This window comes from Vibrio scophthalmi LMG 19158 (assembly GCF_000222585.1).
GTDB lineage: Bacteria > Pseudomonadota > Gammaproteobacteria > Enterobacterales > Vibrionaceae > Vibrio > Vibrio scophthalmi.
The window spans coordinates 1-57,671 of the sequence record NZ_AFWE01000078.1; the positions used below are offsets into that span (position 1 = coordinate 1).

The 57,671-nt window shown below is 44.3% G+C and carries 50 protein-coding genes and 2 pseudogenes (2 of these 52 only partly in view); 44 read left to right on the plus strand and 8 right to left on the minus strand.

Going from position 1 to position 57,671, the window contains the following annotated elements:
• The 3 genes and pseudogenes from RH88_RS06425 to RH88_RS06435 all read left to right on the plus strand — a co-directional run.
• Nucleotides 1–728 (plus strand): annotated as a pseudogene (locus RH88_RS06425) (hypothetical protein); the annotation flags it as partial.
• Nucleotides 729–787: 59 nt separating this feature from the next.
• The gene (locus RH88_RS06430) at nucleotides 788–1,054 is read left to right on the plus strand and encodes a hypothetical protein (RefSeq protein WP_005594329.1); all 267 of its coding nucleotides are present in this window, start codon (nucleotides 788–790) and stop codon (nucleotides 1,052–1,054) included.
• Between the two features lie 47 nt (nucleotides 1,055–1,101).
• On the plus strand, nucleotides 1,102–1,368 hold the full coding sequence (locus RH88_RS06435; RefSeq protein ID WP_005594331.1) for an Ogr/Delta-like zinc finger protein: 267 nt from the start codon (nucleotides 1,102–1,104) through the stop codon (nucleotides 1,366–1,368).
• A gap of 15 nt (nucleotides 1,369–1,383) precedes the next feature.
• Here the strand turns inward: RH88_RS06435 and RH88_RS06440 are convergent, their stop codons facing one another.
• Nucleotides 1,384–2,250 (minus strand): hypothetical protein, encoded by an 867-nt coding sequence (locus RH88_RS06440; protein ID WP_005594333.1) that lies wholly within the window; start codon nucleotides 2,248–2,250, stop codon nucleotides 1,384–1,386.
• A 362-nt stretch (nucleotides 2,251–2,612) separates the two neighbouring features.
• Between RH88_RS06440 and RH88_RS06445 the strand changes: the two genes are divergently transcribed.
• From RH88_RS06445 to RH88_RS06500, 12 genes are all read left to right on the plus strand, one after another.
• Nucleotides 2,613–3,800, plus strand: a complete 1,188-nt coding sequence (locus RH88_RS06445) for a DNA circularization N-terminal domain-containing protein (RefSeq protein WP_005594334.1) — start codon at nucleotides 2,613–2,615, stop codon at nucleotides 3,798–3,800.
• Entirely contained in the window at nucleotides 3,800–4,738 is a 939-nt protein-coding gene (locus tag RH88_RS06450) for a hypothetical protein (protein ID WP_005594336.1), read from the plus strand. The genes RH88_RS06445 and RH88_RS06450 overlap by 1 nt, the downstream gene beginning before the upstream one ends.
• Nucleotides 4,731–5,306, plus strand: a complete 576-nt coding sequence (locus RH88_RS06455) for a phage baseplate assembly protein domain-containing protein (RefSeq protein ID WP_005594337.1) — start codon at nucleotides 4,731–4,733, stop codon at nucleotides 5,304–5,306. The genes RH88_RS06450 and RH88_RS06455 overlap by 8 nt, the downstream gene beginning before the upstream one ends.
• Entirely contained in the window at nucleotides 5,303–5,689 is a 387-nt protein-coding gene (locus tag RH88_RS06460) for a phage GP46 family protein (protein ID WP_005594338.1), read from the plus strand. Before RH88_RS06455 ends, RH88_RS06460 begins: the two co-directional genes overlap by 4 nt.
• Complete coding sequence (locus tag RH88_RS06465) at nucleotides 5,686–6,741, plus strand: baseplate J/gp47 family protein (protein WP_005594339.1); 1,056 nt, start codon at nucleotides 5,686–5,688, stop codon at nucleotides 6,739–6,741. Before RH88_RS06460 ends, RH88_RS06465 begins: the two co-directional genes overlap by 4 nt.
• Nucleotides 6,723–7,202, plus strand: a complete 480-nt coding sequence (locus RH88_RS06470; protein ID WP_005594341.1) for a hypothetical protein — start codon at nucleotides 6,723–6,725, stop codon at nucleotides 7,200–7,202. The genes RH88_RS06465 and RH88_RS06470 overlap by 19 nt, the downstream gene beginning before the upstream one ends.
• Entirely contained in the window at nucleotides 7,199–8,218 is a 1,020-nt protein-coding gene (locus RH88_RS06475; RefSeq protein ID WP_005594342.1) for a phage tail-collar fiber domain-containing protein, read from the plus strand. Before RH88_RS06470 ends, RH88_RS06475 begins: the two co-directional genes overlap by 4 nt.
• A 2-nt stretch (nucleotides 8,219–8,220) precedes the next feature.
• Nucleotides 8,221–8,928 (plus strand): hypothetical protein, encoded by a 708-nt coding sequence (locus RH88_RS22710; protein ID WP_005594343.1) that lies wholly within the window; start codon nucleotides 8,221–8,223, stop codon nucleotides 8,926–8,928.
• A gap of 139 nt (nucleotides 8,929–9,067) precedes the next feature.
• A complete protein-coding gene (locus tag RH88_RS06485) occupies nucleotides 9,068–9,265 on the plus strand; it encodes a hypothetical protein (protein ID WP_005594344.1) in 198 nt (65 codons plus the stop codon).
• Entirely contained in the window at nucleotides 9,255–9,830 is a 576-nt protein-coding gene (locus RH88_RS06490; RefSeq protein ID WP_005594345.1) for a lysozyme, read from the plus strand. The genes RH88_RS06485 and RH88_RS06490 overlap by 11 nt, the downstream gene beginning before the upstream one ends.
• On the plus strand, nucleotides 9,814–10,329 hold the full coding sequence (locus tag RH88_RS06495; protein ID WP_005594347.1) for a hypothetical protein: 516 nt from the start codon (nucleotides 9,814–9,816) through the stop codon (nucleotides 10,327–10,329). Before RH88_RS06490 ends, RH88_RS06495 begins: the two co-directional genes overlap by 17 nt.
• A 352-nt stretch (nucleotides 10,330–10,681) precedes the next feature.
• Complete coding sequence (locus tag RH88_RS06500) at nucleotides 10,682–10,960, plus strand: hypothetical protein (RefSeq protein ID WP_005594349.1); 279 nt, start codon at nucleotides 10,682–10,684, stop codon at nucleotides 10,958–10,960.
• Between the two features lie 179 nt (nucleotides 10,961–11,139).
• On the opposite strand, the gene RH88_RS06505 is transcribed toward RH88_RS06500, so the two are convergent.
• Entirely contained in the window at nucleotides 11,140–12,111 is a 972-nt protein-coding gene (locus tag RH88_RS06505) for a phage portal protein (RefSeq protein WP_005594354.1), read from the minus strand.
• 10 nt (nucleotides 12,112–12,121) lie between these two features.
• Nucleotides 12,122–13,879, minus strand: a complete 1,758-nt coding sequence (locus RH88_RS06510) for a terminase large subunit domain-containing protein (RefSeq protein WP_005594356.1) — start codon at nucleotides 13,877–13,879, stop codon at nucleotides 12,122–12,124.
• 134 nt (nucleotides 13,880–14,013) lie between these two features.
• Between RH88_RS06510 and RH88_RS06515 the strand changes: the two genes are divergently transcribed.
• From RH88_RS06515 to RH88_RS06585, 16 genes and pseudogenes are all read left to right on the plus strand, one after another.
• Nucleotides 14,014–14,844 (plus strand): GPO family capsid scaffolding protein, encoded by an 831-nt coding sequence (locus RH88_RS06515; protein WP_005594358.1) that lies wholly within the window; start codon nucleotides 14,014–14,016, stop codon nucleotides 14,842–14,844.
• Between the two features lie 39 nt (nucleotides 14,845–14,883).
• Entirely contained in the window at nucleotides 14,884–15,918 is a 1,035-nt protein-coding gene (locus RH88_RS06520) for a phage major capsid protein, P2 family (RefSeq protein WP_005594359.1), read from the plus strand.
• Between the two features lie 120 nt (nucleotides 15,919–16,038).
• Nucleotides 16,039–16,488, plus strand: a complete 450-nt coding sequence (locus RH88_RS06525) for a head completion/stabilization protein (RefSeq protein ID WP_005594360.1) — start codon at nucleotides 16,039–16,041, stop codon at nucleotides 16,486–16,488.
• A complete protein-coding gene (locus tag RH88_RS06530) occupies nucleotides 16,489–16,968 on the plus strand; it encodes a phage tail protein (protein WP_005594361.1) in 480 nt (159 codons plus the stop codon).
• Nucleotides 16,959–17,525, plus strand: a complete 567-nt coding sequence (locus RH88_RS06535; RefSeq protein WP_005594362.1) for a phage virion morphogenesis protein — start codon at nucleotides 16,959–16,961, stop codon at nucleotides 17,523–17,525. The genes RH88_RS06530 and RH88_RS06535 overlap by 10 nt, the downstream gene beginning before the upstream one ends.
• Nucleotides 17,525–17,707, plus strand: coding sequence for a DUF2635 domain-containing protein (locus RH88_RS06540; RefSeq protein ID WP_005594363.1), 183 nt, complete (start codon nucleotides 17,525–17,527; stop codon nucleotides 17,705–17,707). Before RH88_RS06535 ends, RH88_RS06540 begins: the two co-directional genes overlap by 1 nt.
• Nucleotides 17,707–18,840 (plus strand): phage tail sheath subtilisin-like domain-containing protein, encoded by a 1,134-nt coding sequence (locus RH88_RS06545; RefSeq protein ID WP_005594364.1) that lies wholly within the window; start codon nucleotides 17,707–17,709, stop codon nucleotides 18,838–18,840. The genes RH88_RS06540 and RH88_RS06545 overlap by 1 nt, the downstream gene beginning before the upstream one ends.
• Before the next feature lie 3 nt (nucleotides 18,841–18,843).
• The gene (locus RH88_RS06550; protein ID WP_005594367.1) at nucleotides 18,844–19,209 is read left to right on the plus strand and encodes a phage tail tube protein; all 366 of its coding nucleotides are present in this window, start codon (nucleotides 18,844–18,846) and stop codon (nucleotides 19,207–19,209) included.
• A 9-nt stretch (nucleotides 19,210–19,218) separates the two neighbouring features.
• Nucleotides 19,219–19,923 carry a phage terminase small subunit gene (gpM, locus tag RH88_RS06555; RefSeq protein ID WP_005594369.1) on the plus strand — a complete coding sequence of 235 codons (705 nt, stop codon included), beginning with the start codon at nucleotides 19,219–19,221 and terminating at the stop codon, nucleotides 19,921–19,923.
• Nucleotides 19,907–20,206, plus strand: coding sequence for a phage tail assembly protein (locus RH88_RS06560; RefSeq protein WP_005594371.1), 300 nt, complete (start codon nucleotides 19,907–19,909; stop codon nucleotides 20,204–20,206). The genes gpM and RH88_RS06560 overlap by 17 nt, the downstream gene beginning before the upstream one ends.
• Nucleotides 20,207–20,250: 44 nt before the next feature.
• The gene (locus tag RH88_RS24155) at nucleotides 20,251–20,355 is read left to right on the plus strand and encodes a GpE family phage tail protein (protein WP_138944258.1); all 105 of its coding nucleotides are present in this window, start codon (nucleotides 20,251–20,253) and stop codon (nucleotides 20,353–20,355) included.
• A 26-nt stretch (nucleotides 20,356–20,381) separates the two neighbouring features.
• The gene (locus tag RH88_RS06565) at nucleotides 20,382–22,235 is read left to right on the plus strand and encodes a phage tail tape measure protein (protein ID WP_005594373.1); all 1,854 of its coding nucleotides are present in this window, start codon (nucleotides 20,382–20,384) and stop codon (nucleotides 22,233–22,235) included.
• Nucleotides 22,236–22,591: 356 nt separating this feature from the next.
• Nucleotides 22,592–22,843: pseudogene (locus RH88_RS06570) on the plus strand (IMP dehydrogenase); the annotation flags it as partial.
• A gap of 322 nt (nucleotides 22,844–23,165) precedes the next feature.
• Nucleotides 23,166–24,773 (plus strand): ABC transporter transmembrane domain-containing protein, encoded by a 1,608-nt coding sequence (locus RH88_RS06575; RefSeq protein ID WP_005594379.1) that lies wholly within the window; start codon nucleotides 23,166–23,168, stop codon nucleotides 24,771–24,773.
• Nucleotides 24,770–26,803: an ATP-binding cassette domain-containing protein gene (locus RH88_RS06580; protein WP_005594380.1), complete on the plus strand. Its 2,034-nt coding sequence runs from the start codon at nucleotides 24,770–24,772 to the stop codon at nucleotides 26,801–26,803. The genes RH88_RS06575 and RH88_RS06580 overlap by 4 nt, the downstream gene beginning before the upstream one ends.
• Nucleotides 26,796–28,091: an HlyD family type I secretion periplasmic adaptor subunit gene (locus RH88_RS06585; RefSeq protein WP_005594381.1), complete on the plus strand. Its 1,296-nt coding sequence runs from the start codon at nucleotides 26,796–26,798 to the stop codon at nucleotides 28,089–28,091. The genes RH88_RS06580 and RH88_RS06585 overlap by 8 nt, the downstream gene beginning before the upstream one ends.
• Nucleotides 28,092–28,177: 86 nt before the next feature.
• On the opposite strand, the gene RH88_RS23385 is transcribed toward RH88_RS06585, so the two are convergent.
• Entirely contained in the window at nucleotides 28,178–38,464 is a 10,287-nt protein-coding gene (locus RH88_RS23385; protein ID WP_005594382.1) for a VCBS domain-containing protein, read from the minus strand.
• 259 nt (nucleotides 38,465–38,723) lie between these two features.
• On the opposite strand from RH88_RS23385, the gene RH88_RS06595 reads away from it, so the two are divergent.
• From RH88_RS06595 to RH88_RS06605, 3 genes are all read left to right on the plus strand, one after another.
• The gene (locus RH88_RS06595) at nucleotides 38,724–41,630 is read left to right on the plus strand and encodes an HD domain-containing phosphohydrolase (protein ID WP_005594383.1); all 2,907 of its coding nucleotides are present in this window, start codon (nucleotides 38,724–38,726) and stop codon (nucleotides 41,628–41,630) included.
• 387 nt (nucleotides 41,631–42,017) lie between these two features.
• Nucleotides 42,018–43,625: an ATP-binding protein gene (locus RH88_RS06600; RefSeq protein WP_005594384.1), complete on the plus strand. Its 1,608-nt coding sequence runs from the start codon at nucleotides 42,018–42,020 to the stop codon at nucleotides 43,623–43,625.
• Complete coding sequence (locus tag RH88_RS06605; RefSeq protein WP_005594386.1) at nucleotides 43,622–44,320, plus strand: response regulator; 699 nt, start codon at nucleotides 43,622–43,624, stop codon at nucleotides 44,318–44,320. Before RH88_RS06600 ends, RH88_RS06605 begins: the two co-directional genes overlap by 4 nt.
• 88 nt (nucleotides 44,321–44,408) lie before the next feature.
• Here the strand turns inward: RH88_RS06605 and RH88_RS06610 are convergent, their stop codons facing one another.
• The 4 genes from RH88_RS06610 to RH88_RS06625 all read right to left on the minus strand — a co-directional run bounded on the left by RH88_RS06610 (nucleotide 44,409) and on the right by RH88_RS06625 (nucleotide 49,125).
• Nucleotides 44,409–45,932: a tripartite tricarboxylate transporter permease gene (locus tag RH88_RS06610; protein ID WP_005594388.1), complete on the minus strand. Its 1,524-nt coding sequence runs from the start codon at nucleotides 45,930–45,932 to the stop codon at nucleotides 44,409–44,411.
• Between the two features lie 12 nt (nucleotides 45,933–45,944).
• Complete coding sequence (locus RH88_RS06615; RefSeq protein ID WP_005594390.1) at nucleotides 45,945–46,439, minus strand: tripartite tricarboxylate transporter TctB family protein; 495 nt, start codon at nucleotides 46,437–46,439, stop codon at nucleotides 45,945–45,947.
• 191 nt (nucleotides 46,440–46,630) lie between these two features.
• Nucleotides 46,631–47,602, minus strand: a complete 972-nt coding sequence (locus tag RH88_RS06620; protein WP_005594392.1) for a tripartite tricarboxylate transporter substrate binding protein — start codon at nucleotides 47,600–47,602, stop codon at nucleotides 46,631–46,633.
• A 308-nt stretch (nucleotides 47,603–47,910) separates the two neighbouring features.
• Nucleotides 47,911–49,125 carry a DUF1963 domain-containing protein gene (locus RH88_RS06625; protein ID WP_005594393.1) on the minus strand — a complete coding sequence of 405 codons (1,215 nt, stop codon included), beginning with the start codon at nucleotides 49,123–49,125 and terminating at the stop codon, nucleotides 47,911–47,913.
• Nucleotides 49,126–49,977: 852 nt separating this feature from the next.
• Between RH88_RS06625 and RH88_RS06630 the strand changes: the two genes are divergently transcribed.
• Nucleotides 49,978–50,187 carry a Flp family type IVb pilin gene (locus tag RH88_RS06630; protein ID WP_005594394.1) on the plus strand — a complete coding sequence of 70 codons (210 nt, stop codon included), beginning with the start codon at nucleotides 49,978–49,980 and terminating at the stop codon, nucleotides 50,185–50,187.
• Nucleotides 50,188–50,198: 11 nt separating this feature from the next.
• Nucleotides 50,199–50,666 (plus strand): prepilin peptidase, encoded by a 468-nt coding sequence (locus RH88_RS06635; protein WP_005594395.1) that lies wholly within the window; start codon nucleotides 50,199–50,201, stop codon nucleotides 50,664–50,666.
• A 9-nt stretch (nucleotides 50,667–50,675) separates the two neighbouring features.
• Nucleotides 50,676–51,470 (plus strand): Flp pilus assembly protein CpaB, encoded by a 795-nt coding sequence (gene cpaB, locus RH88_RS06640; protein WP_005594396.1) that lies wholly within the window; start codon nucleotides 50,676–50,678, stop codon nucleotides 51,468–51,470.
• A 20-nt stretch (nucleotides 51,471–51,490) separates the two neighbouring features.
• Nucleotides 51,491–52,825: a type II and III secretion system protein family protein gene (locus RH88_RS06645; protein ID WP_005594397.1), complete on the plus strand. Its 1,335-nt coding sequence runs from the start codon at nucleotides 51,491–51,493 to the stop codon at nucleotides 52,823–52,825.
• The gene (locus tag RH88_RS06650) at nucleotides 52,822–53,313 is read left to right on the plus strand and encodes a hypothetical protein (RefSeq protein ID WP_005594399.1); all 492 of its coding nucleotides are present in this window, start codon (nucleotides 52,822–52,824) and stop codon (nucleotides 53,311–53,313) included. Before RH88_RS06645 ends, RH88_RS06650 begins: the two co-directional genes overlap by 4 nt.
• A 157-nt stretch (nucleotides 53,314–53,470) precedes the next feature.
• On the plus strand, nucleotides 53,471–54,565 hold the full coding sequence (locus RH88_RS06655; RefSeq protein WP_005594400.1) for a CpaE/TadZ family protein: 1,095 nt from the start codon (nucleotides 53,471–53,473) through the stop codon (nucleotides 54,563–54,565).
• A 17-nt stretch (nucleotides 54,566–54,582) separates the two neighbouring features.
• The gene (locus RH88_RS06660) at nucleotides 54,583–55,872 is read left to right on the plus strand and encodes a TadA family conjugal transfer-associated ATPase (RefSeq protein ID WP_005594402.1); all 1,290 of its coding nucleotides are present in this window, start codon (nucleotides 54,583–54,585) and stop codon (nucleotides 55,870–55,872) included.
• Nucleotides 55,872–56,792 carry a type II secretion system F family protein gene (locus RH88_RS06665; RefSeq protein ID WP_005594403.1) on the plus strand — a complete coding sequence of 307 codons (921 nt, stop codon included), beginning with the start codon at nucleotides 55,872–55,874 and terminating at the stop codon, nucleotides 56,790–56,792. The genes RH88_RS06660 and RH88_RS06665 overlap by 1 nt, the downstream gene beginning before the upstream one ends.
• Nucleotides 56,789–57,671: the 5' portion of a type II secretion system F family protein gene (locus tag RH88_RS06670; RefSeq protein ID WP_005594404.1), read on the plus strand. Its footprint extends 5 nt past the window's final position; the window shows 883 of its 888 coding nt (coding positions 1–883); the start codon lies at nucleotides 56,789–56,791; the stop codon falls past the right edge of the window. Before RH88_RS06665 ends, RH88_RS06670 begins: the two co-directional genes overlap by 4 nt.
• Nucleotides 57,669–57,671, plus strand: partial view of a tetratricopeptide repeat protein gene (locus tag RH88_RS06675; RefSeq protein WP_005594406.1) — the 5' portion only. The gene runs 1,356 nt beyond the window's last position; the window shows 3 of its 1,359 coding nt (coding positions 1–3); the start codon lies at nucleotides 57,669–57,671; its stop codon lies beyond the right edge, outside the window. The genes RH88_RS06670 and RH88_RS06675 overlap by 8 nt, the downstream gene beginning before the upstream one ends.

The window sequence follows — 57,671 nt, forward strand, 5'->3', positions numbered from 1 at the left end:
CAAAGTTGGAGCGAATCAAAAAGCCGAAAGCTGCCGGTTCTTACATCATCAAAGCTGTGGGTTATGCCGCGAAAGGTGCGAACGCAGACCAAGGGTTAATTAAAGGTAATCGCTATAACATTGCGAAGTGTTCTCGTGCGCCGGCTTGGGAAACTCTCGCTTCATTCGAAGTGGGGAATATGACGGCAATCATTAAAGAACTTGGCTACAAGCTTGAGCAATGGAAGAAACCCATAAAACGACAAATAGGAAAGTTGCAGGCGGCTAAGGCACAAACTATCAAAGCGAAGTCGATTGCTAAGAATCAGAATAAGCCACAAGACTATCAAAACCGTTTGTACCAACGAATCATTAGGTTAGAGAAGCAAGCAGAAAAGCTGAACCAAACCGTGAAAGATAGAGGAGTTTACGTTAGCTCTATCAATCGTTTTTGCATTACTTTTGAGGGGGAATGTTCAAAACAAAAAGTGGATGATTTCATGCTTTGGGCGGCAGGTGCTCGTGGTTGGTCACTGCAATGTCGCGACGTGGATATGAGCGATATAAAAAATAATGCGGATAGTTTTTATCATGATGAATTTTATAGATTTAAAGATAACCAAGCGTATTGGAAATCAGTTTTAAATGATCCGCTTCAACCGAACGAAGTGGACGATAGCGAAGTGAACTATTGGCTAAGCTTGACTGCTGATTACTTGGAAGGGCGATGCCAACCGATGTTGAATTAGAGCTTTGTAGATAGAACTCTCAGATATCGACATCTGAAAAATATGAACTAGAAACCTGTATGGATATACAGTATATTTTCACTGTTCATGGTAAGGGTATTGATATGGCAGAGAAAAAACAGCTGTTCCAACAAGCTCTAGAGCTGATTATTGATGGTGTTGCACTAAATACGACGGGTGGAAATCGAGCCCAGGTTGGTGCTTATCTTATGGGATTGGTGGTTGCTGATAACCAAGGCCAGCTGGATGCGGAAAAGGTAGAGGCGATTCAACTCATCATTGAGATGGCTGCTGAAACTGAAAGTCCAATGTTTAAGATGTCCTAGCCTTAGCACTAAGGGCTTGGACTCAATTTTGTTTGAGGAAGAGTCGAATGTTGATTACTTGCCCTAAGTGCGAAAGCAAATCTCGAATCGCAACATCAAGAGCGATGACCAAAGATACACGCGAAGCGTACTGTCAGTGTTTGAACCTAAACTGTGGAACGGTGTTTGTAACCTACACCTCAGTTCACCGAATCATCGAGCCAACAGGCGATAAGCCAAATCCAGAACTGCAGCCTGAATTATGTAAGGGCGATATTGATCAGATAGATATGTTTGATATTAAATTGAAGGAGCATAATATGCTCCCTTTATGAAATGGTGGGTGTTAGCTAAAGCTCAGAATCTAAAGTGATATTTAAAATAGAAACAGGCGTTTTTACATAAGCACCATGCTTATCTTTTACCTTGAATTCTATAATGTGTTCCTTGCGTTTCGTCACTTCTGCGGAGTAGTCTGCTTCTAAAAAATCAATCTTTACCCTTGGTGGCACTCGCATTGGGACAGATGTGATGATTTTTGATACTCCCGCACCGTTTGGAGAATAGAGTATTAAATCAGAGCTGCCAGTGATCTTTTTATGGTACTCGATTAATGCTTCTTTCTGTTCGAACTTTGGACTATTAAATAAGCCTCGAATCGGACCCATAACAATAAATGCTTCTTCCGGGTAACTATCAATATCAAAATTTTCTAGGTATACGGCGTAAACACTTAATAAACCCTCATATCTCAATGAAATATGAGGGACTTCAGGGGTATAAGTGTTTGGTGCCACTAAAATATGAAATGTGGCTCGGTTTTCGTTGCCAAACCATTCCACAACATGGTCTTTAGGCTTAGGTTCTGAATTCAGTAGATCAAGAGCCGATATTGTCGGAATAGACCAAGTCGCGATATGGTTTACTTGTGTGATATTTGATGTAGGTTCGAAGTATGCTGAACTGATGTCTGTGTCATGATACAGCACGGTTCCTGTGGCATGGTAGGATAGGCGTTTTTTCTTTAATCTTGGTTTTTCTGGAGTTTGATGCTTAATACCATTATCCGTCTTAACGAGTTTTTTTTCTGTTTCACCATCTCTAACAAGGCTAATGTAAACGGAGCCATCATTTTTATCTTCAATTTTAATATTAAGGAACTTGAATACATCGCCCTTATGTTCTAGGTAAATATTTGTACTCGACGCGTTAGCCATATCTTGACCTACTTCTTGTAATGATTAATTACAAGATAGTATGCGATAAAGCGTTTGATTAAGAAAGTTGGGAGGTTAAAACTTTGACCGATTCCTCGAAAAGTTAAAAACGCACAAAAACGATCTGCAAGGATCTCTAAATCCCCAATCTAAAACAGCCCTTGATTCAGTTCCCATAAGGGCTGTGGTCAAATATCCCTACCAATTTTAAATACACCTTTGAATGCGCGAAATTGCAGTGCTGAATTTTAGTGTGGAGGGGTGGGTGAGCCGACGCGAGTCCGAGAGCCAATATCCGCCACTTAAATTCTCAACCCTGCTGATTCTGCCGCTTTTCATCGTCACGAAGAGATTTTCATCTTATGTGGGAACGACAATACGAGCACGGTCGATGGAATGGGCACAAGCTCAATATCCTCTCTACTGCCATTGATGGTGGTAAGCGCCTGCACGTAAGTGAAATCCCATACGCAGATTTGCCACACATCAAAGTTATGGGTAGTAAGGCTAGGAATATAAACCTTGAGGTTATCTTTGTCGGTCCGAGCTCTCTGGTTGATTCCAATGCGTGTATTAGCAACTTGGAAGAATCACCAAAAGGAGAATTAGAGCACCCATGGCTTGGTGAGTTGGCTCTTGTCTTTAATACCTTCTCGCAGAGCATTAACACCAAGCGCGGCGTGGTGGTTTTAAGCCTAACGTTTTTACGTGCGGGAATTACGCCAACAATTGCAGCGCCTACGGTCGTTCGCTCTAAAGAGCAAGCCCGTATCGTGGAACAACTTTCAGCGAAGTCATTCAGCCACGACGTGCAAGCAATGGACGTGGCGGAAATCAATCAAACTCAAAATGATGCCAGCCAGGCATTGAATGTTCTTGTTGATATTACTAGCCGGCTTAATCTCGCTGACGACACCTTGCAAAGCATCAACCATGCAATTAACGAAGCGCTTTCCGTAGTAAGTAGCCTGAGTAATCAACCTGCAGAGTTCGCCAATTTGTTCAGTACCGCCGTAGATGCGGTTGCTGATGGCGTTCAATCAGAGCCAAGCTCTGCCAGTGAGGCGGTCGATAATTCACGTAATGCTCAAACATTGTTGTTAGGGCAAGTGAAGGACAAACCAACTTCTAACCACCACAACGTTCAAATGGTCACTGCAGCGGTGAAAGTAAGTAAAGATATTGCCGAGCTGGAGAAGGAAGAGCGTTTTGATGTCACCACCACAACTAAACAGCCTGCCATTATCCAAAGTGATTTAGCAGCATTGGTGAGCGGTGTTGATGATCGCATTAATGATGTGACCAGCGTTTCGACCATGGGAAGTATGGCGCTGTTTGATTCCCTGGTCGTGTTGAAAAGTAACGTGCAAAAGCAGCATGACAAAGTGATAGCGGGAAGAACGCCGCACCGAACGTTGCAAGCACCGCGCTTTAAGCCTGCTCTTGTCGTTGCTCATGATGAGTACACAAAAGAGAAAGTGGTGACCGCAATTAACTCACTCCAGCACCCTTTGTTCATGCGTGGTGACATTGCCGTGAGAGATGCCTAATGCAAAAGCTAACCATGCTAATAAGCGGTAATCAGTATCCTTTCTATCAGGCTGATTTGAAATACTCAGTAGAGCAACTGGCGCACACCTTTAGCTGCAAAATTCCGCCGATGAGAATAGAAAGCCCATTGCCCGTTGAGTTTCGCTTGGGTGAACGAGTCATTCTTACCGGGCAAGTTGACAAGGTCGATAGCGGCACTGCAACCAGTGCCAACGAGCTCTCTATTACTGGGCGCTCAAGAAGTGCCAACATGATTGATTCTCGCATCACTATGGATGCGTTGTATGACCAAAACGTTGAGAAGCTACTTCGTTCGCTGGCCAAGCCCTTTGGGTTAAGCGTGAAAAGCTTGGTGGGCTCGATGCCGCTCATCCCAGAGTTCCAAATTAATGCAGAGTCACCGGTTGAAAACGTCGCGCAAGTGATACGAGAGCAAGGCTTTATGTTGATTGAGAGAAACGGCGTGCTGACCATCGAAAATACTGCTCATGCCACGGTGCATGGGATTGGTTTATCAACCGATAGTAATGTTGAGTCATTGGATATCACCCGAACGTTCAACAAACAATTTCATCATATTGAAGTGCAAGGTGCTTGGGATGATGCCAGCGCAACTATCAAGATGCCTGGTATTAACAAAGCCAGAACGATGGTGATCATATGCGACCAATTACAAAGTGCCGAGGCTTGTTTGTCTCGAGCTCAGTATGAGCGTGATCTTGCTATCGCTGAGAGCTTAACGGTATCAACCAATATCTCTGACGTATTCCAAGAGCTTGCCATTGATGGATTAAACCGAGTAATTCGAGTCAGCGACAAAGAGCAGGGCTTCAATGAAATGTTGGTGATTAAAGGTTTAGGTCTATCGGTATCCGAAAGCTCTGCCAGTACCTCTGTCGAGTTGTTTCGCCCGTTTAAGGAGCAAAGCTATGCGTAAAGAGATGCAGCAAAGGCTCATGGCTCGAATCAAAAATGTCATTGGCACGGGAACGGTGACAGGGGCAACAACCAGCGTTCTGCAAATCAAAACCGCGACAGGGCGAACCAACGATCGAATTAAGCGCGTGCATAACTATGGCTTTATGAGCCGCCCTTTGGTTGGCGCAAAAACTTACAACCTCTTCTTAGGTGGCGTGACAGCGCGTGGTTTTACGGTCAACGTCGAAGATGAGCGCCATCAAATAGACTTAGAGCCTGGTGAGATTGCGATGCTTGATGATAAAGGCAACCTCGTTCACTTCACGGCAGGTGGTGTCAAAGTAAATTCCATCGCGAAGATAGAAATCATCTCAGCAAGTGAAACGAATGTGAGTGCGGCAAAAGTAAACGTAACCGCTCCAGACTCCACCTTTTCAGGCAACGTCGCTATTGGCGGAAACTTAATGGTCGCGGGTAGCGTTGGTGGTCAATCCGGTAAGTTCGGTGGTGTCAGTGTTGAAAAGCATGATCATAACTATGAAGACGATAGCACGAACAAAACGACCAAGGGGCCGAATAAAGCATGAAGCATTTTAATCTCAATGCGCTAACCGCTCCTACAAGTACGAAGGAAGGCATGAAACACGCGGTACTTCAGAGCATTTATAACCACGGTGAATCCACTCAAAATGACCGCTCACGCATGGGCAAGAATGAACGAGGAGGCACTTGGAGTAATGATTTGTTATCTATCGTTGGCTCGCGAGATTGGACACTACAACGAGAAAAGCTCACTGAACAAACGTTGAGCTTGGCCAAGCGCTTTATAGAAGAAGCATTGAGTTGGTTAATCAAACAAGGCTACGCCAAGGCGATTGAAGTTTTTGTGTGGGAAGAGAAGCCTAACCAAATGGGGTGCTCGGTCATCATCACACTGGTCGATGGCGAAAAATTTAAGGTACCACTATGAGTACGCAACGCAGCTTACAAGAGTTAATTGATCGCGCGAAATCCAATTTGATCGCGAAAACAGGGCAAAGTACCCCAGCGATAGATGCGATTGCTTGTGCCATTGCAGGTGTCAGTTATGGCCAATACGGTTATCAAGATTTACTGTTTCGAGAGCTTCACCCTGAAACCTGCTCTGAGCCTTGGCTCTACCTTCATGCGAATCGGCACAGTACTCCGCGTTTATTGCCTACCTTCGCAACGGGCTGTGTTGAGTTTGAAGAGTTGGGTGATGTCGTCGTTATTCCCAAAGGCCGATTACTCACTGATAACGCGGGTAATGAGTATGAAACCATCAAAGAACAATACAGCAATGTTCCAGTTGATGTGGTGGCGCTTACTTCTGGTCGCTCAAGTAATTTGCCAACGGGCAGCTTATTAAAACTCGCTGAAGGACTAAATGGAATCAACCCTAATAACGTGCGAAGTCTGGGTGTTGAAGGGGGCGCTGACATTGAAGCGGTAGAGCATTGGCGAGCTCGCGTTATCGTCGCTTTTGAAAAGAATGAGTTAGTCGGTAAGGCAGAAGATTATCATGAGTGGGCAATATCGGCTCACGCTGATGTGGACTTTGCTTGGGCATTAGATAACACGCCTGAGCGCGGGATGGTTGAAGTCTATATTGGTTCACGGCAAAGCAATCCGGCATTGACGAATGAAGTGATAAACCTAGTCCAAGAAACGTTTGAACACAATCGCCTAGCTGGGTGCCATCCCCGCGCTTTATTGCCTGAGCTCGTCCCGCTTACTGTCGAGATCCAAGGTATAGATGAACAATCTGTCCGTGATGATGTGCGTATTGCGTTAGAGACGCTTATAAAAACCAAGATGGGAAAAGTTCATAAAGTGGATAGCAATACTCGCGTTCCTGAATCCATCACGCCCACAGAAATTGTGCTCACTATCTCCGCGGTGACGAACAACTTTATTGTTCGACATCCGATAGAAGAAGTGAGCATTGCAAAAAATCAAATTCATGTATTAGGAGCGATAACGTGGACACCTCCGACTTAATCATTGAATACAGCGAAGGTGATTTTGCTGATGCGATTAGAGTGTTGCTACCCAAAGGTGAGTATTGGCAAGAGGCAGACAACCCAGAGCTAACCAATACCATTGAGGGCATGGCGGCAGACTTTAAAGCCACGCATGATGAAATCGAACTTTCACTACTGACTGATTTTCGAGAGCGCTCGTTTGGATGGAAGCTATCCGATTATCAAGGCTTGCTTGATAGTACAACGGGTAAGGGAGGCGGTAGCGTATTCGATAATGCCAGTTCTCCGAACCTGATTTATGCCGCTTTGAGCGATAGCGCTCGAGCCTATAGCAAAAAAGCATGGGAAGAGTTTGAGAAAAAACGCCTACCTCATACCGATATCGAGTGGCGGTTTCATTCTCGCGTGAGTTATTACCATCAGTTAGCGAATTATCGCCATATTCGAAATCTACATAGTTACGAGGTAACGCAATGAGTTTAGTTATTACTAATGCGGGGATTGCGGCGTCTATTCAAGCGGCTGAACTGGGCATTCAATATAAAATTACTCATATCAGTATTGGCAGTGAAGGTTATGTGCCTACAGCTAGCCAAACCGAATTACGGAATGAGATCCAGCGAAAAGTCATAACAAAGGGTGAGCAAATTAGCCTAGGCCAGTTGCACTTTGAAACAGTGTGGGATGGGCGAGAAGAATTTGAAGGCAAAGAGCTCGGCTACTGGCTTGAAGATGGCACTTTGTTTGCGGTCGATAGCCGTAATGGCGAGGTGATCACCTATAAGCGCGCCGATACCGTAGTGACTGAAGCGGTGGAATTAAATCTATCCGCCTCTTCACTGACAAATATCACGGTTGAATTGATGGGCTCACCTTTGGCCACTGAGCGTGTGGCGGGTATTGCTAAAATTGCGACTAATGAGCAAGTTGAGGCGGGAACCGAGGACCATGCATTCCTAACGGTAAAGAAACTGGTTTATTCCCTTGGTGTAACTCATGTCATAGAGAAGTTAGTTAGCACTCTTTGGCAACCGCTGATTGATAAAATGTGGCTACCTCTCGCTGAATTAATTTACCCGGTTGGTTGTCCAATCCCGTATCCAGGGGGTGAAGCCCCTCATGGATTTATGGCCTACATCGGGCAGCCGTTTGACAAAACAGTTTTTGTTAAGCTAGGGGAACGGTATCCAAGCGGCGTTATGCCAGATTTACGAAAAAGCTACATTCGAGGTCTAGGTAATGGTGAAACTGTTCTTTCTCGCAAAACTCAATCTGTTCAGCCTCTTGGGTTTCAATCAGATCCGCATACTCACGGAACAAACGCAACGGCTTATGGAACGATTAGGAATGGTTATGAGCGAACTACAGGCTATCCAGAATATCGAAGCTCGGCAAGTGTGTATTCAGCGACAGTCACTGGCCGAATTACTGGTACGGGTGATGAAACAAACCCTAATTCAATTCGTTTCCTATTCATTACAAGAGCAGCATAAATATGTATTACTCAAAAGATACAACAGAAACACTTTACCATTTTGATGATAATAAAGAGTTTACGCATGTCAGCTCTATGATGATCCGTAAGAACACAGGATTACCAGCTCAATGTACTTTACTCCCCCTCCCTGAGTACGACTCAGTCAATGAACGCTGTTATTTTATTAATGAACAATGGCAAAAGAGTGAGCTATTCGTTGGTCGGCAGTTTTGGAATGAGGAAGCGGTGTTGGATAACATTCAGACATTCTTACAAAAGATGCCTGAACGATATTCCATCATTAAGCCGCCAAAAGCAGAAAAGGGTTTTGTTGTTCGTTTAGTCGACAATATGTGGGTTCAGTTAGAAGACCATTCTGGAACACCAATATTTAAGATGGCGGACTGTCAAAAATCCAAGTTAGTGATTGAACTGGGTCCTATCGAGGCAGGATGGACAAATACCGTCCCTCTGACCCCGTGGGATGAGTGGATTGATGATGCTTGGGTTACTAACCAAAGCAAAAAATATATTGCTGACTATGATGCGGTTGATAGTAAGCGCCGCGCTTTGTATCGCGAAATGAGTGATCCACTCTATATGGAAAGCTACCGGAAAAAGGAAAACGGAGAGTTTGAGGAGGCGGCTATATTCAAGACTCAGGCTGATGCTGCCGTAAAAAACATACAAGTCAATAATCCTTTTCCGCCACCGCTAGTAAATTAAAGTTAATGCCAACCAGAACCCTTGCATTAATGCGGGGGTTTTCTACATCTATCAAATAGAATTCTCATCGATACAAGCGTTAAAACCTGCACTATACACTGGCGTCAATACGAATAAAAAATACTAGGGAAGTACTTGTATGAACGTTGGCAAAACAAGCTTGTTCACCACATTAAGTGCAATGTTAGCTGGCGTTTCTGCAGAAGATATTGCGCAAATCGTCGCCTTTACAGTTGCAACTATTTCAGGTTTGATGGCGATTCGCTACTACTGGACAAAAACCAAACTTACTCACTTACAGATCCAAGCTCTGAAAGGTGATTCAAATGAGTATTAAGCAGCGAGTTATTACCAGTGCGGTTTGCTCTGTCATGGCAGTGCTTGCCGTGGTGATGGAGAAAGAACCTGAGCTAAAAACCAGCCAAAAAGGACTTGCTCATATCGCTGATATGGAAGGTTGTCGGCTAAAAGCTTATCAATGTTCGGCGGATAAATGGACGGCGGGTTTAGGCCATACCGACGGCATAAGGCCAGATAGCAAAATCACTATCGACCAAGCCGCGGATTACTTCATTCAAGATATCGCCAAAGCAGAGCAGGTCGTCAATCGCGCCATGACCCAAGAGCCAACTCAGGGCGAGTACGACATGATGGTGAGTTTCGTTTTCAACTTGGGCGCCGGTAATTTCAAGCGTTCCACTTTGATCAAACAATTCAATACCGAACTCAATACACAAGCTTGCAACCAGTACCCCAGATGGGTGTATGTGAATGGTAAGGACTGCCGCATTGAAGAGAGTAACTGCGAAGGTATTGTGACCAGGCGAGAGATAGAGCAGAACGTCTGCCTGTATGGTTGGGACTCACCAAAAACTCGAGGGTTGTATGCTTACCAAAATTAGACTCATCGCTCTGTTTGTAGCTTTCACTGGCGTGGCGTATTTCTCTTACGACTATGGCGTATCAAGAACCATGATTGCAGCCAAAAAATCTCAAGATGAACTCTTTGCCAAATTGGAAGTAAAGCAGAATGAAGCGTATGAGTTGGCGGTTGAGCTCGCCAATCAAAAGCCCATTATTGAAATTGAATATCGAACCATTGAGAAAGAGGTGATCAAGTATGCTCAAGCGAACAGTGATAAGCAGTGTATTGTTAATGATGATGAGTGGTTGCGCGTCCGAGCCGACGCAGTGCGAGCGCATAATCGAGCAATCGGTATTCAGCAACCCGCCGCCATTCCTGATGGTGCCGCCAAAACCACTCGAAGTTCAAATGCCTACGAACGTGACGCCGAAGTCCTAGCTGAAGATGTACTGAATATTAAAACCTGCGCCGAGAATGCACAAAAACTCCGGTCACTTCAAACTTGGATAAAAACTCAGATTGTAGTGAATGAGTAAGATTGGCCATGAGTTTGGAAGCCATTAACATAAAAACTAGGTTATCCACTCCTCGTAACTCATTTCTGCCCCAAAATTACTTAGACTAAATAATCTACATATTTTAGGGGCTTGCGTTTTCCCAACCAAAACTTATCAAAAATGCAAGCGTTAGCTGAACCATTAGACATGCATCGAAATATAAAATGTGTTCTACATCATGTATTTGTACAACATCTAACTTTTGACTGTACTAATAATGAAGTATCATAAGTTAAGTTTATTTATCAATGCCACCTATTCGAGTGGTGTAGTTAATGGCCTTCAAATCCTGTCAGAACATAAGCTAAAGTTCTTAATATGAGACGTTGTTATGAAAAAAGATTTCTTCCTCTTAAATAAAAATAAGCACTATTTTGTTGCTACTGGTGATGTTGACACAAGTAAGTTAGTTGGTTGTACATTGTATGCAACACTATCCGATTTGTATGATGCCGCTGCAAATGCGCATAACCTTTCTGTGGATGAAATTGAAGGGACAGAGCTTGGTTTTACTGCCTTTGATGGTAAGTGGTTAAGCAACGAAATCATGGATATTGATGAGTTGGAAACTATGAGCATCGAAGAATATTTAAGTAATTACGAAGGATAGTCATTACACCTTTAATTCAAATTTGCTCACTGAGCACTAGCTGAATCTGCAATACCTGAAGTTATTCATGAATTGCTAATGTTCGATTTTCCAAAACTGATTTCTGTCCAATAATGTTGTAGAAACGACTTTTCTGGTTAAGTAGTTAAAGCAATGGCCAATTTTTATTGGCCATTGGATCAAGTCACAGGTTCTAGACTCACATAATCATTGGCTGTGATCACATTGGGCGCAACAAGCTCATTGAGCTCTTTGAGTGAATCAATCAATGGCAGCAATTCATTTTTATGAAACAGCCAGTCGACCTTATTCAAATCTAAAGAGGTAATACTTTCGCGGCGTACGCTCATCAACTCGATAGGTACGCGGTGCAATGCCAGTACATCATCTTTGGTTTGGTTCTTCACCTCTTTAAACGAGTCTTTGGCTTCAACTTGGCCGATAGGTTTTAGCTCGGGCGCTTTGGTGTCTTTGCCTTTGGCATTCACAAACATATTCTTAAACGCCATGCCTTCTTTCGCTTTGAGCTTCGCTTTGATCTCTTCTTCTTGATCTGGTGTCATTGTTGGTTCGTTCATGTAAAGCAGGTAACCCGCGTGCTGACCATTACGGTAGTATTGGCGGCGAAAGAGTGTGGCATCATCGTTGAGCCAAATGGAAGTAAGCCCGCTCACATGACCGGGTAAACCATACATCTCTTGAGCAATATCGTATTCAGACCAATGAAAAATCTGGTTGTGCTTAAAATCAATACGGCCAGTATCATCAAATGCTCTCGGTTTGTATGTCCAGGCTAAGTCTTCACGTCTGCGCATATACAAGGCTGGGATGTGTTTGAGTTGCACCGGTTTTCCCGTGCCGCCATACCCTCGAACCACCTGAAGGTAGCCATTACCAAAGGTTAAAAAGTCCTGAATAAAGCGCTTTAAATCTCGGCGTGACAGTAATGGGCTAACCGTGACGGCGTAGGCTAACGTGTTGCGTTTGAATTCAATTGCGCTGGAATGCATCGGGTTTACGCGCAATGCTTTTGCCAGCGTATCGAGTGCAACTGGCGGCTCGTATAGCCCGTCTATCAGTGCCACTTCAAGATAACTTAAAATGTCACTGTTCATCACGCTGACAGGATTCGAAAACTCAATATCAATCACTATGTTTCTCCTAGAAGAACGTTACGGTTGTATCGTTCTCGTTGTGTATATCAATCGGCTCCCAACGCATCACGTGCATTGAAGCCCAAGCAAGATCGGCATGTGAGCCCACCTTGCTGCGGTTAGAAATAAAGGTCACTTGGTTGCTGGCTTTGGTGGTGTGCTGGCGTATCATCAAAAACGAATGGACTAAATCGTCCCATTCACCATCAAACTGCAGGCGTCCGTCGTTGATGATTTCACGAGCTTTGTAGACCATCATTCGCTTCATCTCTGGCGAGTAATCCAGTTCAACCAAGCAGGGGTAAAATTTTCGAACCAATTCAGCTACCGCCGAGCCTACGCCACTGACATCCATCGCCATGTAGACAACGTTGTATTTTTCAGTGATCCCTTTGATGGCTTTTGCCTGGTCTTCGTAGCTTGAACCTTTCAAGCGAATGCGTTCAATGAAGCGGAATACGCCGCCTTTTTGTTTTGGTTTGAGCGAGACCACAAGACCAGCATCATCCGAGCCTTCACCTTGACCACCACCTCTTGGGTCATAGCCAACCAAAACCTCAGCGTTACCCACAGGGCGAGCTTTGTAGTGATCGACATCTTTCCAAAGTGAGGAATCCGCCTTACAAGCCAATAGCGCTTTAAGGGCAAAAATTGATGCCGAATCATCAAGGAAGACACAGCGAAGCAAGTTATTGAAAACGGTTTTATCTGGGTATTTACGGCGTAGTTTCTCCATGTTGAAGAACGTTGCGCCCTTAGCGATTGCATCATCAATGGTAATGATTTGGCGAAAGATACCATCTTCACTCAGTGAGCCGTGTTTTAAGCTCTCATGAGAGATATCAATCTTGAGCGCTTTCTTGCCTTGCCATTTCGGATAGGCCTCATGCGCTACCGTTGAAGGGGTCGATAAATACGTGGTGCGGTAGTTCGATTGAATCGACATGCCACCCGCGTAATCATCCAGCTCACCAAATTTGGGGATCCAGAACACTTCATCAAAATAGACGTGGCCATTAAAGCCTTGTGAGGTGCGGGCGTTGGTCGATAGAAAGTAAAGCGTCGCGCCATTCGATAGCTGCAGCTCGTCTTTACCTTTTAAGTCCACATCACCCAGCTCGAGCGCGAACCGGCGAATGTAGTTCTTAAATATTTCGGACTGCTTACGAGAGGCTGATAAAAACACCTGGTTGTCGCCATTAAGAATGGCATCTTCAAAAGCTTCAAATGCGAAGTAGTAGGTTAAGCCAATCTGACGAGATTTAAGGTAAAAACGGAATTCGTTGAGGTCGTCATTACACTTATGCGCGTGGATCTCTTTTTGATAATCAAAGAAGGTTTTCTCACGAAACTCTGTCAGTACATCGGCCGTAATATGCGAAATGTCGTTTTTGACCTTGTTTGGTTTTCTTCCACGTTTTGAGTCGCCATTATGGCCACGTCCGCGCGTTCGCTTGTTGTCAGCCTCGTCTCGTTTCCACTTTTGTTCGAGCAGCATGTTGAGCTCTTGCAGCTGCGCTTCGTGTTTGCAATCAATCCACATGAGATAAGCAATACGTTGGCGCAGCATCAATTCTACGGGCGCATCGTCCCGCATTTCTTTCCAGCCAAATTTTGAAATCCACTGTTGAACCGTTCGGGTGGCGACGCCGATTTTCTCCGCAACCTCGGCCGATTTGTGTTGGCGTAAATACAAACCCAATGCTTGGGTTTGTACTGAGGTGTATAGCGGCTGGTTTAACTCGGTAACTGCATTCGTATCCATGTTGGCATAGTGCTACAGCCGCCGTGATTACTCAGCTTGCGCTGTTTCTATATCCAATATCTAGAATCAGGATGAATACAAAAAGAGAAGGGCATTGGTTAGATTGGGATCATCGAATTTAGGAGAGTTCAGGCATGTTTCAATCACAGCCAATTTGTATTTTGCAGGCAGGTACCACCGTTGACGGCCGCATTATCGAGCAACACATCATTGATGAGATTGCGGAAAGTTATAGCCCCGAGGTGTACACCGCTCGCATTAACGAAGAGCACTTTGATTGGAGCTATAAATTTGGCTCAGTGCTTTCAGTGGAAAAGCGTGAAGACAAGCTGTTTGCGGTGTTAAAGCCTAACTCGATGCTGCTTCGCGTCGTCGAGCAAGGCCAGCTTCTGCATACTTCGTGTGAATACATTGAGAAGTTTTCTGATACGGGGAAAGCCTACCTCACCGGGTTAGCGCTTACCGATAAACCCGCCTCGTTAGGAACGACTCAAATTCATCTTTCCAGTAAAGAGGATGGCAAGGTGCAAGTGCACTCGAACTTCACCATTGAGCCAGAACAGCTCTCCCAACAAGACAACGAGGCTGATGCTTCGCTGTTCCAAAAATTCAAAAACTGGCTCAACAGTGAAACACCTACCGAGCAGTTCTCGCAACAAGAGGAAGAAGACGAAATGAGTAAAGAAACTGAAGAACTGCTCAAGCAAAGCGTTGAGCAAAATAAAGAGCTGAATGGCAAATTGGGATCGTTGATTGAGCATCTATCGGCTCAGAATAAGCCCGATGGTGAATCTGAAACTGAAGAGATTGAAGTGACCGAAAACAAAGAAGTCACTGAGCTGAAAGGTCAAGTACAAGAGCTCTCTTCCACGGTGACAGAGCTTAAGACCACATTAAGCAAAATCACTGATGATGGTGGGCGCCGACTCGCAGGCCAAGACAGCGAAGAAGAACCGTACCTATAAGCGTTTTCAAACTAATAACGAATTCAGTTGGATAAAACAATGGATAGAAATACAGAAGTTAAGCTCAGCGCTTACGTCAAAAAAATCGCAGAACAAAATGATGTTACTGACGCAACGCAAAAATTCAATGTGACGCCTAATGGTACACAGAAAATCATTGCCCAGATGCGTGAAGGAAACTGGTTCTTGAAGAAAATCAACGTTATCTCTGTGCAGAATCAAAAAGGTGAATCCATCGGTCTTGGCGTGACGGGCATGATTGCCAGCCGCACCGATACCTCGGGTGATGGCAAACGTACACCAAAAGACCATTCAAGCATGGGCGCGATGCCTTACATGTGTGAGCAGACCAACTTTGATACGGCAATTCGTTACGCCAAACTCGATGCCTGGGCGCACGACAAACGATTTAACCAAATCATCGCCTCCCATACTCGTGAGCAGATTGATGCTAACAAAATCACCATTGGTTGGTATGGCGAAAGTGTCGCCGCGAACACCAACGCACAAACCAACCCTAATGGGGAAGATGTGAATAAAGGGTGGTATCAGGCGATGCGTGATCACAACGCAGCTCGACTTCTTAAACAAGGCAAAACGCCAGGCGAAATTCGTATTGGTGAAGGCGGTGACTTCATTAACCTAGACCTAGCCGTACTTAACACGAAGAGCTTGCTGCATGATGCTTGTGAAAACGATTCAAACCTTGTGGCTATCATCGGCTCTGATCTACTGGCTTACGACAAAGCCAAGTTCTATGAAGCGCATGGCAATACGCCAAGTGAAAAAGGCAAGATCCAAGAGCTGCAAGTCATCGGTACCTATGGCGGTTTACCTGCAGTGAAAGTGCCTGGTTTCCCATCAACGGGCATCATGGTGACCAGTTACGACAACTTATCCATCTACATTCAAGAAGGTTCGATTCGCCGCTCTGCTGGTAAAAAGAACGATGAGAAAGACCAAGTTGAAAACTTCGAGTCGATGAACATGGCGTACGTGTTGGAAGAAGTCGGCAAAGCAGCGGCCATTGAGTTCAAGAACGTGAAACTCTGGATTAATGGTGCTTGGGTATAGACCCTTTTAACTAACACCCCCCAATGCAGGCTCTATCGCATTATCAATAAAGCTCAGGCTTTTGTTGTTATTTGCGTTTGGCTGCCTGCATTCCCTTTTACCTATTTTGAGGTGATCGCAGTGGAATTTGTCGGCGATAAAAACGACGTCTTTGGTTCAGAGCTACCGGCAACGGCGAAATATCCTGCCCTTAAAATGTCAGAGTTTCAGTCTCTGTTTAATTTCCTCAGTAATGAGACAGAGCCAGGCATTCTGCAGCAAGCCAAAGTATCCAGAATCAAATTGCACCGAGAGCTCTTAGCCGCCATCGAGCCGTTTACTGACTTGATGGAATTTTCGCAAGCCAAATTCGGTGATGAAGAGTCGGGTGAAACACTCTACAAACAAGCGGTGTTTTCACTGACCGCCAGTGCGCTTATCGGTATTCAACTCAGCACCAATGCCACAGCCGAGGCGGCGGATAGACAAGAAGCGTTAACGAGCAAAAAGCAGTATTGCGATGTGCATTATCGCCAAGCGGTCGATCTGCTGATTAATGGCAAAGAAACCTACTGTTTTGAGGTGGTGTAAATGGATGCCCTGCAAAACCTAACCGCCTTTTTTAAACAGCATGTCATCGATGCCAAGGGCCTTACTGTATGGGCAGAAGATGGCGCGGTGTTTTGTGGCCAAAGTGATGTTGTGGATGGTTTCGAGTTGGAATACACCGCAATTGTCTTTATTCAAGCAGCCACATTGAAGCCTCATGTGCTGTTTATGCATCTTGTGAATTGGCTAAACAAACATGATCCGGAGCGAGTAGAAAAAAACTTACCAGCACCAACGTTCGCGACCGAAATTCTCGATAACGGCAAGTGTGACATCAAGATAAAGATAGACCTACTTGAAAGCTATTCGCTTGAAGAAAGCGAGCAAGGGAGTTGGAAGCAACACGATACGCGCTATGACTGCATTAGTGATTTTGACTTAACCGTCACCACCGACGAGATCGATGAATTGCACGAGCTGGTTTATTTCGTTGGACATACCAATGATCTGCCATGCAACTGAGTAGCCCTGAGCAATTAACACAACTGGTTGAAAGTTTGGTGCTGGATGCCACTGAGAAGTTTGATCTTAATCGCCGAATGGCAAACCGAGCGAGGCAGTTTTTTCGTCAGCAAATTCGCTCTCAACGCGACATTGATAACAACCCTTATCAGTCACGCCGAAAGCGCAACATGTCGATAGTTTCTCGCGGTGTGCGTGGCAAGCATGGCGCTAAGCACCAGCGCAACCAAGTGGCGAGAAACACGTTAAACAACAAGAACATGCTACTTGGGATCTCAAAGTCACTTCGCACGCGTGTCAGTGATAAAGATTTTGAAGTGGGGTTAGTGGGCGTTGCTGGGTTAATCGGTAGAGAGCACAACGAAGGCTCTGAGGTGTCATTCACTACAAGAGTGAATGGTTACTTTGATAGCAATACAGGGCGCTGGCGAGGTGGCGTCGCAACCAAACGTAACTACACCATGACTCAGCGGACGTTCATTGGTTGGACTCCAGAACTTGAACGCGAGTTGATGGCTATGGCCGCTGAATATTTTGCATTAGAGGATTTTGAGTAATGGCAACCTTCAAGGTTAAACCACAAAAAGGGTTAACGGTTCGTGATCCTGAAACCAGAGAAGCGCTAAAAGCGGCTGGTGAAGAAAAACCACGAAATACTTATTGGCTGCGTCGAGTGAAAGACAAGTCAGTCACTGTTGTAGACGCGAAGAAAAATAACTCAACCAAGGAGACTGAATAATGAGTATCAGCTTCTCAGAAGTTCCGAATAATGCTCGCGTTCCGGGCATGTACGTTGAAATTGATAACAGCCTGGCAAACAGCGCCGAAGAGCAACAGCTTTGTCTTGTGATCGGTAATGCTGTGGCCAATGCACCAACAGCTGCGAATACCGTCAAACTCTGTATGGATGATGAAAAGGCAACGGCGCTGTTTGGTGCATCCGATATCGTTAGCATGGTGAAGTTCTTTCGCAAGCAAGATGAAACCATGCCTATCTACGCTGTGAGTGTTGAAGGCTCGGATACCATGTCAGCGTTAGCCGCACTCGGTGATAAGCAATATCACCACATTATGTGTTCGCTAAATGATGACACCACTATCCGTGATTTAGGTGAGTTTTTAGAAAGGCGTTATGACGCGCTCAATCAGATTCCTGGCATTGCTTATCTTCCTAAAAAGGGAACGCACGCGGAGCTTGTGACGTTCGGCACGAAAAGTAATTGTCCACTCATCAGCTTTATGTCGATTGATAGCCTGGGCAACTCAGCTAATGATCCGTTAACCGATGCAGAAGCCATTGGTGCGTGGGTTGGTCAGATTGCACCGTCATTGGCGAACGACCCTTGCCGTCCACTACAAACGCTTAAGTTAAACGGTGTTTACTCAACGGCTGAAAGTGAATTTGATTGGGCAGAGCGCAACCTATTGCTGCACGAAGGCATGGGCACTTACACCGTCACCGCAACTCAAGAGGTGCAAGTTGAGCGTCCGGTTACTGCCTATACAGAGAATGCTTCAGGTATTGCAGACAATAGTTATTTGGATGTAATGACGCCGGCAACGGCGATGTATTTCCGTCAAAAGCAACGTTCACGAATCTTGAGTAAATATGCTCGCCACAAAGTGGCCAAGGACGGGACCAAGTTCGCACCTGGTCAAGTCATCGTAACGCCAAGCATGTTCAAAAGTGAGCTGCTTGCGTTGTATCGAGAGCTTGAATACCAAGGCATCGTGCAAGATTTTGACGGCTACAAGAAGTCGCTCATTGTCGAACTTGATATGAACAATAAACAGCGCATCAATTATCAAGATTCACCGCAGTTCGTGAACGGTCTGATCATCGTTGCCGGTAAAATTCAGTTTAGGAAGTAAACCATGGGAACAAAAATTACTAGCCGTGCGGTGCTCAATGCTGGCTCACTCGGTCGTCTACCTATTAAAGAAGGCGCGGACATCGCTTTTGGTAACCTCAAACGTGAACCGGTGATGGGGGATGATGGCGTGTTAGGTTTCGGCGAATCTTATGACGAAGCGCCATCCATCAAATGCACCATTGCTCACGCAAAAAGCACCGATGAAGATGCGATTAAGAATTTCACGGATGAGAACGTCACGCTCGAAACCAACAGCGGTAAGGTGTATACGCTCATTGATGCTTGGGTGGGCGATCCGCTTTCATTGTCGATTAAAGATGGGCAACTGGAAGTGATGTTTTATGGCCATGAGCTTATTCCACAGTAAGGGCATTCCATGCTAGCGATATTACTTAAACGCCAAGCGGCGGAAAAATTAACCAATCAAAAAAGCATGCCAGTGATTGAAAAAATGGAGGCGAGTGAAAGCGCTCGTCCTACCTTGGTAGGTAAGTCCTGGGAAGAAACTCAAGTCATGCTTAAACAGGATTTGTCTTATCTAAGAACGCTAGCGGGTTCAAAAGAAAAAGACCCTTACAAAGAAGAGCTGATCAAAAAATACCGTCCATTGGTCGAGCAGCTTTTAGCGACGCATCAAGGTAACTATGGAAACCTTGAAGTGATGTGGTGGTTCTTTATTTGGCATGTGGATTTAGGTCAGTTTGAAGCTATCCACGATGATTTTCGCCAAGCCATTGGGGCTGGGTTAGAAGCGCCGGCTAATTGGAAAATGAATGGGCAAACAGCGTTTTGTGGCTATGTGTTCAAACATGCACACGAGGCTCAAACCAATAATGCTGAGTTCAAACGCGAGTATTTACTCAATGCGACTAAAGACATCCTCCGTGGTGAGCTCGCTACCAATGTGCCGCTTAAAGTAAAAATGTTCCGCTTAGTAGGGGATTGGTACGAAGAAGCCGGCGAAAAAGAACAGGCTCACAATTTGTTTGAATTAGTGATGAAGCTAGACCCGAGCAAAGGTGGCCGAAAAGGTAAGTTAAAAGATCTGAAACAGGAGCTAGGTTATGACCAACCCAATTAAAGATAAAGGGCAAACCAAAGTGGTGACACTGGCAGAGCCTATCGAAAAAGAAGTTAAAGGTGAGATGGTGACCATTGAAAAGGTAGAGCTCACCAAACCACACTCTGGCCACTTACGAGGTGTGAACCTCAATGATATTTGCCAGGCGGATTTTGATGCGGGTAAAACGGTGATCCCTCGAATCTCCGAATTAGATGAACGCGATATGCTTAATCTCGACCCTGCAAACTGGGCGCCATTATTAACGGCGCTCGCCACTTTTTTCGTAAATACGGGACGTTAATTGAAGAGCTGCCGTTCGTAGAGCCTATTTATGCTGACTTAGCCATAGCGTTCCGGTGGCAACCCAGTGAAATAGACAGGCTGACCTTTGATGAACTTTTACGATTTCATCAGTTGGCGATAGATCGATGTCACCAGGAGAGCAATTAGCTCTCCTTTTTTGTAAAGGATGCATGATGAAAATGAATCTTTCAGTAGTGATGGGCATCATCAACCAAACTGCTGCACCACTCAAACAAATGAGCAAAGACAGTAATGTTTATGCTGATTCCATCAAGAAAATCGAAGAGAAGCAGAAAGACCAATCTGCTGCACTGGGCATGATCGATTCGTTTCGTAAAACGCGCGAGATCATGAATAAAAATGCTCTGGCTATCGCGGCCACGAATGAAAAACTCGATGAATTAAAAAGCAAAGCGGCCAGTGCGCAAAACCCTAGCGCCGCGCTCACTGAAAAGATAACCAAACAACGCGAAAAGCTGTTAGCGCTCAATGATGCTCAAGATGACAGCAAAGACCGCTTGATAAAGCTTAGTAACCAACTCAAGAAGACAGGCGTGAACATGCTTGATCTTGACGGCTCAAGTGACAAGTTGAACCAGAGCTATAAAAAGCACGGCAAAGAAATCAAGCTTCTTTCGAAAAAGTATGCCCATCTTCAAACGGTCATGAAGCTCCCTCGAGGTTTAAACAAAGCCTTAAAAATGCCAACGATGGAAGGGGCGAAAAACGGCGCGCTCGCGGCAACGGGGGTAATGGGTTCAATGGCGGGGTTTGGGCTTATCATCAATGATACGGCCAATGAGCTTGATGAATTGAGACGCTCGGCTGAGCATATTGAATTGCCTATTGCTGAACTGCAGGCGATGCGTCTACAAGCGACGCAGGCGGGTGCGGAAGCCGAAGATATGGATGCGGCAATCAAAGAAATGGCATTACGCTGGGGTGAGATGAAAACCTTCAAAAGCGGCGCTATGAATGATTTCTTCAAAGATACCGGCAATCAAAAAGCTTATGACGATTTGATGAAGGCAAAAGACGCCAGTGAAGCTTACCAAGTGCTGCTAAGAGAAATTGCCAACGAGACCGATGTGTCAAAGCAAGGCTTTATGGCTGATGAGTTCTTTGGTGGCGACAGCGAGAAAATTCTCACCATGCTGAAAAGCGGCACTGAAGGTTATGAAAAGGCCAAGCAACTGCTCAATGATACCGGTGGTGCGGTTGACCCAGAATCGACTGAGAATGCAAAAGCATTTAATGCCTCTATGGTCAAACTGAGTGCGATCGTTAATTCACTCAAAATTAGTGCGCTAACGCCTATCATGGGTGAGTTGTCATCACTGATGGAAGAACTTGCCATCAACATGAAGAGTATGGATTGGCGCGACGATAAAATTGCAGAGCTGAGAGCAATAGTAACCGGTACGTTTAACGCCTTTCGGACTTTAGGTGGTGGCGTTCTTTGGATGGGCGAGAACATGAACACGGTGATTGGCGCGTTACTGGGCGTCAAACTGGCTTTGATTGGTATTAACGCTGTCGCGTTGGCAAACCCACTTGGTCCGTTCATCATCGCGATTGGCGCCATCATTGCGGGCGTTGGTTTGTTGATTGACCACTTTGGCGGTTTAACCGCGATAATGGATAACGTTAAATCGTTCTGGAATGGCATTTGGGGCGATGATGAAGAGGGCGACAAGACTAAACAGCAAGCCAAGATGAGCAAGCAACTTCAAAGCAAAAATGCAGCGGCGGAGGTAACATACAGCCAAACACGCTCAGAAGGCTATGAGCGTTATAAGCAGCATGGTGGCAAGTCTTATAATTCGGATGTGGATTTAGGCTATCAAGCGATAACGCAATCAGGTCAATCTAATGCTTATCAGCCGATTAAAAACCAAAGCTTGAATAGTAAATCAGAGGTCGCGCTGACCATAAAATCAGATAAACCGGTTACCGTGGACAAAGCAAAGTCAGAGAAAGGCACTGAACTGAATCTGGATGTTGGAAATATGAGTATGAGCTACTAAAAGATAAAAAAAGGTCGATCAGTATGGCTATCTGGTCGACCTATCCAAACGCAGCAAGCAAAGGCGTTTAAACTGTTAATTGAATTTATACATCATTTAGATGCGTAGTTGAATAGCAGTACTATAAACATACGATGAAAACTGTATGTCATTGTAATTTTGTAGTTTGTTAGCTTATCAAGAACGCGACGTTAGACTATTTATGCAAGTAGGAAAGGTGAGAAAGTGACTACATTATGACTACAGAGGGCGTAATTCAGAGGTAAAGAGCGCTATTAAACGCACTTTAACTGTGTTTATATACAGTGCTGTTTTTTCTAAATGTTTGATTTAATTGTATTTTGATGAATAAATTCAAGTTCTACGGCATGTCTTCACAGTCAGCGATGGCGAAGCACTCTGGCGGCGTTGCAAAATACCGCGCAGCTGAAGGTAAAACCGTACTATTGCCATTCCGTGGCACAGTGCACGACACTATCTCTGACATCCTTGGCGGCGTACGTTCAACCTGTACATACGTAGGCGCAGCAAAGCTTAAAGAGCTAACGAAGCGTACGACATTCATCCGCGTACAAGAGCAAGAGAACAACGTATTCGGTAAAGAGTGATTCGGTCACTTTCGTAAAGTTCGAATAATTAAGAGCCGCTTTTAGCGGCTCTTTTTTTGCCTGAAACTTGGCAAGTGTTTAGGACTATTGTATTAATCATCAAATTTGCCCGACTAAAAGTATAGTAGTTCAAGAGTAGATACCGTCTGCGTTTGTTATCATCGAATAAAACAATCAAAGCTTGAACGTATTTTTCCTCAGTTAGACGCTGCTGACAGGCTATCGCAGTACTAGAAAATTTAACCGAATATTCAGCACCTTAACTTGAATAACTACAAACTGTGTACCAACCTTAATCTATAAGGAAAAATAGGGGCTAGGTATGCAAATAACGCGAGCGGTTAATAAGGATGTTATCGGAAAGATGATGCTTCCTTCTATTCTGATCAATCTCTTGTCTCTCGCCGTGCCATTAACGGTTTTACAGATTTACGATCGAATTCTTCCTAATCAAAGTTACGGCACGGCAACAATGCTGATTGTTGGTGCAAGCACTGCGGTCATACTAGAGGCGCTTATTCGGTATGTGAGAAGTTGGCTGCTTTCGGCTGCTGCGAGTAATACTGAAAATACAACCTTTGCTGAGCTTGTCACTGCCATCACCCAATCGAAACCCAATGCTCTGCGTAATCTTGGTGCAGCAGGGGTTGATAATGGGCTTTCAAATATCGTTAAAGTGAGAGAGTGGTATTCCGGTGGAATAATCTCTGGATTTATCGACCTGCCTTTTGCTTTGCTGTTTCTCGGTCTGGTTTATTACATCGGTGGTAGCCTTGTTCTCGTACCTATTGCTGTTTGGGTGACGGCTTGTGCAGTGGTTTTTATTGTGTCGACTAAATCTAAACGACTCAGTGATATTGCTCTTGAGAAAGACCAAGAGCGAAAAGGCTTTATGCTGCTACTTGGACAAACTATACAAGGCATAAAACGCCAAGCGGTAGAGTCGCGGCTTTATAGCCAGTTTAAACGTGCAAATGATGCTCGGTATTTGTCTAAATCGAGTGAAGAGCAACAGAATGCGTTTGCGTTAGAGTTTATTCAGCTAGCGTCGCTGATGACATCAGTCGTGATTGTGGTCATTGGGAGTCTATGGGTTTTAGATGGAGTGCTCACAACTGGTGGCTTGGCTGCGTGTTCAATTTTGTCTGGTCGCGCTGTTGCCCCTCTCAGTGCTCTTATTGGTATGCGTGTAAAATTGAATACCATTCACTCAGCCAATCGTGCGATTCAAAACATACAGACTTTGCCAAAACAGCACTCAGAGTCGGTCAGTTCTGAAAGCATCAGTAGTCTTTCTATCGATAAGCTGACAGCTCGGCGCTTTGGAGTTGATTACCATGCCTCTTTTGATGTTAAACAAAGCAGCATCGTACTTATATCGAGTGATGAGCGCCATATTGATAGCTTTTTTGCAGCGGTTATAGCGGGTGTGGACGAGAGTCAAAGTGGCACGATCTTCATTAATCAACAAGAGACCCCGCTGGAATCATTCCATTTCTATACATCTTATGTAGGCGTTAAAGCGCAATTGGTTAGTGGCTCACTGCTCGATAACTTATGTGGTTTTGATGCAGGACGCATAGAGAGAGCGACGGATTACGCTAAGAAACTAGGTCTGTGGCGGAAGCTATCCCAATTGCATGATGGTTTGGAAACGAAAGTGGGTCACACCGCTGTTAATACATTGAGCATGGGTAATACTAAGCTTTTGAATATTGCCGCTCAGCTAGCGTCTCCTGCAAGCGTACTAGTTTTGGATAGACCTGATGCCTCGTTAGATCTAGATGGTTTAGCCGCACTTGCTCAAGTCTTGCAAGAGGAGAAAGAGCAAGGTCGTATTATTTTGCTTGTATCACATAACCCAACGCTGGTGGCTCTCGCCAGCAACACGGTAGTGGTGAGCAAAACTGGGCAAGGAGCTTCACTATGATGAATAGTTACGAGTTGGCGAGTGTCACGCTACTAAAAAACATGGAAGTGAGCACCAATATTCAGTTGTTTGCCAAGCAGTGGATTGAGGAAAATGGCATCCATAATACAGATGAGTTGCTCTCTTTATTTGACCGCATCCATCTGCCTTATGAGGTTGTACCTAAGCGGCTTACTGAGCATGAATCACAGCATACTTTGGCATTTTTTAGTGACGAGACGATAGAAGTGCTGGGTCACTCATCACTAGGTGACTCCAATACTTATCCCGCTTTTTACGTTGTGGTTTTGGGTTTCCCCTTAGAAAAGTATGCGACAGATTGGGTTGGGGAACGCCTGAGTATATTTAAGGCGATGTTACCTAAGCTCATGCTTGTTAGCCTGTTTATTAATCTGTTTGCGCTGAGTATCCCTTTTATCACCATGGCGATTTATGATCACGTGATTGGGGGAGATGCTGCTCATGAGTTAATGGGGATTGCCATTGGCGCGGGTTTGCTTTTCTTTATGATGGGCTTGCTCAAAACACTTCGAAGTCGAGTGTTAGTCAGTTTAGCGAATAGGGTGAGTCGCGAGATTTCTCAGGCATTAATCAAAAAGTTGTTGAGTAACTCTTATGCGCAAAATCAGCAATCAACCGTTTCAAACCAACAAAATCAAGTATTACTCTCAGAAAGGATATCAGGTGTATTGTCAGGTCCATTGGGAAGCGCGCTGTTTGATCTCCCGTTTGTGCTTATTTTCATTCTCGCGATTGGCATATTAGCGGGCTGGCTAGTACTTGTTCCTGTAGTTGCTCTCATTATCTTTGCAATTGTTGCCAAACGGGCAGTAGACACTTCTCGAAAAAATTCGATGCAGTCAACGATTGCAGGGACTAACCGACAAAACCTGGTTAACGAATTGTCAGCTAAATTGATTTTTCTGCGAAGTTCTGGCTTTGCGGTTTATTGGTTGAAACGCTTTGAGAAAGCGAACTTCCTCGCGTCTAAAATTGGCTTTGATCAGGCAACAAAACAGCATAAATATACGTCGATTTATTATGCTATCTCATTATGCTCAACGATTGCTGTTATGGGGTTAGGCATTGGTCTGATATTCGAAGAGGTACTGACTCCAGGTGGATTGATCGCTTCGATGATGCTGATCTCTCGCATTACAGGACCCGCTCAAATGCTAGCTAATAGTGCGACAAGGTTTGCTAGTTTTAATCAATCTAAAACTCAGATTAATCGCCTTCTTAGTCAGCCATCAGAACGCGATTTTAGTTATCAGCACCATCCCTTGCCAAAGCAAGCACCTTCTATCAAGGTTGATCAACTTACGTTTAGGTATCCAAAGCAGGTTAAACCCGCGCTCTCTGCCGTTAGTTTTACTGTTGAGCCTGGTGAGATTATCGCTATTGCCGGTCCTTCAGGTAGCGGTAAATCCACGTTGCTTGAAATGCTAACTGGCTTACAACTAGCACAGAACGGGGCAATTGAGCTTGATGGGGTCAACTTGTCACAGTACGACTCGCAATTATTCCGCCATTGGTGCTTTATTCGTGCTGCCTACCCTGATTTGTTATCGCTTTCTGTTCGGGAGTGGTTAGCCGATGGCAATCCAATCACGGAGCAGCAGATGATTGATGCGCTGAATTTAGTGGGAGGAAAAGCTTGGTTTGACTCACTACCCAATGGATTAGATACAGTGATTAGTTCACTGATCCCTGACAGTCTCTTTGATATTTTGTCGGGAACCGTCGCTCAAGTGCTGATTGATGCTAAAGCGGTTGTATACGACTACAAATTGATGTTGATGGATAACCCGGTACCTGATTACAACCCACTAGCCAAATGGGTGTTTAGCCAATTTGTGGAGCAAAAGCGCGGACAGTCGACCATCGTGTTTACTTCTCACGATCCAGATTTAATTAAGTTGGCGGATAAGGTCGTGATATTAAATGAAGGTGCGATTGCTTATTCAGGACCGTTAGAGAGCGGGGAAACGGATGATGAAAATACAATAAAAGAGGTGTCCAATGGCTAATTATGAATATGGCGAACTAGTCGAGTCGAAAGCCGTAGCTAAGTCACTTTCCATCGCGACTTGGGCTGTGTCTGTTTGTGTACTCGCTTTTGTCGTTTGGTCTTTGGTTACCCAAGTTGATGAGATTGCCAAAGCGAAGGGTTCTGTAATTCCTGAGGGTGAAAGACAGGTCTTACAGAGTGAAATCGGCGGGAAGCTCAAACGTGTTTTAGTAAATGAAGGCGATGTTGTTGAAGCGGGGCAAGCACTGGTTGAGTTTGACGCAACGTTCCAGAAAACCACACTAGACGAACTTAAATCACAGCAGGTGACATTGACACTCAGTGTGGAGAGAATGAATGCACTGCTTGATCAAAGAGAGCCTGATTTTTCTCTCTATGTTGTGGAGTATCCAGAGTTAGTCAGTGAGCAGAAGGCGCAGCTTAGTGCGCAGAAAGCCTTGTTCTATCAACAACGAGTTGTTCTAGAAAAAGAGAGTGAGCAGATTGCTGAGCAATTAAGTGCGGTTAAAAAAGCGCTACCATCTTATGAGAAGCAGTTACTTGCCACCAAACAAGAGCTGAATATTCTCGAGAAAGGTTTTAAGGCTGGCAACATATCTCGCTTGCGAGTGTTAGAGATGAGGCAAAAGCTGGCTAGTATAGAGCAGCAAATTGCCGAAGCTGCCGGTAAACGGTCAGTGCTTGAGAAGCAAGGGGCGGCAAATGAGCAAAAAATTGAGCAGCTACTGGCAGAAGCTCGCGTAAAAGTCAGTGATGAACGCTCGAAAGCCGTTTCAGACTTGTCAGCTCTGAATGCTCGAGTGAGATCGAGTGAAGCAAAAGTATCGAATACTATTGTGACTTCACCACTCAAAGGGTTAGTACAAAGCGTGCCAAGTACACCAGTTGGTGGGGTGATTCAGCCTGGTGGTACTGTGGTCGAAATTGTTCCTTTGGCTGGCAATGTGGATTTCAAGGCAAGGCTTTCACCTCGAGATATTGGTTTTGTTAGTGAAGGGCAGCCTGCAAGGGTCAAAGTGGATGCGTTTGACTATAGCCGCTTTGGTGCTTTGCAGGGAGAAGTTATCAAGATCTCGCCATCGACGAGTAAAAATGATCGCGGTGAAATCTTCTATGAGGTGGTGATTTCAGTGGATAAACCCTATTTCCATGACGACCCTGAGAGGTTTGCAATCTTACCCGGTATGACTGGCGAGGCTGACATCACAACCGGTGAAAAGTCAGTGTTCCAATATTTATGGAAGCCAATTTACTCAAATATCAGTGTTGCTTTTGGGGAACGGTAACGGTAGCTCAATTCCCTAATTGGCATAAAAGAGAGCGGGCAGCGAATAGGCTGCCCGCTTTTTCTATATGCGATTAGCATACTCTACTAATACGGGTCGCTTAAGTTATTCGGGTCTCCATGATCATGATGCTCGTCAGGGGCAATCAAGTCGTCATGTTTTTCATCAAGACTATCACTGTCCATGGCGACGTCTGCGTGACCATCAGCATCTGGCTGTAAAGGATCAAACGTCGTTGCCTCATCAGATAGAACGATATCAATATCATCCGGTAGTTCGTTACGAGCGAATTGATCATTATTTGCTTGAGAGGATTCAAGACCTAGTGCGGATAGGTAAGCTGCCACGCCGTGTTGTGAGTCATCTTGCGTTGCTGGGTTTTGTTCGACAGAGAGGTGCTCCGCTGGTAAATGTTGCTCTGGATTGGTGTCATCTGCCAGTAGCGCAATATCATCTTGAATGACATCAGGAGCTTGTATTTCATCAGACTGACTGAATGCTGGTGGCGGCGGAGGAGGCGGTGGCGTTATATGGCTATGTAGCTGACCTTGGAGATCTTCACTGGTTACCGCTGTTACGCCAGTGACTGAATTGTGAGTCGTCACTTCAGTTGCAAAATGTGGATGTGCTCCAGTTAAAGGCTGGTTTGATACCAAAGTAAAGTGTCCATCAGAGGGGACCGTATAGCTGCCATCTGGATTCGCGTGGATTTCTTGTCCGTTGTCGCTTAAGCTCAGTCCGTTTTCTAGATGTGTGAGTCGAATTTCTGCAACGGTCTCGTCTGATGACGAAAGTTGAGAGTGAATGTCGACAGAGTACTCGTAATGATCTTGGTTAGCTACGGGGAAATTGGCAGGTAGATGCCCTTTAAGCACAGTTCCATCACCTAAAATGATGTTTTCGATGCTTTCGAGCTCCATGTTGCCAAGTTTCTCACCATGATCATGCAAACGTGGCGCATTTTGCTTGGTATAGGCGCCTAAAATTAATGTGTCAGAACCATGTCCTCCTTCAATTTCTTCATCTGAAAGTCGACCACCGATGAAGAGAATATCATTACCATCTTTGAGTTCAGCTTCTTCGGTTAACCTACCTTGAACAATAATAATGTCAGCATGATCATGTCCACTAATCTCATGGTTACCCCTCATCGTGTGCGCGGTCTGTCCGATACTTTGGGCAAAATCCCTCACAGTTTGTGCCGTTATGGTTGGCGTAACATGATGGGCATGGTGCGTATCAACAGATACACTGATGGTTGGTGGCGTATAAGGAACAGGATCTGTATGCCCATTTATTGTCATCGTGATTTGTTGGCTTGTTTGTCCGCCATGCCCGTCATCAATGAGCAGCGTAAAGGTATCATGCAGAACATCGCCGTCATTAAGCGCGTCTACCTGAGGATTTGCGTTATCGAGTTGATAAGTCCAAGTGTTGGTGTGGCTATCTAACTGTATCGAGCCAAAACTCGCACCGTGATTGGGGTCGACACTTAAACTGAGCGTGTCACCGTCCGTATCATGGGTGATTAGCTGCCCAGTAGAGACTTGATGACTGTCTTCTGTCATTGTGTGGCTAGCGGGTCTTTTTTCGGCAGCCGTTGGAATGTCATTGGTGCCAGTTACGGTGATGGCAATGTCATGGCTTGTGCCATCTTTTGCCTGCACAGTAATGGTTTCAGTGACAGTTTCTCCTTGCTTGAGTTGTTGGACGATTGGATGGTTGTTGTAAAGGTTATAGATCCAGTGACCAGAACCATCAATATGTGCGTGTCCATAGCCTTTACTACCGACAATGCCTACGCCACCCTGAACGGCGATAAAGCCTTGTGTGCCATCAGGGTCGGCTACGTTTAAAGTGCCAGTGACTTGAGTGTGAAGGTCTTCTTGTGCTTGACCTGTTGAATCACCAGTAAAGGTCGCTGGATCAGGTGCTGCGACAATGTTGATGATATACATTCCTTCTTTAGAGTCCGTGTGTCCATCGTTAGCGGTATATTGAATGCCGCCTAACCCACTGGCCCCGACACTGTGATAGTTGAGTGCCGGGGTATAAACCAAAGAGGAGAGATCGGCAGCGGCGACGTCATCACCAACATTGATTGCTCGTCCATTGAGCGACAATGTGCCATGCGTGATGTTGGTAATGGTGATATGGTGCAGTGAATCGCCATCAACATCTGTGTATTTAAAATCGGCTTGGCTAAAACTATGCTGATTGTCTTCAAGTAAACTGGTAAAGCTAGAGCCAACTGTTGGCGCGTCATTGACGGCGTTAACGTCAATGATCATGGATGCGCTGGCGGAGTCTTGATGCCCGTCATTTGCAGTAAATTCAAAATCGGCATAATGCACGCCATTTTGATTCTGGAGTGGTGTAAAGGTTAAGTGTCCTGCATCTAGGTCAGCTTTGGACACTTGTTGATTGGTCGTGACAGCAGCGCCGTAAAGGGTTAAAACGCCATGTGCTGGCAATTGGGTGATCGTTATATGATCTAGTGCATCATGGTCAGCATCTTGGTAGCCAAACTCAGCAGCGGTAAATGTATGAGTTTGGTCTTCATCGCTACTAATAGTTTGTGGGGTGACGGTTGGCGTATGTTGTGCTGGCGGAGTGATTTCAATCGTTAGCCGATTTTGAGCCGAATCACTCACTGAGTGACCGCCAACATCACCAACACGGTAGATCATACTTGGTACGCTACCCGTAAAGCCAGGATCGGGTGTAAAGGAGTAATGACCATTCGCCTCTATGGCAAGGGTACCAATGCCGTTCATCGTATGTGGGTGACCAGGGGTAACAGTAACATAACCTGAAATAGGATCTTTTATTTGAATGTCTTGTAGTACCAGGTGCGCATTGGAATCTGTGTCTATTGCAGCTCCACTTACTCCTTCGTGCGTGCCTAAACCAGAAATGAGGTTTCCTTCAATTGCTCCACTATGTTGAACGCCAGAATCACTTAGGCTATGCAAGGTAGGGGCATCGGTTGTGCCATTAATCGTAACTGTGATTGAATGTTTGGTACCATCTTTTGAGGTGACTTCGATACTGTCAGTGAGAGTTTGCCCTCGGTCTAAGTCTTGAACGTGACTATTGTTGTTATCAACAGCATAAACCCATGAACCACTCGCCGTGACGATAAAGTGTCCGTAAGTGCCATCTTGGGCTAAGCTGCGCTGCCCATGTAAATCGAGTGACGCTTCACCTTGTCCATCAACATCGGTGATGACTAAATGCCCATTACACATAAGAGCATCTTGTATGATCGGGGAGCCCGTAATATGCAAATTATGGCGAACGTTGCTATCTTCAGTGATGTTACCTGAGTCGCCAGTGAAGGTTGCGGCATCGTTAACTGCGGCGAGCGTTAAGGTTGCTGATGTCGGTACAGATGCACCATGTTCGTCAGTGACCTCATAGTTAAACTGTACCGCACCATTGTAGTTTTTCTCAGGGGTATAGGTGTATGTGCCGTCATGGTTATCGGTAACCTGACCGTGATCGACACTTAAGTGGCTGATGGTCAGTTGAGCATTATCATCAACATCACTAGCATGTGCTAATAGCTCAGATGCATTTAATATCACAGGGGTGTCTTCTCTACCTTGGGTGAGAACGACTGATGAGGTAACTACTGGCGCATCATTGGTGCCATGCACTGTGACGGTTATCGTTTGGTGTGCGCTGCCATCGATGGATTCGACGCTGAAGGTTTTTTGATAACTTTGCCCTGCACCAAGATGTTGGAGTTTGGCATTGTCTATTGTGTATTGCCATCCCCCACGAACATTAATAGAGAAATGCCCACCCTCTGGCGTATCAAAGTTTTGAGCGACGAAACCTGCTTGCCCATGGTCTGGATCTACGACATGTAAGTTACCACCACTCCATACTTGGTTCGGCGTGCCTCCTGGTGACAAGTTATCCTCATAGGCATGATTGTCTAAAGTAGAATATTGTCCCACTTCAATTCGAGCTTGGTCGTCTTCACCGACAACTTTAACGATGATGTTGAGCCTTTGCCCATCACTTGTTCGTACCTGATAGGGAAACTCAAGCGACTCGCCTTTGAGTAAACTGTCAACCAAGTCGTCAGCATGGCGGTTGAAAGCTGATTCTAATCGGAATTGATAGGAGCCATCTGGCCAGATGGTCAAAGATCCCGGGGCGTAGCCTTGCCCCATGTATCGACCACTGAATGCAAATTGCGTGTGATCGCCAGTATCGGGATCGGTCAGTTGTAAGTTGCCATGATAAATGGATGTTTTACTACTTAATGCTTCTGATTCCGACATTTGAATGACGTTGGATGTTAGAACTGCTTTGTCATCAGTCCCTTCAATGGTGAAGGTTGCGGTTTGAGGAGTTTGTCCCCCGTGCCCGTCATCAATAAGATAGTTTACTACGACTTGCTGCGTTTGACCGACTGCCAAGTGCTGGAAAGTAGAGTGAGTTGCATCGATGACTAATGAATGTCCATCCGATCCAAGGGTAAAGCCATTGGGTAAACTTCCTGTTTTGGTTGCACCATCCACGGAGTAACTGATTTGAGCAATCGACAGTGTGTCACCTTCTTTATCGGTAGCCCCTGTTAGTAGGTCGATAACATGATGATTGGTTGAATCTTCTTTTAATTGTTGCGTAATTGGCTGCACTATTGGACGATCATTGACGGCTGCAACTAACATCGAGGCTGAGGCAGGTGCAGTTCCACTATGTCCATCATTGACTTGATATTGAAAATGTAGCGGTCCGTTGTAGTCTTTTTCAGGAATTAGAGTGAATGTACCGTCACCGTTATCCAGTATTGAGCCATGATCGACGGCGAGATTGGTCACGGAGAGATGACCGATGTCGTTGTTATCAATATCCGTGGCATTGCTCAGTAGATCCGAAGAGGTGATGATTTGGGTGGTATCTTCTTTTCCTACACTGAGCTGTACGTCAGCGGAAACTACCGGAGCATCATTGGTACCATGGATGGTTAGCGTAATGATGTGTTTATCGCCACCTAAACTTTGCACTTCATATTGAACTTGCTGAGTTTCCCCTTGCCCTAAATGCTGAACGTTTCCATTTGGTACACTGTAAGCCCAATCGCCAGCTTTGCCTATTGTAAGTGTCCCACCGTAAGGATCATGGAGAGCATGGGCATTGTGTGTGGCTTTAAAATGGTCTTCTCCTGCATCGGCGTCCACTATATTTAGAACACCTGTGGTAAAAATGGTGTGTTGAGCATCCCCTTGTACATGCCTATCTTCGGTAAGTGTGCCGGTATCGGTTCCACTGATTTGTGCGGCATCCTCGGTGCCAGTTATCTTGATCTCTAGATGTTGTGTTGCGCTAGCGCCGTGTTCATCGGTTACCGTTACAGGGACTGTGATTGTTTGAGTCTGCCCATCTTTAAGTTGCTGGTAGCTAGAATGGCTCGGATCAAATGTGTAACTGCCATCACTATTAAACGTTAGCCCATCGATAGGGTGGTTAATCGTATAGGTAAGAGTGGCATCATGGTCGACATCTTGCCCAATCATCTGCCCCGAAAGTATTGCGCCGTCTTCGGTAACTGATTGGTGCTGTGCGGTTAGAGTGGGGGCGTCGTTCGTGCCGTGTATGTTGACTTTTATGGTGAATAGAGTGCCATCTTCTGATTTAACCACACACTCATCAGTGATGGTTTCACCTTGCTTCAGATTTTGTACTAATGGTTGATGGTCCCGAATGGTGTAGGTGTAACGTCCATCTCGCATAAGTAGGATATGACCACCGAGTTTGGTGTCATAACCAATACCCTGGTAGGTTTGAGAGCCGAGGTTGATATCAAATTTCGCTTCCCCTTGGTCAGGATCAACGATGTTCAATTTACCATCAAAATATAGGTTATCATGGGTATCTATGTAATTGCGATCTTCAGTCACTCCGAGTTGATGCTGATCGCTGTTGGCGTAGCTAATTTGAGCATTGTCAGGAGTCGCCGCGAGAGCTAAGTTCGCACCGGTGGTTATCGTGCCCCCATGAGCATCTTTGACATCATAAATAAAATGGACCTGACCGTTGTAGTCTTTTTCTGGCGTGAAAGTATAGGTGCCATCTTGGTTATCTCTAATCGAACCGTGGTCAGCATGAAGATTGCCTATGTGTAATTTGCCTGCATCATTACTATCAACATCCATGCTATTCGAAAATAGTTGGGCTTGGGTTAAGATTTGTGTTTGGTCTTCTTTGCCGGGTTGCAGTTGCACTTCACCGGACGCGAAAGGGGCGTCGTTGTCGCCATGGATAGTGATGACGACATCATGGGTTGTACCATCGGCACTGCGGATAGTAATGGTGTCAGTCAGGTTTTCTCCATTATTGAGTGCATCTATCTTACGTCCAACGGCGCTATCACCCACCTCTGCGTAATAGCTCCAATTCCCATCTGGCTGAAGGATCAAACGCCCATACTGCCCAAAGTATTGATATGCCGGAGCATTGTTATCGAAGTGCGCTTCTCCAGCATCACTGTCGACAACATCAAGTTTTCCGGATGTATGGATATGGTCATTCCAAAGGTGAGAAATATTACCTCGTTGATAGTCAGGAGAACGGTCAGCGTAGGTCGATTCATAGACATCTCCGGTATCCACACCGGTAATGGTTGCCGCATCATTGGTACCCGTGATCACTATCTTCAAGTTTTGGGTAACGCTGGCACCATGCTCATCAGTCACAGTGACAGGAACCGAGATCGTCTCAGATTGACCTTGAGCTAAGTGTTGGTAAGCAGAGTGCGAGGGGTCAAAGTTGTAACTGCCGTTAGCGTTAAAAGTTAGCCCATCAATCGAATTAGCAATGGAGTAGGTTAGTCTTGCTCCATGGTCGATATCGCTGCCCTGCATTTTGCCGCTCAATAGTGAACCATCTTCATTCACCGTTTGTGTTTGGGCTGTAAGTGTTGGTTTATCGTTAGTGCCCACGATATCGATAGTAATGACATGAGTTTCACCTCCAAGTGTCTGTACTTGATATTGAACGTGTTCAGTTTCCCCTTGCGCTAAATGTTGTAAGTTGGCGTTTGGAACGCTGTAAGTCCACCCACCTGCTTTACCGATTGAAAGGCTACCGCCATAAGGATCGTTAATCGCATGAGCATTCAAGGTTTGGTGAAAACCACTTTGACCTGCATCTGGATCCTTTGCATCTAGAACGCCACCGGTAAATACCGTGTGTCTTGCATCACCTTGTACGTGAAGATCTTCGGTTACCGAGCCAGTGCTTTGACCGGTAATCGTTGCCGCATCATTGGTCCCTTTAACAAGCACTTCTACTTTCTGCGTCGCGCGTGAACCATCGCTAGAGATCGCGACAATGTTAAACGCTTCAGCTTTGCCATCTCCACTTCGTAGTGAGTCAACTTTTGCTGCATCCAAGTCATAATGCCAATGTCCGTCGCGATCAACATAGAAGGTGCCGTAGCTACCCGCTTGAGAGGAGCTTGACCCTGCCAATTCAAAAGTGACATGATCACCTTTATCGAGATCGTGCGCTTGAAGCATGCCAGCAACCGTGGTCTTGATATCCTCGACCACCGTTCCGATTGCTGCTGTTAGGGCATTTGGCGTGTCAATGATGACATGATCATCTTGACCTTGAATGGTGGCTGTTACGGGTATTCGAGTGCCGTCTTTTGTAATAAGCACCATCGAGTCTTGAAGCTGCTGCCCACTCTTAAGCCCCTGAATATCAGGATTGGCATTGTCGGCGGTATAACTCCATTTGTTGTGACCATCGGTACTGTGTGTGGTGGAGAAATAGCCATGATTAGCGGTTAGATTCATCGCAAAATCTGTCGGTACTGCGTGCTTAACACCATTGACTTCAATAAACGCTATCTCTGCTTCGGAAGCGCCGTCTACATCGGTGACATCCAAGTTGCTCCAGCCAGACCAGAGTTGGTCTGTGGTGCCAGCTCGTAAATGGTCCTCTGTCACCGAGCCTGAATCTTGTCCTGCCGCTAGAACACTCGCATCATTTACCGATGCGAGATCGAGTGAGGCACCTGTTGGCGTTGAACCGCCGTGGGCGTCATTGATGTCGTAACTAAAGTGTACTTTGCCGTGATAATTGCTTTCTGGGGTATAGGTGTATGTTCCGTCTTGGTTGTCTCGAATAGAGCCATGATCGGCAATGAGGTTTGCGATGGAAAGTTGACCTTGGTCGTTATGATCGACATCAATCGCATTGGCAAGTAAATCCGCGGCGGTAAGGGTTTGGATGGTGTCTTCTTTGCCAGAATTGAGTTGTACTTCACTTGATACGTAAGGTGCATCATTGTCACCATGAATAGTGACAACGATATCGTGTGTTGTGCCATCTTTGGTTCTAACAGTGATTGTGTCGGTGAGAGTTTCACCAAGCCCGAGCTTGTCGATCGTCGAACCAACAGTGGTTGGCGTACTTCCTTGATGCCAATCATGTGTGCCCGCCGCGACAGTGTAGTTCCACGAGCCATCACGATGAAGTTGCAAATGTCCATATTGACCACTGTAGGAGTATGTTCCTCCATTCGTATCAAACACGGACTCACCGCTATCGGGATCGTTAATGCTCAATTTACCGCTGGTGGTCAGTGTATTTGGTCCCAGTACAGCCATACCCGGTTGAGCATGGTCAGGCGACATGTCTTGCCCCGCCTGATTTTCGTGAACGTCACCGGTGTCCACGCCAGAGACTTTCGCCGCATCATTGGTACCTATGATCACTATCTCTAAGTTTTGGGTAGCACTGGCACCATGCTCATCAGTGACAATGACAGGAACTGTGATCGTCTCAGATTGACCTTGAGCTAAGTGTTGGTAAGCAGAGTGCGACGGATCAAATGTATAACTGCCATCGGAGTTAAATGTAAGCCCTGCCACCGATTTTGGTATGGAGTATTTGAGAGTGGCATGGTTGTCAATATCGCTGCCAAGCATCTGTCCGGAAAGCATGGCACCATCTTCACTTAGTGAATGAGATTGGCTGTGTATCGTGGGCGTATCGTTAGTGCCACTTACTTCGATGTTAATTGTATGCGTTGTTCCGTCGACGGATTGGATAGTAAACACGTCATGATGGTTTTCCGAACCACCGAGCTGCTGAACCTCTAATTTACTGTTATCGAGAACGTAGTGCCATGTGCCATCTTTATGAAAGTCTAAATGTCCAAATTGCCCTTGATATTGATGTGCAATGAAACTGTCTTGACCGGCATCTGGATCATGGATCGAGAGCGCGCCACTGAGCATGGCTTTTTGATCTTCAATGACTGTCCCTGAACCACCAGAGATAGATGCTTGATCATCGGAGCCGCCGATCGTCATGTTGAGGACTTGGGATGTCCCATCTTTGGTGTGTATAGTAAACGATTCATGGAGAGCTTTTTGGCTTGTCAAAGCTTGGATGTTGGTGAGCGAGTTATTAACGCGGTATTGCCAGTGCCCATTTGCATCAATAGTCAAACAGCCGAATTTGCCGTTGATCGTTTCTGCATGTACTGAGCTTTCATCATGATCGGGGTCGACAACATCGATTTTTCCTCCGGTGGTTATAAATCCTTGTGAGTCGACGTTGTGATCCTCAGTCACACTGCCAGTTAAGTCTCCGGATATTGTTGGATTGTCTTGTGTGCCGTGAACGGGAATTTGTACGACGACTTTTGTTCCATCGGAAAGGTGCAGAGTAAATGTATCCGTTCCCGGCTCTTGCTTTTGCAATAGAACGTAAGCAGGAGACTTGGGATCTAAGGTAAAGGTATATTGACCGTTTGCTCCTACATGCAATGTGCCATATTTGCCTTGTATCGTTTCATCAACAAAGGTGGGAGGCGTTTGTGATGATTGACCTGTTGTTGTGGTAGGTGTGGCATTCGAAACGTTTGGTTGTGCTGACGGCGTCGAAGTGAGCGCAGAGAGTGATGAATGAGTCGAAATAGTGTGAATAACCGGATGCAATTTGGTTGATAGATGATGAGAAGAATGTGTTGAAATACTGACCGATGTTTCGCCTTTGTTGTCTATCTCAGCCTTGTTGCTTTCGGGCTGGGTGTCTTGGCTTTTAATTTGACTGATATCCGAAATACTCTCATGCTCGTCTGGTAACAATTGACTATTTTGCTCGCCGTCTGGTGCACTAGATGTATCACTTTCTTGCTTTAAGAGAGTGGGATCGGATTCGAGTTGTTCTGCGAATGAAGGCAGGATCATCGCGATTTCTCTAGGCAAGGGAACGTTAATATTGACTTGGGAAAACAGTCGAATCTTTGTTCTAGATGCTTTGTTTTTAGTTTGGGCTAAATTGCTTTTAGTCTGCGTAACAGTATGTTTTTCTTTTTTGTCACTCGTAGCCATTGACGTTCCCTATTGCGATCAAATAAACCTACATTTAGTTAAGTATAAAAGTCGCTAACTTGCTAATTAACTGATTAAATTTATTAGCTTTTAACATATTCGATTTTGTTGCAATGAGTGGGAGGCTGACAATAAGGAGAGAGTTAAAGTTAATTGTTTATAACAGGGAGGAGCGCATTGAAATCAATATATAAATTTATCCTTAAAGGGTAGAGATGCCTATATTTGTATTAGAGTCAAAAAATAATAAGGGACTAAAATGCAACTCACGGCTAGGTCATTCCCGATACATATCCATATAACCACGATTATCATTGTTGTGGTTGTGCTAGCTTCTGGTATTCAGATTTGGTTAACCAACAACGCGTTATCGGAAGTCATTACCAAAGCTAACAGCAGGTTGTTTGAACGCATTGCCACGGAGACCAAACATCAGCTAAATAGCCACTACAGTACGGCGTTCACTGCTTTGGGGAGCTTTACGCAAAGTCATAATTTGAATGCCACCGCAGCAAGTGAGCGAATCCGAGTTCTTCCGGAGGTTGTACATCTACTCAGTGAGTTTCCTCATATTCTCGCGTATTCGTTCGTTTTCCCCGACGGTGATGCCATTATTGTCAAGCGTATGGATGACGAGTTATCAAGCAATGTGGCGATCAAAGATCCTCGAGCTCAGTTTTTGGTAACGCATCATCACAACGGTTTAAATCGTGTCTTTACTCTAAGTGAGAAGTTAGAGTTGATAGAGGACAATCTAGAAAATCAAAGTGCGTTGTCGTTTGAAGCGTATCAGAAGTTTGCTGGGGGAGAAAAAGGTCAAAATATTATCTCCAAACCGACGACCTTGCCTAATTCAAATGCGTTGGGAATCCATATTTATCGTGAAAGTGAACAAGGTTTACTGGTATTTGCTGACGTGCGTTTAGATGACCTAAGGCTATCTTTGAATGAGACACTAGAAAATACGTCATCAATTCGGGTTCTGTACAATGATGATGGTTCAATATTTGCGTTTAGCGACGGTACAACTAACCAAGCAATAGATAGCCAAGGAATAGATCCCAAAGCTTCTAGCCAATCAGCAGTGTATCGCTTAGAAGAATTAAATCAGGCGGTAGTGTCTCATGCTATCGAACATCATGATCAGCAAGGGACACTGGGTCTTTTTGAATTTGGCAGTGAACAATGGTTTGGTCATATTGTGACGCTGAAACCTCTAAACAGCGAACATATTCATCTGCTCATTGCGACTAGAGCAAATGACCTATTTGATGATGGGTTACTCATCAAGAAGCAAACAATTTATGCCTCTTTGTTGTTCCTGATTACTCTACTTCCTTGTATCTATCTCGTTTCAAATTTGATCTCGAAGCCGATTATCCGAGCCACCAACAAAGCAAAAGAGATAGAGAACTTTCGTTTTGATGATACTTCTCTACCTCATAGTTACATTAAAGAAATCCAAGAGCTCAACCATGCGCAAATGTCGATACAGGCAACAATTAGCCGGTTCATTTCCCTGACCGATAGTATCGCCAGAAAGCAAGATTTAGATAAAATGCTTGAATTGGTGTGTCGAAATACGGCTGAGTCAGTGAGTGCAGATGGCGTATTTCTTTACTTATTGGACGCTGAGGAGAAAGCGCTCGTCCCGCGCTTTGTGTGGCAGCGTTCAGGCAGTGAAATAAACGCGAGTTCAATCTTAGTGAATAAAGCGACCCATTTCATTCAACAGGTTTTTATCAATAAACAGGCACAAATATTCAAGTTAGCCGATATGCCAAAGTTAATTGTGCCAGAGTCGCTTAACCTTGATAGTGAAGTCATATGTATCCCATTGAAAAACCGGGCGGGTCAAGTTATCGGGTCATTCTCCTTGTTATATGAAGATGCTGTTGGCGAAGAGATACATGCAGAGCATAAAGATTACCTTGAAATCCTACTTGGTTATGTGTCTGTCGCCATAGAGACCCATGAAATGATGGAAGCGCAAAGAGCATTACTTGATTCGTTTATTCAAGTGTTTGCGGGCTCTTTGGACAAAAAGTCGCCGTATACAGGGAATCATTGTCAGCGAGTTCCGATATTAACGCAATGGCTGACACAAGCTGCACAGGACTCAACAAACGCGCCTTTCGATAACTTCAGTCTAACAGAGCAACAGTGGCAAGAGTTAAAAATGGCGAGTTGGTTACATGATTGCGGAAAAATCACGACACCAGAGCATGTCGTCGATAAGTCGACCAAGTTAGAGGCGATTTACGACCGCATACACGAAGTACGTATGCGCTTTGAAGTGCTCAAAAGGGATCGAGAAATCGCGCTATTTAAGCAGCTCTACGGTGAATTGCCCGAGACATCACAAGTTTCTTTACGACAACAACAAGAGACTTTGGACAATGACTTTGCTTTTGTTGCCAAACTTAATATTGGTGGCGAGTTTGTGAGTGATTCTGATCTTGAACGCTTAAAACAAATTGGTGATACACCTTGGACTCGCACGCTTAGTAAGCGGATAGGTATTTCGTGGGTCGAGCAGCAGCGTTTTACTGGTGCTGAGCAATTACCGCAACAAGAGACGTTACTGAGTGATTTGCCCGAACATATCGTTGAATGGGATTTCCCTCCCACTAACGAAGCGCGCTTTTCACTCAAACCAACTCAACATAAAGCCAATATGGGTGAGTACTATAATCTGTCCATTCGTCGAGGAACTCTAACAGACGAAGAACGTTTTATTATTAATGACCACATCATACAAACTATCATTATTTTAGAGTCTTTGCCGTTTCCCAAACATATGCAGAATGTAGCGAAAATAGCTGGAGGACATCATGAAAAAATTGATGGAACAGGTTATCCGATGGGATTGAAAGGGAATGAGATGCCTCCAACTGCAAGGGTAATGGCGATAGCTGATGTGTTTGAAGCTCTGACAAGTGCAGATCGTCCTTATAAAAAAGCCAAGTCGTTATCTGAATCGCTCAAAATCATGCACTTCATGGTAAAAGATCAGCATCTAGACAAAGAGTTGTTTGAACTCTTCCTTACTTCTGGAATTTATAAGCGTTTTGCCCATCAATACATGAAGGAAGAGCAGATTGATAAAGTTGATATTGAGGACTATATTGACCGAACATCTGAACGATTAGATATGATCAAATGATGACTGTTGGTTTGTTGGTTTTGTGGGGCTAACTAATTTGATTGAAGCCAGTTTGTTTTTTGTAGTTGATTGCTGAAAGTAACTTTCTTACTGATGAAGTGTAGTTGAAATGGATGATTCACCAAAATATCAACTTATGGTTATTTCAGCAGATTATTGATTGATTAAGAGCCGCTTTTAGCGGCTCTTTCTTTTGCCTAAATTTTGAGAAGTAGCGGCAGAAGAAACAGCCTTTATCAGTGTAAGGCAAAATTCAGCTACAACGATAACCCTTTAAACTCCGATGAGATCTTGGCCATTCTCTCACTATTCGTCACGCAACAAGCGAGCTTGTTGTTTAAATGTTACATTTATCAACGAGCGGTATTGATGACAAGGAGAGTGATAGTGAAATGGAGCAAGCTAAGTATAAGAAAGCGCCTTTTACTTGTTATGGTGCTGTCTGGTTTTGTTGAACTGCTTATTCTTTCTGTTGCTGGCTTTTATTATATCAAAAACACTCAAGAGCAAGAGATGGGTGAAAAGGCTTTAGGCCTTGCTCGATTTTTAGGTAATAGCCCGTCGATTGTCAAAATGCTCGAAAGTGGTCAGGTTGGCGAGCTGAATACAAAGTTAGAATCGCTTACCCAAGCTGTGGGTGCCACTTTCATCGTGATTGGTGATGCCAATGGTATTCGCTTAGTTCATCCTTCAAAGGATCGTTTGGGCCTGCCAATGAAAGGGGGCGATAACGTTAGAGCGCTAAAATTAGGCGAAGCCTACATCTCTTTTGCTGAAGGATCTCTTGGCCATTCTGTTCGTGGGAAGACGGCAATATTTGACTCACAAGGCAATATTATCGGTGTGGTATCGGTTGGGTATTTATTAGATAGTCTAAAAGAGCGAGTTGAGCCTTATCTTGTCTTTTTGCTGTGTATCGCAGTCATTGTTGTGCTGCTCAATGGGTTGTTGTCCAATTATGCGTACAAACGTTTCCGGAAAACATTGCTAGGGTTTGAGCCCGAAGAGATCTCTCGTTTGTATAGCGAATTGGATACAACTCTGAGTACGATTAAAGAAGGGGTGATCAGTGTGGATCATCAATGTAATGTGCGAATTTTCAATGCTAGAGCGGCGCAAATTCTCGGTGTCGACGCTAATCAAGCCATAAATCGACCTTTGGCTGCAGTGTTACCGGAGAGTGAATTGACGAAGCTATTGAAAACACACACGGCGGAAAGTGATATTGATTTATTGTTAAACAATGTTCACGTTGTTGCGAATCGACAGCCTATTTCGGTTAATGGTCAAGTGATCGGCGCTGTATCGAGTTTTAGGCCGAAAACGGAAATTACTGAGTTGACTCGCCAGCTTTCTCAAACCAAACAATATGCTGAATTGCTGCGCTCGCAAACCCATGAGTATCGCAATAAACTCAATACAATTAGTGGCCTGCTACACCTTGAAAGAATTGATAAAGTTCAGGAACTGATAGGCCAAGAGTCACAACATTACCAACGACTCATCTCGCAGTTACATCAAGATTTTCAAGAGCCGCTTATTGCGGGATTAATTCTTGGCAAAATTGAGCGAGGTCGTGAGTTGGGACTCTCTTTGCAGATCGAAGAGGGGAGTCATCTCTCTATTTTACCCGCCCATATTCAAGCTGAAGATATCGTAACGATATTAGGCAACTTAATTGATAATGCTTTTGATGCCAGCCAGATGCTAACGGCGACAGAAAAAACACAACCTATCGAATTCTCAGTGTCAGATTATGGTGACGAGATCATCATCGAGGTGCGAGATTTTGCAGCCGGATTACCTGCCGATGTCAGCATAGAGAAGCTGTTTAATTTAGGTGTGACATCCAAGACAGTAAAGGGCCATGGGATAGGATTACATTTGGTTAAAGAGGTCGTGAATCGATATCACGGGACGATTGAAGCTGACAACGCTGCCGTTAAAGGCGCTGTATTCGCAGTATTTATTCCAAAGAGTGGAGGATGCGCATGACAAATAAAGTACGCACGCTGATCATTGAAGATGATGAAGCGATTGCTCAGCTGCACTATCAATATTTACAAGCAAACCCAAGCCTAGATATACAAGGCATTGCGCTAAATAAGCAGCAAGCGGAAATGCAGCTTGAGATACTCGACCCTGACTTATTAATTTTGGATGTTTATCTCCCGGATGGTACAGGGTTAGAGATTATCCAAGCATTAAGGCAACAAGGTAAACAGACCGACATTATCTTGATTACGGCAGCGCGTGAGGCGGAAACGCTACAACAGGCAATGCGTTTGGGCGTGGTTGAGTATCTTCTCAAACCTGTGTTATTGCCCCGTCTTGATACGGCCATTGCTCACTACCTCAAGACTCGAAATAAGATAGAGTCCACAGAGCACTTTGATCAAAACTTTGTTGATTCAGTTCTTAATGGTGATCAGGTTAATGCGCCATCTAACCATGAACACAATCGCTTACCGAAAGGAATTGATGCGGTAACGTTGGATAAAATCCGTGCTTTATTCAAACAACAACACGCTTGGAAGGCAGAAGAGGCGGGAGCTCAAATTGGAGCCAGTCGCAGCACAGCCCGTCGTTACCTAGAATTCTTAGTGAGTACTACTGAAGTGAAAACGGACGTTGTTTATGGGACGGTCGGTCGTCCGGAAAGGAGCTATGTGTGGCAAAATTTGGGGTAACAAAATTGTGGCAGAGCCAAACAAAAAAAGCGCAGGCCTTGAGATGCCTGCGCATTGGGGGATAGACGTTTTCTGCTTAGTTTTCTGTTTAGTTTAGCGCTTTTTGTTTGGGGTTAATCTTACGTAAGAGCGTTCGCAAAATAGGTGCAGATAAAACAAGTATCGATAAGATGGTAAAGCACATCGTAATCGGACGCTCCCAAAGGAAAGACAACTCACCATCGCTAATCATTAATGCCCGTCTAAGGTTCTCTTCCATCATTCCTCCAAGAATAAAACCGAGTAGTAGTGGTGCTAAAGGAAAGTTTGCTAAGCGAAGGGCAATGGCGACCATAGCTATCAGTAGCATCACAAACACATCCATGGTGTTAAACGAAACTAAGTACACACCAGTAATTGAGAAAAATAGAATCATTGGCAATAGTACTGTTCTCGGCACAGCGAGTAGTTTGGAAATGTATGGAATTAAAGGTAAGTTCAAAATTACGAGAACAATATTACCAAAGTACATTGAAATAATGACTGACCAAAATACATCGGGGTGATCGACAAACAAACGAGGTCCTGGTTGAATGCCATAGGCGATAAGCGCTCCGAGCATGATCGCGGTTGTGCCCGAACCAGGAATGCCTAACGTTAGCAAAGGAACAAATGACCCGCTCGATGCCGCATTGTTGGCTGATTCAGGAGCCACAAGTCCACGTAAACTGCCTTTACCGAACTCTTTTTGCTTCTCTTTTGGTGCAAGGCTGCGCTCCATACCATAGCTGAGAAAAGCCGCAATCGTCGCGCCTGCACCAGGTAAAACACCGGTGAAAAAGCCAACGATAGATGAACGGATTGAGGTTGGAGCGACATCCTTTATCTCCTCTTTAGTGACCTTCATACTGCCTATATTTTGCATTCGCTGATTTTCTTCAGCGCTGGTATCTTTTGCCGGCTTCATAATGCCCATTAAGGTTTCACCTAACGCGAAGGTTGCCATTGCTAAGAGCAAGAAACTAAAACCATCCATTAAATCCGTTAGGCCAAAAGTAAATCTTTCGACTCCTACGCCCTTATCAATACCAACGGTCGATAGCATTAAGCCTAAAACTGTCATCATCCATGCTTTAATCACTTGCCCGGGGCCTGCAAAAGCGGCGACGGCAGAGAGGCCAAGTAGCATCAAGGCAAAATAATCTGAAGATTGAAAACTCAGTGACACCGTTGCAAGAGCAGGGGCGGCGATCAGTAACATGAGCGCGGATAGTGTCCCACCAGTAAACGATGAATATGCCGCCAGTGCTAACGCTTTCCCTGCTTGGCCTTTTTGCGCCATAGGGTAACCATCGAAAGCCGTGACGACCGTTGAAGAACAGCCTGGCGCGTTAATTAAAATAGACGATGTCGATCCGCCAAACACGGCACCATAATAGACGCCAGCCATAAGAATCAAACCAGAAGAAGGTTCTAAGCCGTAGGTAATAGGGATCATGAGCGCGATTGCCGAAATGGGACCAAGGCCCGGCAACATGCCAATAAAAGTGCCCACAAAGCAGCCCACGACAACCATGAGAATATTCCATGGCATCACCGCCGTTGATAGTCCTTGAAAAATACCATCTAACATTCTCAATTCTCCCTAATTGAACAGTAAAAACAGTGCGCCCGGCTCGAGGTAGACATCCAAGGCTTGGGTGAGCAAAAGATAAAAGGCAGTCACGAACGGGAAAGAGGCGCCAAACAAAATTGATTTTCTGCGCTCGCCGAGTAGATAGAAGCCACAAAGTAAAAATAGGCTGGTGGCCAATAAGAAACCTAGAACGGTTAGACCAATGCCATACAGCGCCATCAAAGCGAGGAAAGCGATGAGCAACTTCCAGTTAAAGCCTGTAATCGCGCCAGATTGTGCATCGCTTTTTCCGGTGACAAGCAGAACGAGAGATAAACCAATTCCCACCCAAGTTAAAATCTTTGGCAATGTTCTTGCGGTAAACGCTTCATACTCATCTCCCGGAAATAAAGGAATCAGCGTTGACTGATAGCCATAGCCTAAGCAAAACAATAGAAACAAAAGCGCGCCGACTCGATCTCGGCACAATAGTGGGCCTTTAAGCACAGAAGATAGATGCTTCATCTCTCTCTCCAAAGAAAAAGTGCATAGGGGAAGTTCAACAAAATGGAGAACAATTTCGAGGCTAAGAGTGATTCAAAGCTTCAAATACAAAGGAGATTGCAATGACTGCTTTACCTTTAAGTTGCGTAAAGTGAGTCATCCCATATGCACAAAATAAGTGAAAGGTAGGCCAAACGTGTTGGCCTAAATGATTACTTAAGAAAGCCAAGCTCTTTCATGAGTGAGCCCATTTGCTGTTCTTGTTGTTCGAGGAATGAATAGAAATCTTTGTCCGCTTTATAGTTGTCGATCCAACCATTGCGATCACGGACAACTTGCCATTGTTCAGTGGTGTACATCTTAGCTAAGACATCATTCCACTCATCTATCTTTGCCTGCTCTGTACCTGGCGCTGCAAAGAACCCGCGCCAGTTTGCAAAGACAGTCTCATTACCAAATTCCGTCAGTGTTGGGATGTCTGGAGCGACATCTAAGCGTTTTGGTGCCGTGATTGCGAGAATACGAACTTGTCCCGATTTGGACATTTCGAGAACTTCACCAAGACCCGTTGAGAGCAGTGGTGTTTCGCCAGAGAGCAGGGCTGCTATTGCCTTTCCTCCTGCATCGTAAGCAATGTAGCGTACCGCTTTTGCATCTAAATCTTCCCCTTTGAAGGCTGCAGCGGCCACTAAATGGTCCATGCTACCTCGAGCAGATCCTCCGGCAATTTTTACACTGCGAGGGTCCTTTTTAAAGTCAGCAACGACTTCTTGCCAAGTTGTATATTTTGAGTCAGTTGAAGTAACAATAGCGCCGTAATCTGCAATGGTGACAGCAACCGGAGTGAGGTCACGGAATGATTGCGGGAAAATACCAGTTAGTGAGCGAACCACAATCGGCGTTGAGTTGACCATCAAGGTATCTTGTTGGCGCTGTGCTGTTTCAATGAGATGGGCAATGGCTTTTCCGCCACCACCGCCAGAGAGGTTTTGAAAAGAAACGTTCTCAACAAGATTCTCTTTGACTAGAACATCACCCGTTCCTCGAGCGGTCATGTCCCAGCCGCCTCCTGCACCACCGGGGATCAAAAAGTGAATTTTCTCTAGCTCAGCTGCCACGGTGGAAAATGAAAAAACGCCGGTTAGCAAGACTGGGACGATAGACGGTCTAAATTTGGTTAACATAGTTCACGTTCCTTATGCACACGAATGTCGGGTTAGGGTGTACGTGACTTTTTATCGATAAATCACGTATGAGGTAAGTTATCGATGATGTTAGTGGTGTGTTAAAAGAAAGTATCTATAGAGGCGATACTGTCAATAGGGTTTGTATTGAGCATTTTGTGCATATTGTTCACCGCTGCAAAGGAGATAGCTTAGGCACTTGTTGGATACGGGAAGTTCTTTAATTTATTTGAGTCTGATGGGAACGCCTCTAGACAGCGGTTATCCATCTAACCGCAGTCTAAAGTTGAGCTAAGCAAATAAACGAATTAGTCAAAGCAATAGGTGTGTGTTAATTGGCTCCAATCGGTCTGCTCACCGTTGAGCGCATCAGTGGGAATACTGTAAACACTATTACCTGAATCGACATAGAGCATGTTGAAAATGACACTATGATTGTTAGGAATATAGGGTTGTTCGCTGACTTCGTTGTGCTCTGTCATTTCAATTCGCATTTGCTCCGCCATGCGTGGCATCAACCCAGTTTCGTAATTAGGCTCCTGATAGAGTGAAGAATCCATCGGTTCAGCCAATTTTACTACTGCCTCTGCGATCAATTTAGGATCGTCTGGAAGTTGTTTGTATGCTTGCCAGCGAATTGGATAGAGAAATGGAGTTTGGCGATTAAACTCGAACTCTGTCGGCATTAGCCATCGGTCGTAAATCATTCTCTCTTCATCTTGCTGCCAAGACGCTTCGTTTATCTCTGGCCAATAGAAGGCTTTGCACCCGTTGCGAAGTTCTTCACCTTCTTCAACATCAATGTCATGAACAAAGACTTGCAGCAGCCCTTGTTTAGGCAAAAGAGGATTAAGCCCGCCCAACTCGTCAAAGTTAATCTGAAACGCCAGTTTAAAGCTATCATCGAGTGCAAGAATTGATGGCATCGATGGTAACCAAGGAGCGCCACCAATACGGCTTTGAAAAGGACCTTGGTAAGTATCGGGCATCATGCGAAAACCAATCGAGAGATCGGTAAATTGATCTTCAAGCTCGGTCAGCTGGTGTAGCTGCTTCAATCTATCAGACAACCGACGTTTATAGTCAGCACTGCTGGTTTGATATTGGTTAGTTAACCCGTGTGCTTCGAATTGTTCTAAAAGCAGTATATAGGGCTTAGCCAACCGCATGTTTTGCTCAATCGCCTCGATGCTGCACTTCTTGTCAGGCATTAGCGCATCAAGCCTTTCCATCATGTTGTTATCTGGACCAATTTCAAAACAACCTTTAGGTAAGTCAAGGCTAAAGGGATAGAGAGCCGTTTCTTTGCTTGCTTCAAAACCAGGTTGGTTGATTAGCCAATCAACAGCGTTAGCACTTGGAAATGGCTTTGCAAATAGATACTGCAAGGCGCTGCGGCCATTGCCATCACGCTCATGGATGTCTTGACCAGAATCGACGAGGGCCTGTAGAGCGGGGTGATGATCGGCAAAGTGCACATCTGTTTTGACCTTTTTAAAGATCCAAAACCATTCTTTTAACATGGAGTACCTATGTAACGATAAAATCGTCAGATGCCTCAATCACCACGGGATCGCAGCTTGTATCTTGTGGCACCTGATTTAGTAATTAGTAAAAAAACAGCGAATAGGATGAGTATTCTTATAATAAAAATCAAGTGGTTATAGTGTTTTCTGGGTGGGTGGGGTGAGATTGATTATCAGCTGTGGAGCGAGCGCGAGATAATGGTCATAAGTTACTTAGTGGGTGAAAGCGTAGCAGTTCAGCCTTGAATACGAACTCTGTCGATTATCAAAATTCATCGAAGAGTTTTATAAGTCAAGATTGAATACGTATTAGCCATTAATGAAAATTCGCTATTTAATTATTGCAATATAAAAACCAACTAATGAAGGTGAGTTGAGCTTGTGGATGGTTTTGATAGAAGAGTTAATGACTATTGATAATAATACTAAATAATTATAGTTAATGATTTTTTGAAAAAAAGTTGTAATAAAAGCATGCGTACCTGTGATGGTGATAGCACTTTATAAGAATGGCTCAATCTAAAGTTTATGTAACGAAATGTTGCATCGAAGTTTAAATATTGAACTTCGTCGTTAAATGTTAATTGATATATATTGTTAGAATTAGCATTTATAAATGCTTGGTGATAATTATTATTGGTTGTGACTGCTAATGGTGAAGGCTCTCGCATTAATTGAGGTTTTACGTATAAAATCTTGTTTTAAAAGTGAGAAAAATAGCTGTGACTTATTAGTGGTTATCATTTTGTGGTTAATTGACAAGGCTTTGACAAGGATTAATATGGTCTCTGTTCGATAGGTTGTAACTTTCGGATGTATTTTAATAAAACACTTTATATGGAGTTAATCATGTTTAATGAGATTGTAATTAAGGCGAAAGTTGCTGTTGATAACTTTATTAATGACCAACGTGGTGTGACTGCCATTGAATATGCAATTATTGGTGTGGCTATTTCAGCTCTTGTTTTAGCTGTTTTTGCAACTGATGGCGCAGGCCTTGAAGCCGCAATATCAGGTGCGATTACAACTATTTCAGGAAACATCACTAAAGCAAATTAAATTTGAAATAAATGGATGATTTAGTTTCTATACTGATTGGTATTGATGCTTCTATTTTAGGGTGGCTAGTTTTGGTCATCCTATCTTTGAATGTCGCTTTTTTTGATCTTACTAGCAGGGTAGTGTCAAATCGAACTTGTTTACTCATCTTAGTGATAGCGGTGTTTATTAATTCAATAGGTTATGATTCTATTTTTAGTGTCAATGGTTTGCTCGCTGCCTTTTTTTTGTTTTTTCTTTATTATATTTCTTTTTGGGGAGGGGGAGATACTAAGTTGGCTATCGCCTTTCTACCCGCGATTACTGCACAATATGTACTGTTGTTTTTGGTTGGAATAGGTCTGTTGGGTGGTGTCTTGTTAGTTGTCTATTTAATTGTTGGTCTGAGATGTGGGGTTGATAAAATCAAAGAAGATGGATTGCCTTTTGGTATACCGATATGTATCTCGGGTTTGTTTTGTGTTGTCGCATCGCTATAAGGAAAAAATATGCGTTCTAAAATATTAATGCTTATTGCGCTTGTTGCAATAGCTGCAGGAATTTTTGGTTTGTTACTCTCAAAATCAGAACCCACTCCAGAAATAAAAGTGGCAGAACAAATACCTGAAATATTTTTTAAATCTTATGTGTTAGCGAACGGTAACGTTACGAAGGGTGGACAAGTCAACCGTGCTGATTTTAAGATTGTAAAACTCTCTGAAAATGAAGCGAATCAAAAAGGTTTTGACCAAGATGCATTATTTGACTTTGAGCATGGTTCAATTTATCGCACGGATTTAACTGAAGGGCAGACTGTTTTCGCTTCTGATGTGGTTCAACCCTCGCAGCCAAACTACATCGAACTTACTTTGGCAAAAGATCATGTCCCTTACCCCATTGAAGTTTCGCCTAGCGCGATTGTTGGCGGGGTTATTAATATTGGCTCCTATGTTGATATTCTTGCTTTAACGGGGCATCAAAACCCAGACCCTGAGTCAGAGAAACAGAAGAAAAAACAGGTATCAATAAACCCAGTATTAACCAATGTAAAAGTGTTAAAAATATCAGTGGAAAATATCGATTCAGGGTTTGGTCAGGGAGAGATTGAGCAAAACTATTTGATATTGGAACTTGATAGAAAGCAGGTCGCAGTGCTCACTATAGCAAAGAATATTTCTGCAATTGAGGTGCATAAATCAATAGGTAATTATTCACTCACAGAGCTAGAAGCGAATGCTGGTGATGTCTTACCCGATTTTAAGGCAATCAAAGAGTTGAGAGCTGAACAAATCGTTGTTAATTAGTTGGTAAAGGATTGGATGTTATGAGCCGTTATTTTGCGAGCCTCTTTGTTTTAGTTACTGGTCTTGCTTGTTCGTTTGGCGCAGTGGCCGATGGATTTATGTATTTAATGGAAGGAGAGGCAAAGCCGGTAATCACGGATGTGGATATTGATACGGTTTTTGTTTCTGATCCCAGTATTGCCGATTATCAAGTGATTGATAGAACGAAAGTTGTCATTTTTGGTAAAAAAATGGGCACGACGTCCTTAATGTTGTTTGATGAGAATGCCAATACCCTCGTGAATCGCAAGTTGGTTGTTAATCAAAGCTTTTCGGAGATTATTCAACAAGTTCGTTTGCATTTCCCTTATTCAGATGTATCGGTAAGCAATATTGGCAAACAAGTGGTTCTTACGGGCAAGGTATCCAGTGAAGCTGAAAAAGATGGCATTAACGACCTAGTGGGGGAGTTGCTATCAAAAGATGTTGAAAAATCGATATTTTCATGGACTAAGTATGATGACGATGAAGAAGATATTATCGATTTTATGACGAAGCGGAAATATAAGGGCATCGTTAATCAACTGGAAGTGAATACCACTAAGCAAGTGAACGTTAAAATCACCATTGCTGAAGTATCACAAAGTTTTATGGAAAATTTTGGCATTCAATATGGTGATGCGGGTCTGGGGGTAGGTGTTTTTGTCAATCCAATTCTCGATTTCAGTGCCGATGATCTTTTGGCAGGGATTACTGCTGTGGCCGATGATACCATTGGTCAAGTATTGGCTGAGCCTAACTTATCGGTAATATCGGGTGAAAGTGCTTCATTTTTAGTCGGTGGAGAAATCCCAGTTGTGACTATAATCGATGGCGGCGCCAACATTGCGTTTAAAGAGTTTGGTATTCGTTTAGATATGGTTGCTAAAGTACTTCGAGATGACAAAATAAAATTGTCACTGCAACCTGAAGTTAGTTCACTCGACAGCCAATACGCTGACGAACGTTACAGTTTACCTGCTTTGAAAACTCGCCGTGCAAAAACAACCATTGAGTTGGGCAATGGGCAAAGTTTTGTCTTAGGAGGCCTACTTAATTCAGAAGATGTTGAAACACTACGTAAAGTGCCATATATCGGTGATGTTCCCATATTAGGATCACTATTTCGCCATAGCGAAACCTCTCGTAGCAAGACCGAATTGATTATTGTCGCTACGGTTAACTTAGTCGAACCTATTGCACCACAACAAGTTCAAATTCCTGCGATGAAGCGCAGTTCCAATCTATCACGTTTATTTAATATTGCAGATGAATATCCGTCGATTACGACCCAGAGAGCAGAAGATATTTTGGCGACCGGAGGGTTTAAAAAATGAACCGTATTATATTATTCACGTTTTTTGTCATTGGCTTAAGTGCCTGTGCTCCTCATGACTTGGAACATCAGAGCATCGTGGTTGATGTATACCCGGTTCAATATCAGATGTCACTTTTTGTTGACAAAAAACACTTGGCGAAAAATGAACTCGAATGGCAAAGGTTTTATACCGATCACCATCAAACACTATTAACCCGTAAAGTGCTTTTTTCTTATGCCAATGCACAAGGAAAAAAAGTGGTATCAGGTTGGCAAAGTGAACTGATTGCAGGTGGTGCGCAGCAAAAGAACATCACCATCGAAAAAGGTGTCGATATGGGTGAATTTAACGTCAAAGTTGAGATTGTTGACTTCAAGGTCGTGACACCAATATGTCAGCCCCAGCAAATATCAGGGTATGCCAAGACGCCTATTGGCTGTGCGGTAAACAGTAGTCTTTGGCAATCTCTTGCCTATCCGCAAGATGCTCTTGCACAAGAAAAGTAGAACCAATTTAATTTAGGAAGTAACGCATGATCGATATTTTAGAGTCGCTTAATAAAGTTGAAAAAAAACTCGAGAAATAGTAAATTTTTCATGTGTTGCATTTACGCAGAGCAAAGAGTGCCGCTTACTGATTGAAGAAGCCTTTTGTTTTGAAGGCATGTCTTTACCGAGCTTTGTCAGTAATTCTGATGAAGAAATTCGCGATCATGTAAGGCAATCCGATGTTGAAATTGCATTAGTTGAATTGACGGATTCTTTGAGCGTCAGTGAAGATATGCGACGTATTAGCCACCTTTTACCTAATAGCGCTTCCGTCATAGTGATCGGCCAAGAAGATGCCATTTCTACGATTCGTAATTTGAAGGAGATGGGCTTCTACTACCTGTTCTGGCCAGCCACAAAGCCCGAAATGCTCGACTTTATAAAGAATGTCTATGATAACCGTCAGCGCGAGCGTGGTTTAGGGAAAAAACGCATCGCAAAAAAAATTGCGATATGGGGATGCTCTGGAGGGGTAGGGACATCGTTAATAGCCACAGAAGTATCTGCGCAATTGGCTGATAAACATCATGCAAAGTGCCTGCTTGTCGACCACGACTATTATGCGGGTAATATCGATATCCTTTTGAAAATGGAGAATTTCCAAAAAAAGGCACTTGCGATAAACAGCATCGATACTGATGTTGATACGACCTATGCACATAGTATGACGCGCAAGATAAATGATATGTTGTCGTTGTTATCACTGACTTCGGAAGAGCACTCAACCCATGAGTTAAAAGAGTACACGCGCTCTCTTGAAGACCTGCTTAATGAGCAAAACAACTTCATTGTGTCAGATCTCTCAAAAGGAGGGCAAACGCAGGTCGATTATCGTTACTTGGCCGATGAAGTCGATACAACTGTTTTAGTCTGTTCTCCTGCGATCTCTAGCATTCGTCAGCTTAAAAAAATGTCAGATTGGCTGGCTGAAAAGGCGCCAAATTCTCGCCAGATCTTTGTTATCAATTTTACGCAGCCGAACAAAGCGACGGTTTTATCGATCGATGAGGTTGAGGTATTTCTCGGGCGAAGTATTGATATTGAAATACCCTTCGAGATGGGCATCTTGAAGCATATTCTCGATGATGGTTATTTGTACAATTCAAGGTTGTCATCTGCGCGACCTATTGCCACCCTAACATCGATGATCATGGGCGAAAATGTGAGTAAGAAAGTAAAGCAAAGTAAACGTTGGTTCTTTAGGAAGTGATGGGATAGGAGAATAGTATGATTCAAACCCAGTCGAGAAGTATCTTCGTTTCTTTGCGAAAACAAATTTATGAAGCGCTTGAAGCCGATGTGGTCAACACGTTAACTCGAGAGCAGTTAACGGATCAGATCACCACCGCGGTAGACGTTTTGATCGAGCGTAATGAACACTCGGTTGCGTCAGTCGTTAGGCGTGAATACGTCAAAAACATTATTGATGAGTTACTTGGTCTTGGTCCGCTACAACCGTTAATGGATGATGAAAGCATTACGGATATCATGATCAATGGCCATAACAACGTCTTTATTGAACGCAATGGTTTAGTTGAAAATTCATCGATTACCTTCATTGATGAAGAACAACTGCTACAAATTGCAAAACGGATTGCGGCTCGTGTCGGACGACGAGTCGATGATTCTTCACCTACTTGTGATGCTCGTCTGCAAGATGGTAGCCGCGTTAATATTGTCATTCCACCTGTCGCCATTGATGGTACTGCCGTATCAATTCGTAAATTCAAAAAGCAAAGTATTGATTTTGAGCAGTTAATTGGATTTGGAGCCATGAGTCCAGACATGGCAAAGGTATTAATGATTGCTGCGCGGTGTCGACTCAATATTTTGATCTCAGGGGGAACGGGCTCGGGTAAAACAACCATGTTGAACGCATTGTCCCAGTTTGTTTCTGAAAAAGAGCGCATCGTAACGATAGAAGATGCGGCAGAGCTACGTTTGCTACAACCTCACGTGGTGAGATTGGAAACACGTACGTCAGGTATTGAAGGAACGGGTGCCATTACTCAGCGTGAACTGGTGGTTAACTCTTTAAGGATGCGCCCGGATAGAATCATCGTTGGTGAATGTCGTAGTGGTGAAGCATTTGAAATGCTGCAGGCGATGAATACCGGCCATGACGGTTCGATGTCCACTCTACACGCCAACACTCCGCGAGACGCACTAGCGCGTGTCGAAGCGATGGTTATGATGGCAAACAGTAATCTGCCCTTGGAAGCTATTCGTCGCACAATTGTCAGTGCCGTCGATTTAGTGATTCAAATTAGCCGCTTGCACGATGGTTCTCGTAAGGTGATGAGTATATCGGAAGTCTTTGGCCTTGAAGGCACCAGTGTGGTGATGGAGGAAATATTTCGTTTTGAAGCCTCACGTGTTAACGAAGGCGACGATAAAGTGAATGGGGATTTTATTTCAGCGGGCTTGATGAAGCGTTCAGTTTTGGTAGAAAAAGCGCGCTTCTTTGGTTTAGAAGGAAATCTTAATGCAATTTTTGGCTTCAAGGGAGTTGAATAATGGCATGGATAAGTCTGATTGTTGGTGGACTGCTGTTTTACTTCATTGCAAAGCTGGAAAAGAAGGAAACATCGACGCGTTATCTTAAACAGACGATGGGAACTAAGATGGTTAGCTCTATGGAGCATGGCAATGCAATTAACTTAAATTCATTGTCAGATGAAACGCTTCAGCAGAAAAGTTCCCGTTTAGTTAAGAATACGCACCGTCAATTAGGCGGTGGCGCCGTGTTTAAAGTGATAGCGGTCGTTTCATTATTGGCTGCCCTGTCTATTTACATCAACTATAGCTTTGTTCGCGGAAACCCATGGCTGGTTTTGTTGGTCATTGAATTTGTGGGTTTGTACTTTGGTTATGGCTGGCTACAGAAACGCGAGCGTTCACAATTTGATGAAGCTTTTCCTGATGCTCTCAATATGTTAACCAGTGCGATAGGTACAGGTGAAAGCTTGATGCACGCGATTATCTATGTTGGTAACACCATGGATTGCGAAGTTGGTAAAGAGTTCAAATTGATGGGCGAGCGCATGCAAATGGGTGAGTCTCCGGATTCAGTTTTTCGCAAAGCGTGTAAACGCTTTCCATACCCTCCTTTCCATTTTTTTATTATCACGATGCGCGCCAACTTACAGCGTGGTGGTCAACTAAAAGAAGTGATGACTCGCTTAAACCGATTGATGTTTGATGCACGAGCCGTGGATAAAAAAAAGTATGCATTGACGTCCGAAGCGAGGGCATCGGCAAAAATTGTAGCCGCGATTCCTTTCATATTTCTATGGCTGTTGCAGTTTTTGAGTCCTGAAAACTATGAGTTTGTCATGTTTGATCCGGCAGGCCGCTATATTCTTTACTACGTGCTGTTCAGTGAGTTCGTCGGTATTTCTATTATTTGGAAACTGATGAAAGGAGTGGAGGCATGATCAGTTACTCTATTTGGATTGCGCTGAGTTTGATCTGCTTTGGCGTTTTATTACTCTCCATCTATTTGCGAAAACAGCAAAATACGAAATACATTCAGAAATATTTGGTTAAGAAAGAGCTGACCGGGGAAAAGAAAAGTAAAGATCCTGAAAACCTACTTGATTGGCTTGATACGATTATTCCAAGTGCCTTTGCAATGAATGAAAGCGCGATCAATGAAAAGCTGCTCAATGCAGGCGTAGGTTCGCTGAAATATGCCCATCTGTATTTGCCCATTAAGTATGCGGTGCTATTGATTGGCAGTGTTGTTATTGGCTTATTATTCTACGACTCACTCGAGGTTATCGTGTTAATCGGAGCGCTGTCTCTATGGGTGATTACGATATTGATTGTGCCAGATTTGGTATTAGATGCTCGAGTTAAAGCGTACCGTGCAAATATTACCCAGCAATTGCCTTATGTGATCGACCTATTGGCTGTTTGTGTGCAAACGGGTATGACAATAGAAGCATCAATGGGCTACCTAGCCAAAGAGATGCGCGGTTTCGATCCTAAGCTTGCGAGGTTAATGGAACGAATTGATGAACGTTCGCGCATTGTTAGCATGGATAAAGCGTTAGATGAAGCTTATTTACATATCCCAACGTCTGAAATGCGCAGTTTTGTGATGACACTAAAGCAAAGCCTGCGATATGGCTCATCAATCTATACAACGTTGACGACCTTATCGTCAGATATACGTCAAGTGACCATGCTTACAGTCGAAGAACGGATCGGAAAGTTGGCGGCAAAAATGTCGATTCCTCTGATCCTATTCATCATGATGCCAATTGTAATTCTAATCGCCGTCCCTGGTGTAATGAGGATGATGTCCGGTG

Bases quoted from the DNA above. Each gene is read 5' to 3' on its own strand.
- RH88_RS06430 (WP_005594329.1), top strand. From the start codon at position 788: ATGGATATACAGTATATTTTCACTGTTCATGGTAAGGGTATTGATATG.
- RH88_RS06435 (WP_005594331.1), top strand. From the start codon at position 1,102: ATGTTGATTACTTGCCCTAAGTGCGAAAGCAAATCTCGAATCGCAACA.
- RH88_RS06440 (WP_005594333.1), bottom strand. From the start codon at position 2,250: ATGGCTAACGCGTCGAGTACAAATATTTACCTAGAACATAAGGGCGAT.
- RH88_RS06445 (WP_005594334.1), top strand. From the start codon at position 2,613: ATGTGGGAACGACAATACGAGCACGGTCGATGGAATGGGCACAAGCTC.
- RH88_RS06450 (WP_005594336.1), top strand. From the start codon at position 3,800: ATGCAAAAGCTAACCATGCTAATAAGCGGTAATCAGTATCCTTTCTAT.
- RH88_RS06455 (WP_005594337.1), top strand. From the start codon at position 4,731: ATGCGTAAAGAGATGCAGCAAAGGCTCATGGCTCGAATCAAAAATGTC.
- RH88_RS06460 (WP_005594338.1), top strand. From the start codon at position 5,303: ATGAAGCATTTTAATCTCAATGCGCTAACCGCTCCTACAAGTACGAAG.
- RH88_RS06465 (WP_005594339.1), top strand. From the start codon at position 5,686: ATGAGTACGCAACGCAGCTTACAAGAGTTAATTGATCGCGCGAAATCC.
- RH88_RS06475 (WP_005594342.1), top strand. From the start codon at position 7,199: ATGAGTTTAGTTATTACTAATGCGGGGATTGCGGCGTCTATTCAAGCG.
- RH88_RS22710 (WP_005594343.1), top strand. From the start codon at position 8,221: ATGTATTACTCAAAAGATACAACAGAAACACTTTACCATTTTGATGAT.
- RH88_RS06485 (WP_005594344.1), top strand. From the start codon at position 9,068: ATGAACGTTGGCAAAACAAGCTTGTTCACCACATTAAGTGCAATGTTA.
- RH88_RS06490 (WP_005594345.1), top strand. From the start codon at position 9,255: ATGAGTATTAAGCAGCGAGTTATTACCAGTGCGGTTTGCTCTGTCATG.
- RH88_RS06495 (WP_005594347.1), top strand. From the start codon at position 9,814: ATGCTTACCAAAATTAGACTCATCGCTCTGTTTGTAGCTTTCACTGGC.
- RH88_RS06500 (WP_005594349.1), top strand. From the start codon at position 10,682: ATGAAAAAAGATTTCTTCCTCTTAAATAAAAATAAGCACTATTTTGTT.
- RH88_RS06510 (WP_005594356.1), bottom strand. From the start codon at position 13,879: ATGGATACGAATGCAGTTACCGAGTTAAACCAGCCGCTATACACCTCA.
- RH88_RS06515 (WP_005594358.1), top strand. From the start codon at position 14,014: ATGTTTCAATCACAGCCAATTTGTATTTTGCAGGCAGGTACCACCGTT.
- RH88_RS06520 (WP_005594359.1), top strand. From the start codon at position 14,884: ATGGATAGAAATACAGAAGTTAAGCTCAGCGCTTACGTCAAAAAAATC.
- RH88_RS06530 (WP_005594361.1), top strand. From the start codon at position 16,489: ATGGATGCCCTGCAAAACCTAACCGCCTTTTTTAAACAGCATGTCATC.
- RH88_RS06535 (WP_005594362.1), top strand. From the start codon at position 16,959: ATGCAACTGAGTAGCCCTGAGCAATTAACACAACTGGTTGAAAGTTTG.
- RH88_RS06540 (WP_005594363.1), top strand. From the start codon at position 17,525: ATGGCAACCTTCAAGGTTAAACCACAAAAAGGGTTAACGGTTCGTGAT.
- RH88_RS06545 (WP_005594364.1), top strand. From the start codon at position 17,707: ATGAGTATCAGCTTCTCAGAAGTTCCGAATAATGCTCGCGTTCCGGGC.
- RH88_RS06550 (WP_005594367.1), top strand. From the start codon at position 18,844: ATGGGAACAAAAATTACTAGCCGTGCGGTGCTCAATGCTGGCTCACTC.
- gpM (WP_005594369.1), top strand. From the start codon at position 19,219: ATGCTAGCGATATTACTTAAACGCCAAGCGGCGGAAAAATTAACCAAT.
- RH88_RS06560 (WP_005594371.1), top strand. From the start codon at position 19,907: ATGACCAACCCAATTAAAGATAAAGGGCAAACCAAAGTGGTGACACTG.
- RH88_RS06565 (WP_005594373.1), top strand. From the start codon at position 20,382: ATGAAAATGAATCTTTCAGTAGTGATGGGCATCATCAACCAAACTGCT.
- RH88_RS06575 (WP_005594379.1), top strand. From the start codon at position 23,166: ATGCAAATAACGCGAGCGGTTAATAAGGATGTTATCGGAAAGATGATG.
- RH88_RS06580 (WP_005594380.1), top strand. From the start codon at position 24,770: ATGATGAATAGTTACGAGTTGGCGAGTGTCACGCTACTAAAAAACATG.
- RH88_RS06585 (WP_005594381.1), top strand. From the start codon at position 26,796: ATGGCTAATTATGAATATGGCGAACTAGTCGAGTCGAAAGCCGTAGCT.
- RH88_RS23385 (WP_005594382.1), bottom strand. From the start codon at position 38,464: ATGGCTACGAGTGACAAAAAAGAAAAACATACTGTTACGCAGACTAAA.
- RH88_RS06595 (WP_005594383.1), top strand. From the start codon at position 38,724: ATGCAACTCACGGCTAGGTCATTCCCGATACATATCCATATAACCACG.
- RH88_RS06605 (WP_005594386.1), top strand. From the start codon at position 43,622: ATGACAAATAAAGTACGCACGCTGATCATTGAAGATGATGAAGCGATT.
- RH88_RS06610 (WP_005594388.1), bottom strand. From the start codon at position 45,932: ATGTTAGATGGTATTTTTCAAGGACTATCAACGGCGGTGATGCCATGG.
- RH88_RS06615 (WP_005594390.1), bottom strand. From the start codon at position 46,439: ATGAAGCATCTATCTTCTGTGCTTAAAGGCCCACTATTGTGCCGAGAT.
- RH88_RS06620 (WP_005594392.1), bottom strand. From the start codon at position 47,602: ATGTTAACCAAATTTAGACCGTCTATCGTCCCAGTCTTGCTAACCGGC.
- RH88_RS06625 (WP_005594393.1), bottom strand. From the start codon at position 49,125: ATGTTAAAAGAATGGTTTTGGATCTTTAAAAAGGTCAAAACAGATGTG.
- RH88_RS06630 (WP_005594394.1), top strand. From the start codon at position 49,978: ATGTTTAATGAGATTGTAATTAAGGCGAAAGTTGCTGTTGATAACTTT.
- RH88_RS06635 (WP_005594395.1), top strand. From the start codon at position 50,199: ATGGATGATTTAGTTTCTATACTGATTGGTATTGATGCTTCTATTTTA.
- cpaB (WP_005594396.1), top strand. From the start codon at position 50,676: ATGCGTTCTAAAATATTAATGCTTATTGCGCTTGTTGCAATAGCTGCA.
- RH88_RS06645 (WP_005594397.1), top strand. From the start codon at position 51,491: ATGAGCCGTTATTTTGCGAGCCTCTTTGTTTTAGTTACTGGTCTTGCT.
- RH88_RS06650 (WP_005594399.1), top strand. From the start codon at position 52,822: ATGAACCGTATTATATTATTCACGTTTTTTGTCATTGGCTTAAGTGCC.
- RH88_RS06655 (WP_005594400.1), top strand. From the start codon at position 53,471: ATGTCTTTACCGAGCTTTGTCAGTAATTCTGATGAAGAAATTCGCGAT.
- RH88_RS06660 (WP_005594402.1), top strand. From the start codon at position 54,583: ATGATTCAAACCCAGTCGAGAAGTATCTTCGTTTCTTTGCGAAAACAA.
- RH88_RS06665 (WP_005594403.1), top strand. From the start codon at position 55,872: ATGGCATGGATAAGTCTGATTGTTGGTGGACTGCTGTTTTACTTCATT.